At 41.8% G+C, this 57,114-nt stretch carries 54 protein-coding genes and 1 pseudogene; 40 read left to right on the top strand and 15 right to left on the bottom strand.

From position 1 onward, the window contains the following. Window positions 1-444 (bottom strand): hypothetical protein (locus R7P74_RS21410; protein ID WP_318123175.1); only part of this gene is annotated, 444 nt, incomplete at its 3' end. A gap of 645 nt (window positions 445-1,089) precedes the next feature. Between R7P74_RS21410 and R7P74_RS21405 the strand changes: the two genes are divergently transcribed. Further along, a complete protein-coding gene (locus R7P74_RS21405; RefSeq protein ID WP_213899853.1) occupies window positions 1,090-1,230 on the top strand; it encodes a hypothetical protein in 141 nt (46 codons plus the stop codon). A gap of 118 nt (window positions 1,231-1,348) precedes the next feature. Here R7P74_RS21405 and R7P74_RS21400 read toward each other — a convergent pair. Further along, window positions 1,349-2,941, bottom strand: a pseudogene (locus tag R7P74_RS21400) (FAD-dependent oxidoreductase); the annotation flags it as partial. Window positions 2,942-2,997: 56 nt separating this feature from the next. Between R7P74_RS21400 and R7P74_RS21395 the strand changes: the two are divergent. Next, on the top strand, window positions 2,998-4,722 hold the full coding sequence (locus R7P74_RS21395) for a recombinase family protein (protein WP_318073439.1): 1,725 nt from the start codon (window positions 2,998-3,000) through the stop codon (window positions 4,720-4,722). A 222-nt stretch (window positions 4,723-4,944) separates the two neighbouring features. Here the strand turns inward: R7P74_RS21395 and R7P74_RS21390 are convergent, their stop codons facing one another. Beyond that, window positions 4,945-5,595, bottom strand: coding sequence for a HEPN domain-containing protein (locus R7P74_RS21390; protein WP_238952617.1), 651 nt, complete (start codon window positions 5,593-5,595; stop codon window positions 4,945-4,947). Window positions 5,596-5,795: 200 nt separating this feature from the next. Between R7P74_RS21390 and R7P74_RS21385 the strand changes: the two genes are divergently transcribed. The 6 genes from R7P74_RS21385 to R7P74_RS21360 all read left to right on the top strand — a co-directional run bounded on the left by R7P74_RS21385 (window position 5,796) and on the right by R7P74_RS21360 (window position 12,276). Further along, the gene (locus R7P74_RS21385) at window positions 5,796-8,489 is read left to right on the top strand and encodes a CHAT domain-containing protein (RefSeq protein ID WP_318073440.1); all 2,694 of its coding nucleotides are present in this window, start codon (window positions 5,796-5,798) and stop codon (window positions 8,487-8,489) included. Continuing rightward, window positions 8,482-9,390, top strand: coding sequence for a hypothetical protein (locus R7P74_RS21380; RefSeq protein WP_140050311.1), 909 nt, complete (start codon window positions 8,482-8,484; stop codon window positions 9,388-9,390). Before R7P74_RS21385 ends, R7P74_RS21380 begins: the two co-directional genes overlap by 8 nt. 1 nt (window position 9,391) lies before the next feature. Continuing rightward, window positions 9,392-9,976 carry a hypothetical protein gene (locus tag R7P74_RS21375; protein ID WP_238952619.1) on the top strand — a complete coding sequence of 195 codons (585 nt, stop codon included), beginning with the start codon at window positions 9,392-9,394 and terminating at the stop codon, window positions 9,974-9,976. Window positions 9,977-10,039: 63 nt separating this feature from the next. Continuing rightward, window positions 10,040-10,360, top strand: a complete 321-nt coding sequence (locus R7P74_RS21370) for a ParE family toxin-like protein (RefSeq protein WP_025589001.1) — start codon at window positions 10,040-10,042, stop codon at window positions 10,358-10,360. An 81-nt stretch (window positions 10,361-10,441) separates the two neighbouring features. Further along, window positions 10,442-11,710 (top strand): B12-binding domain-containing radical SAM protein, encoded by a 1,269-nt coding sequence (locus R7P74_RS21365; RefSeq protein WP_318123174.1) that lies wholly within the window; start codon window positions 10,442-10,444, stop codon window positions 11,708-11,710. Beyond that, a complete protein-coding gene (locus R7P74_RS21360) occupies window positions 11,698-12,276 on the top strand; it encodes a dTMP kinase (protein ID WP_258458347.1) in 579 nt (192 codons plus the stop codon). The genes R7P74_RS21365 and R7P74_RS21360 overlap by 13 nt, the downstream gene beginning before the upstream one ends. 52 nt (window positions 12,277-12,328) lie before the next feature. On the opposite strand, the gene R7P74_RS21355 is transcribed toward R7P74_RS21360, so the two are convergent. Further along, complete coding sequence (locus tag R7P74_RS21355) at window positions 12,329-14,509, bottom strand: DEAD/DEAH box helicase family protein (protein ID WP_238952622.1); 2,181 nt, start codon at window positions 14,507-14,509, stop codon at window positions 12,329-12,331. Between the two features lie 1,179 nt (window positions 14,510-15,688). Further along, window positions 15,689-16,576 carry an AraC family transcriptional regulator gene (locus R7P74_RS21350; RefSeq protein ID WP_238952623.1) on the bottom strand — a complete coding sequence of 296 codons (888 nt, stop codon included), beginning with the start codon at window positions 16,574-16,576 and terminating at the stop codon, window positions 15,689-15,691. Window positions 16,577-16,716: 140 nt separating this feature from the next. Between R7P74_RS21350 and R7P74_RS21345 the strand changes: the two genes are divergently transcribed. Beyond that, window positions 16,717-17,865, top strand: coding sequence for an iron-containing alcohol dehydrogenase (locus tag R7P74_RS21345; protein ID WP_318123171.1), 1,149 nt, complete (start codon window positions 16,717-16,719; stop codon window positions 17,863-17,865). A gap of 590 nt (window positions 17,866-18,455) precedes the next feature. On the opposite strand, the gene R7P74_RS21340 is transcribed toward R7P74_RS21345, so the two are convergent. Next, on the bottom strand, window positions 18,456-19,148 hold the full coding sequence (locus R7P74_RS21340) for an SDR family oxidoreductase (RefSeq protein WP_238952625.1): 693 nt from the start codon (window positions 19,146-19,148) through the stop codon (window positions 18,456-18,458). Window positions 19,149-19,228: 80 nt separating this feature from the next. Continuing rightward, on the bottom strand, window positions 19,229-20,425 hold the full coding sequence (locus R7P74_RS21335; protein ID WP_258458345.1) for an MFS transporter: 1,197 nt from the start codon (window positions 20,423-20,425) through the stop codon (window positions 19,229-19,231). Between the two features lie 189 nt (window positions 20,426-20,614). Between R7P74_RS21335 and R7P74_RS21330 the strand changes: the two genes are divergently transcribed. The 4 genes from R7P74_RS21330 (at window position 20,615) to R7P74_RS21315 (ending at window position 24,925) form a co-directional block, all read left to right on the top strand. Next, a complete protein-coding gene (locus R7P74_RS21330) occupies window positions 20,615-21,496 on the top strand; it encodes a LysR family transcriptional regulator (RefSeq protein WP_258458344.1) in 882 nt (293 codons plus the stop codon). A 225-nt stretch (window positions 21,497-21,721) separates the two neighbouring features. Further along, window positions 21,722-22,819, top strand: a complete 1,098-nt coding sequence (locus R7P74_RS21325) for an alkene reductase (RefSeq protein WP_238952628.1) — start codon at window positions 21,722-21,724, stop codon at window positions 22,817-22,819. A gap of 8 nt (window positions 22,820-22,827) precedes the next feature. Further along, entirely contained in the window at window positions 22,828-23,916 is a 1,089-nt protein-coding gene (locus R7P74_RS21320) for an alkene reductase (protein ID WP_238952629.1), read from the top strand. A 67-nt stretch (window positions 23,917-23,983) separates the two neighbouring features. After that, the gene (locus R7P74_RS21315) at window positions 23,984-24,925 is read left to right on the top strand and encodes a zinc-binding dehydrogenase (RefSeq protein ID WP_238952630.1); all 942 of its coding nucleotides are present in this window, start codon (window positions 23,984-23,986) and stop codon (window positions 24,923-24,925) included. A 111-nt stretch (window positions 24,926-25,036) separates the two neighbouring features. Here the strand turns inward: R7P74_RS21315 and R7P74_RS21310 are convergent, their stop codons facing one another. Further along, window positions 25,037-25,600: a TetR/AcrR family transcriptional regulator gene (locus R7P74_RS21310; protein WP_238952631.1), complete on the bottom strand. Its 564-nt coding sequence runs from the start codon at window positions 25,598-25,600 to the stop codon at window positions 25,037-25,039. Between the two features lie 134 nt (window positions 25,601-25,734). Here R7P74_RS21310 and R7P74_RS21305 point away from each other — a divergent pair, with 134 nt between their 5' ends. From R7P74_RS21305 to R7P74_RS21265, 8 genes are all read left to right on the top strand, one after another. Next, window positions 25,735-26,625 carry a haloalkane dehalogenase gene (locus tag R7P74_RS21305; RefSeq protein ID WP_238952632.1) on the top strand — a complete coding sequence of 297 codons (891 nt, stop codon included), beginning with the start codon at window positions 25,735-25,737 and terminating at the stop codon, window positions 26,623-26,625. A 13-nt stretch (window positions 26,626-26,638) separates the two neighbouring features. After that, on the top strand, window positions 26,639-27,241 hold the full coding sequence (locus R7P74_RS21300; protein WP_238952633.1) for an NAD(P)H-dependent oxidoreductase: 603 nt from the start codon (window positions 26,639-26,641) through the stop codon (window positions 27,239-27,241). A 1,157-nt stretch (window positions 27,242-28,398) separates the two neighbouring features. Beyond that, window positions 28,399-29,004, top strand: coding sequence for a DUF922 domain-containing protein (locus tag R7P74_RS21295; RefSeq protein ID WP_238939371.1), 606 nt, complete (start codon window positions 28,399-28,401; stop codon window positions 29,002-29,004). Between the two features lie 135 nt (window positions 29,005-29,139). Then, window positions 29,140-29,520, top strand: coding sequence for a nuclear transport factor 2 family protein (locus R7P74_RS21290; RefSeq protein ID WP_053397230.1), 381 nt, complete (start codon window positions 29,140-29,142; stop codon window positions 29,518-29,520). A gap of 150 nt (window positions 29,521-29,670) precedes the next feature. Then, complete coding sequence (locus R7P74_RS21285; protein ID WP_318123169.1) at window positions 29,671-30,450, top strand: hypothetical protein; 780 nt, start codon at window positions 29,671-29,673, stop codon at window positions 30,448-30,450. A 201-nt stretch (window positions 30,451-30,651) separates the two neighbouring features. Further along, entirely contained in the window at window positions 30,652-30,930 is a 279-nt protein-coding gene (locus R7P74_RS21280) for a hypothetical protein (RefSeq protein ID WP_169572383.1), read from the top strand. 329 nt (window positions 30,931-31,259) lie between these two features. Beyond that, on the top strand, window positions 31,260-32,129 hold the full coding sequence (locus R7P74_RS21270) for a PhzF family phenazine biosynthesis protein (RefSeq protein WP_318123168.1): 870 nt from the start codon (window positions 31,260-31,262) through the stop codon (window positions 32,127-32,129). Window positions 32,130-32,271: 142 nt separating this feature from the next. Then, window positions 32,272-32,688, top strand: a complete 417-nt coding sequence (locus R7P74_RS21265; RefSeq protein WP_238952801.1) for a GNAT family N-acetyltransferase — start codon at window positions 32,272-32,274, stop codon at window positions 32,686-32,688. Window positions 32,689-33,388: 700 nt separating this feature from the next. On the opposite strand, the gene R7P74_RS21260 is transcribed toward R7P74_RS21265, so the two are convergent. Continuing rightward, complete coding sequence (locus R7P74_RS21260) at window positions 33,389-33,889, bottom strand: hypothetical protein (protein ID WP_238952640.1); 501 nt, start codon at window positions 33,887-33,889, stop codon at window positions 33,389-33,391. Window positions 33,890-34,443: 554 nt separating this feature from the next. Beyond that, window positions 34,444-36,168, bottom strand: a complete 1,725-nt coding sequence (locus R7P74_RS21255; protein WP_318123166.1) for a hypothetical protein — start codon at window positions 36,166-36,168, stop codon at window positions 34,444-34,446. Between the two features lie 580 nt (window positions 36,169-36,748). Between R7P74_RS21255 and xseA the strand changes: the two genes are divergently transcribed. The 14 genes from xseA (at window position 36,749) to R7P74_RS21185 (ending at window position 47,669) form a co-directional block, all read left to right on the top strand. Further along, window positions 36,749-38,494 carry an exodeoxyribonuclease VII large subunit gene (xseA, locus tag R7P74_RS21250; protein WP_318123164.1) on the top strand — a complete coding sequence of 582 codons (1,746 nt, stop codon included), beginning with the start codon at window positions 36,749-36,751 and terminating at the stop codon, window positions 38,492-38,494. Continuing rightward, window positions 38,478-38,687, top strand: coding sequence for an exodeoxyribonuclease VII small subunit (gene xseB, locus R7P74_RS21245; RefSeq protein WP_065274469.1), 210 nt, complete (start codon window positions 38,478-38,480; stop codon window positions 38,685-38,687). The genes xseA and xseB overlap by 17 nt, the downstream gene beginning before the upstream one ends. 476 nt (window positions 38,688-39,163) lie before the next feature. After that, window positions 39,164-39,562 carry a hypothetical protein gene (locus tag R7P74_RS21240; protein WP_065274470.1) on the top strand — a complete coding sequence of 133 codons (399 nt, stop codon included), beginning with the start codon at window positions 39,164-39,166 and terminating at the stop codon, window positions 39,560-39,562. A gap of 83 nt (window positions 39,563-39,645) precedes the next feature. Next, on the top strand, window positions 39,646-39,939 hold the full coding sequence (locus R7P74_RS21235; protein WP_238952642.1) for a hypothetical protein: 294 nt from the start codon (window positions 39,646-39,648) through the stop codon (window positions 39,937-39,939). Between the two features lie 45 nt (window positions 39,940-39,984). Next, window positions 39,985-40,284, top strand: coding sequence for a hypothetical protein (locus R7P74_RS21230; protein WP_237289076.1), 300 nt, complete (start codon window positions 39,985-39,987; stop codon window positions 40,282-40,284). An 86-nt stretch (window positions 40,285-40,370) separates the two neighbouring features. Continuing rightward, window positions 40,371-40,808, top strand: a complete 438-nt coding sequence (locus R7P74_RS21225) for an AAA family ATPase (protein WP_065274471.1) — start codon at window positions 40,371-40,373, stop codon at window positions 40,806-40,808. Between the two features lie 8 nt (window positions 40,809-40,816). Then, window positions 40,817-41,083 carry a hypothetical protein gene (locus R7P74_RS21220; protein WP_065274472.1) on the top strand — a complete coding sequence of 89 codons (267 nt, stop codon included), beginning with the start codon at window positions 40,817-40,819 and terminating at the stop codon, window positions 41,081-41,083. Between the two features lie 54 nt (window positions 41,084-41,137). Beyond that, window positions 41,138-41,428, top strand: coding sequence for a hypothetical protein (locus R7P74_RS21215; RefSeq protein WP_258474503.1), 291 nt, complete (start codon window positions 41,138-41,140; stop codon window positions 41,426-41,428). Window positions 41,429-41,668: 240 nt separating this feature from the next. Then, complete coding sequence (locus R7P74_RS21210; RefSeq protein ID WP_029788674.1) at window positions 41,669-42,403, top strand: NYN domain-containing protein; 735 nt, start codon at window positions 41,669-41,671, stop codon at window positions 42,401-42,403. A gap of 394 nt (window positions 42,404-42,797) precedes the next feature. After that, window positions 42,798-42,935 carry an NYN domain-containing protein gene (locus R7P74_RS21205; protein WP_258474504.1) on the top strand — a complete coding sequence of 46 codons (138 nt, stop codon included), beginning with the start codon at window positions 42,798-42,800 and terminating at the stop codon, window positions 42,933-42,935. A 20-nt stretch (window positions 42,936-42,955) separates the two neighbouring features. Then, a complete protein-coding gene (locus R7P74_RS21200; protein ID WP_258474505.1) occupies window positions 42,956-43,801 on the top strand; it encodes a GTPase in 846 nt (281 codons plus the stop codon). A 15-nt stretch (window positions 43,802-43,816) separates the two neighbouring features. Then, entirely contained in the window at window positions 43,817-44,281 is a 465-nt protein-coding gene (locus R7P74_RS21195) for a hypothetical protein (protein ID WP_140050326.1), read from the top strand. Window positions 44,282-44,290: 9 nt separating this feature from the next. Next, the gene (locus R7P74_RS21190) at window positions 44,291-46,069 is read left to right on the top strand and encodes a dynamin family protein (RefSeq protein WP_318123159.1); all 1,779 of its coding nucleotides are present in this window, start codon (window positions 44,291-44,293) and stop codon (window positions 46,067-46,069) included. Continuing rightward, a complete protein-coding gene (locus R7P74_RS21185; RefSeq protein ID WP_318123157.1) occupies window positions 46,062-47,669 on the top strand; it encodes a GTPase in 1,608 nt (535 codons plus the stop codon). The genes R7P74_RS21190 and R7P74_RS21185 overlap by 8 nt, the downstream gene beginning before the upstream one ends. Window positions 47,670-47,881: 212 nt before the next feature. Here the strand turns inward: R7P74_RS21185 and R7P74_RS21180 are convergent, their stop codons facing one another. Then, a complete protein-coding gene (locus R7P74_RS21180) occupies window positions 47,882-49,141 on the bottom strand; it encodes a Y-family DNA polymerase (RefSeq protein ID WP_258474513.1) in 1,260 nt (419 codons plus the stop codon). Further along, window positions 49,141-49,548, bottom strand: a complete 408-nt coding sequence (locus R7P74_RS21175; RefSeq protein ID WP_029788667.1) for a LexA family protein — start codon at window positions 49,546-49,548, stop codon at window positions 49,141-49,143. The genes R7P74_RS21180 and R7P74_RS21175 overlap by 1 nt, the downstream gene beginning before the upstream one ends. 160 nt (window positions 49,549-49,708) lie before the next feature. Here R7P74_RS21175 and R7P74_RS21170 point away from each other — a divergent pair, with 160 nt between their 5' ends. Continuing rightward, window positions 49,709-50,197, top strand: a complete 489-nt coding sequence (locus R7P74_RS21170) for a hypothetical protein (protein WP_318123155.1) — start codon at window positions 49,709-49,711, stop codon at window positions 50,195-50,197. A 224-nt stretch (window positions 50,198-50,421) separates the two neighbouring features. On the opposite strand, the gene R7P74_RS21165 is transcribed toward R7P74_RS21170, so the two are convergent. Next, window positions 50,422-51,333, bottom strand: coding sequence for a LysR family transcriptional regulator (locus R7P74_RS21165; RefSeq protein ID WP_140271335.1), 912 nt, complete (start codon window positions 51,331-51,333; stop codon window positions 50,422-50,424). A 131-nt stretch (window positions 51,334-51,464) separates the two neighbouring features. Between R7P74_RS21165 and ahr the strand changes: the two genes are divergently transcribed. The 4 genes from ahr (at window position 51,465) to R7P74_RS21145 (ending at window position 54,483) form a co-directional block, all read left to right on the top strand. After that, a complete protein-coding gene (gene ahr / locus R7P74_RS21160) occupies window positions 51,465-52,466 on the top strand; it encodes an NADPH-dependent aldehyde reductase Ahr (RefSeq protein WP_258474509.1) in 1,002 nt (333 codons plus the stop codon). Window positions 52,467-52,506: 40 nt separating this feature from the next. Further along, window positions 52,507-53,751, top strand: coding sequence for an aldehyde dehydrogenase family protein (locus R7P74_RS21155; RefSeq protein ID WP_318123152.1), 1,245 nt, complete (start codon window positions 52,507-52,509; stop codon window positions 53,749-53,751). Window positions 53,752-53,771: 20 nt separating this feature from the next. Beyond that, a complete protein-coding gene (locus R7P74_RS21150; protein ID WP_443293133.1) occupies window positions 53,772-53,984 on the top strand; it encodes an aldehyde dehydrogenase family protein in 213 nt (70 codons plus the stop codon). Window positions 53,985-54,075: 91 nt separating this feature from the next. Continuing rightward, window positions 54,076-54,483: a PaaI family thioesterase gene (locus R7P74_RS21145; RefSeq protein WP_140049448.1), complete on the top strand. Its 408-nt coding sequence runs from the start codon at window positions 54,076-54,078 to the stop codon at window positions 54,481-54,483. 183 nt (window positions 54,484-54,666) lie between these two features. On the opposite strand, the gene R7P74_RS21140 is transcribed toward R7P74_RS21145, so the two are convergent. Further along, window positions 54,667-55,506, bottom strand: coding sequence for a hypothetical protein (locus tag R7P74_RS21140; RefSeq protein WP_258458546.1), 840 nt, complete (start codon window positions 55,504-55,506; stop codon window positions 54,667-54,669). Window positions 55,507-55,764: 258 nt separating this feature from the next. Next, the coding region (locus R7P74_RS21135) for a relaxase/mobilization nuclease domain-containing protein (protein ID WP_318123151.1) at window positions 55,765-57,114 on the bottom strand (1,350 nt) is incomplete at its 5' end.

The following is a 57,114-nucleotide window of genomic DNA, read 5'->3' as shown; positions in this document are numbered from 1 at the left end:
CTCTTGCAGGGCATGCATCAGTTGAACGCTTGAGAACTGGATATCTTCATTGATAGATTCAAGAACACATTCATCAACGCTGGGCCTCTCAATCTGGCTGACTTGCAGAGCTGGTGTAAGGTTCAGAGTGATATCACGCATGTAAGTGGATAGGTGTTTGTAGCCTAGCTTTGTTCTACGGTACTCAAGGTCAGCTCTTTCTTGCGGGGTTATATTTATTTTAACTTGTTCACTGCATTTGGCTTCTGCTAGTTTTCGTGGTCTACCACGGCTAGGTTTATTGAGGTATTGTTCAATAAGCTCTAAGGCTTGAAGCTTTTCTTCAGAATCACGTAGATGGCGATACAAGCCTCGTTCTTCGAACACAAGCTGACGTTGTTCAATAAGTTCAGCTTTGCTCATTTTTTCTAGTCTTTTTCTGATACTTAGATCGAAAATATTCATACTTGTTACCTTTATTATTTTTATTAGTGGTACTAGGAGCGGAGCGACGAGCGCAGAACCGCAAGGTTCGAGCACCGCAGCACTAGCAAGGAAGCTCCGCAGGACAAGCTGCTAATTAATTTCGAGGAACGAGAAATAAATAGTACTGGCTTGTTTCCGTGTTTTGTAATTTAGTGGAACCACTGTGGTTATTCTTATGCCCGCACTCATGGAGTGCGTTCCCATTATTCATGGGCGTAAATTAAAATAGTGTTCCTATGTTTTATTTTAATCCAATGTGTGCGATTTATTCAACTGACATGAAATTTAATATTGAGTATAGTTTGAGTTATTTGGGAAAAAATTTGTTTTTGTCATATGAAGTAAGTTATGTATTGATAAGTTAATAAATGATAAATCACTTACAGTGGGGGTATATTAGAGTGGACTAATTCCCACATAATATAAATTTATAGTTAGTCAACTTATTACTTTTTAAAAGGTATCGTGTGGTGATTTTGGGTATTGGATTGATTAGGTTAATAATTAACGATTCGAACCAAATTAAATGAGTAGGAGAATAAATACCAGTATGCTTAAGGCTGATTATGTTGGCCGACTTCGTCGAACTTGTCGAGTTGAGGTCGCGTGCTAAGTGGAGGGGTTATGGATGGTAAGGTAAAACAGCGCAGAGCTAGGAAAGCTTATACTTCTGAGTTAGCTGAATCCTTTGCAAAAGCTGTTAATTTGGCAGCAAAGCAGGTTAGTAAAAAGAAACCTGTTTCCTCTTCAGCAACGCTGAATTAAAAAAGAATGTTGTAAAGCTTGTTCAGCGAAAAAAGTAGCATTACCTATTTCTTTGCTTCATAAACAAAAAAGGCGCACACAGAGTGCTCCAAAGGATAAGGGCAGTGTTTGGTTTACCTTAAGCAGTGGCGAACTTGTAAGTGCGATAGCCGCCAAGCAGGTTACGTGCTTTAAACCCTGAGTTGACCAGCTGACGATAGGCGACGTTACCGCGCAAACCGACCTGACAATAAATCACGATCTCTTTGTCTTTAGGAAGTTCGTGCATGCGACGACGTAGTTGATCGACAGGAATATTAATTGCACCTTCAAGATAACCAACGGACTCCAATTCACCAGGATTACGAACATCAAGTAACAGTTGGTCTTCTGTCAGTGAATCCATTTCATCATAATGAATCGCGGTCGCATCGCCTTTGATGATGTTATTTGCCACAAACGCCGCTTGGTTAATTACATCTTTAGCAGAGCCATAAGGTGGCGCGTAAGTTAGCTCAAGGTGTTGCAGTTGTTCTACCGTCATACCAGCACGCTGAGCAACTGCCATTACGTCGATACGTTTATCAACACCGTCTTTACCTACTGCTTGCGCACCTAATATTTTACCTGTTACTGGATCAAACAGCATTTTGAATGACACGGTTTCTGCACCTGGGTAGTAACTCGCGTGACTTGCTGTATGCACATACACTTTTTCATAAGCGATGTTTTCACGTTTCAGCTGTTTCTCGTTTTTACCAGTAGAAGCGACGGCTAAATCAAAGATCTTACAGATCGCCGTGCCTTGCGTACCTTGGTAAGTTTCTTGGCGGCCAAGCATGTTGTCTGCTGCCATTCGGCCTTGACGGTTTGCCGGGCCCGCAAGTGGCACTAGAGTTTGCTCGCCAGTCACGAAGTCTTTCTCTTCTACCGCGTCGCCGACAGCGTAGATCGAAGGATCGCTGGTTTGCATGTATTCATTGGTATAAATACCACCAAGAGCGCCGATTTCTAAGCCAGCTTCTTTTGCTAATTTGGTCTCGGGGCGAACACCAATTGCCATAATCAGAATATCGGTGGTGAGTCTTTCACCATTGTTTAGTGTTAATTCCAATTCACCTTCTAGATGTTGGTGTTTTTCGCTCTCACCAGAGTCGAAACTTGCCACGTGCTCGTTAGGTACGAATTTCACCGACTCAAGTGCGACGCCAAGTTTAAGGTCGATGCCTTTCTCACGAATTTCAGCATGTGCGAAGCCAGCCATTTCACGGTCAACGGGCGTCATCACTTGATCCGCCATTTCAACTAATGTGGTTTTTATGCCTAGCTGGTGGAAGGCTTCCATCATTTCCAAACCGATAAAACCACCACCAACGACCGTAGCGTGTTCAACTTTGTTGGTTTCGATCGTTTTAATGATGCGATCCATATCTGGAATATTGCGCAGCGAGTGCGTTAACGGGTTATCAATACCCGGAATAGGCGGCACAGCTGGACCTGCGCCAGGGCTGAGTAGAAGAAAGTCGTAGCTCTCTTGGTATTCAGAGCCATCAAGCAAATTGTTAACCGTAACCGTTTTGTCTTGACGGTTAATAGAAACCACTTCGTTCATCACACGGACATCAACATTGAAACGCGCTAAAAAGCTCTCAGGCGTTTGAAGAAGCAGTTTGCTGCGCTCTTGGATATCGCCACCAATGTGATAGGGCAAGCCACAGTTTGCAAATGACAACTATATAATAAACAACTCAACTGTTATCATTTGGACGAGAAACATGTGGAGGTAATGTGGCACGCTATTTTTTATATCACCGTGTATCTAAAAAGATTCAATCAATTGAAGGGCAGGGTGTTGAGCGCCAAGTAGAAGCAACGCAACAGTGGATTGATATCCATAATGAACTGAGAGTTAAAGAGGGTAAAGAACCTTACACTTTTGGTCGCCGATATGAAGATAAAGGTAGGTCAGGATATACGCAAGAAAACATACGAAAGGGTCAACTAGGGAAGCTATTCGCTGATATAGAAAAAGGGATAATTGTACCTGGTGACATAATTGTCTTTGAACTGATAGATCGTTTCAGTCGCGCTGAACCAAATGTGGTACGTGGTCATTTCGAAAACATAATGAAAGCGGGAGTCAAGGTTGCAGTCACCAAATGGAATACCGTCTTTGAAACAAACATGAGTGGCCCAAGTGGCCTAAGCGCAAGAATTATGCTCGAAGTGGGCTTGCACTTGGCAAATGAAGAGAGCCGCGTCAAAAGTGAGCGTATTCTTGCAACGAACAAAATCTTAGCTGACCAAGGTATAAAGACAACAGCCAAGACCCCAATCTGGCTATATCGAACAAAAGATCGTACAGGCTTCCAGGTTGTTGAGGAAAATGCAAATGTTATCAGGAGAATCTTTGAGCTAAGAAAAATTGGTTTTGGTGCCAAAAGAATCATTAATGAGCTTGGCCCACTGAAATTAGCAAGATACAAATACAATGAAGAAGGCGAGCTTGTAGCTTCAAGCTATAACAGACCCTTGTCAGAATCTTCGGTTAACCGTTATCTGCGTGATCAAACTGTAATTGGGTATAGAGACGGCGTTCAGTTCTGTGAGCCGATAGTTGAAGAGAAGCTCTTCCATGCTTGTCAGCAAAAGATACGCAAACAAAAGGGAGGTAAGGTTACTAAAATTAAGAACGTCTTGAGTGGGTTGGCATATTGCGAGAAATGTGGCAAAAAAATGGTATTTGGAGGGGAGAGTATATCTCCTAAAGGCAAGATCCGCTCATACATTAAGTGCAACAATAAAGCTAAAACTGGTGGGTGTAATGCGAAAAGTATTAGATATGAACCACTAGAACGGTGTGTATACAACCTTCTGCATACATTGAATGATAGAGAAGAAATAACAGTAGATATAGGCCAGCTTGAAATGGGGTTAGCTTCAGCTCAAGAGCAAGCCGCAAATGCTCAAAGTTATATGATACGTTACCCAAATGATTCCAGTTGGGTCGGTATCTATGAGGAGCAGAAGGCAAAAGTCTACGAACTGAATAATTTGATAGCAGATGCTAAAGCAGAGCGTTCGGGAAGGCTTACCGAAATGAACTTGGACTTGTCTAGACATGAAAACAAGGCCTTATTCAATCAAATCCTAAAGGACTATGATGTTAAAGCTGTACTTGGTTATGAATCGACAAGCGATAAGCCTAGAGTGAAGTTGGTCATTGGAGCTTGGGGAGATTTTGTAGTATCTGCTACCGTTGATAAGAGTGTAAGTTCTCGAAGAGTCAGGGCCGCTATGAAGTTAGGTGCTGAGGGGATAGATTTTGACAAACGAGATAGAGGGCACATTCAATTTAAAGAACCAGAAAAATTTGTAAGTGATGATGCGAAACGAACGGCCTTTATCGATAGCCTAACTAAAAATTTTTCTCAAACAATGAGTGACCAAGAGAAGCAGTTCATCTTAGACAAGGTTCAACAGCAAAACACGAACCAAGGCAGTGAAGATTAGGTGAGTCGTTTTGGTCTATCTTCTGAAGAACAAGTTGATAGACCTCATCTTCTTGAATGAACTGGTGATCTTCACTTTTTGAAGCCAGGCAACACAGACAGCTAGATGCTGAGTTGGGAAGAATCAAAGGCGCTATGTGTGATGGGAAACCCACAGAGTTGGGTTTTGCAGAGCGTGTATATAATCAATCGACAAAATATAGAATAGATTTGGTCATTAACCCTATGAGATTGATATTAAGGGATAAACCGCATCACCCCAAAGCTCATCAGCCCCATCCATCATAATCTCAATAATAGTTGGAACAACATTTTCGAGTAACGCAGTGCAGTCGCGAATTTGGTCACGATTAGCAGAACTGTTGTACGTTGCTCCACCGTGAATCAACTGGTTGCGTAATGTGTAAAGCCTTGAGAAAACGACACTCAATACAGTGGCTGTGTCACCCCCTGACAGAGCTTTGTTTGCGATAGATTTTGCCTGAGAACGTTCTTTCTTCCATTGCTCCTCTGTGATGAGACCAGAGTGGTACTTCCAAAATGACTGGAGAATAAATTCATTGTCTAGAATGAGCCTTATGGAAGATGAATATTGAGACCAAACTAGTTCTGACAGTTTATTTCCGCCATCTAAAGATACGATCTTGGCAAGAAACTCTTGGTATAGGCCTCGTTCACCGAAATCAGCCTTGTACTCGAAATCCTGAGCATATGCCGCGTTGAAGGCAATCCAAAGAAAGATGTATTTCGAGTCGTGGTCATCACACATCTCAGCCTTGTTAAGCCAACTAAGTGCGCGATGGATACGAAGAGATAGCGCTTGAGGGTAGGTACCTCTCTCTTGACGGTGGCGCTCTTTAAGTAATTGATACATATGCTTTCCCAGGAGCTATTTGACTGTCTTGAGGTTACCCTTGTTGGCATCTTATGCAAGTTGGTTATTATGGTGTTATGAGCTAGAGTAAACTTTAAATTAATTCACACTTTTAGCCTAAATCTTCAACAGTTAAAGATTTCAGAGGTATATGAGAGAGGGTTACCTGAAAATGGAAATAATATTAATGAGGATGGCGAATGGGCTCTTTCTCAATACAAACTGAGCAAGCTATAGCGTACAGTGCTATGCAAGACTTACATCTTCGTAGTCGCGTCAAAATAAAATGGTTCGAGCTGACTGAAACTGCCAAATCTCTTTTAGAAACAAAAGATGCAACATCTATCTTGAAAGCAGAAAAATTGCTATCTAAAGCCCTGAAGGTAGCTCTCAAGGAGCCACTGGCTAGAGCTTCAACGTGTCATGACTTAGGAGTCTTACACTTTACGTATCACATTGAATTACCTGGTGGAACCTACCATAACTTAAACAAGGCCATTCAGTACTTTAACCGTGCGATAGATACTCCTCAACGGAGAAGTACTCCAGAGAAGTACGCTTCAAGTCTTTCGCAACTAGCAGTAACATATCGTAGGGCTGCGCATGAGTATCTCTGGCCTGATAAAGATATTAATTGCTTAGAAAAAGCCAAACTGCTCCACGGTCAAGCAATTGATACTTTGCAGAGTAGTGAAGTTCCTCAGGCGATTAAGGATGGTCAACTTTCAATTATCTACTTCAATCTGGCGAGTGTACTTTTTGATCAGGGACTCAATCAAAGTGCCTGCGAATTACAATCGCTTTCTGTGGCATTGTATTTGGACTACCAAAATTACCATTTACCAACGTTTATGAGTATCATGGCACCAGAGCAAGCTCTCGGGTTGAGTTACGCAAGATTGATGCATTTCTCCGACTCTCAACATCACAAAGAGCTATGCAAAACCATTTTAGACATCGCGCCACAGTTTGGAATTGATCCTCTAAAGATTATGTCAATTAATCCCACGGTTGACCTTTCCAAACCCGAATTACAAGTTGATTACTTGGTCTCTAACACGTTAAGTAATCCCAATAGGGAAAATATCGGGTCATTAGTAAGAAAGCAATTCGAGTTAATGGATAATCGCCGATTTTGTAAAAGTGATCCAGAAGCCGATTACTTGGCATCTTTAGCGCAAAGAATATGCTCAGGTTTGGCTCGAGTTCTAGTTAAAGAGAATGATGCACTAAATGCTTTAAGGTATCTTGAAAACTGTAGTGCATTGCGGTTCTGTGAAAGTGCCAATAAGCATTGGCAGCAGCCGTCTACAAAACTTGCTGGTACTTTATGGAATGAACTTCTTCAGTTAGGCGCTTCTTATCATACTCTAAACGAACTAGCGTTAATGCTAGAACATGTTCAAGAAAAAGAACTGCAACCTTTAATTCAAGCGTGTTATGAAAGCTCCCAGCAAGCGTCAATGCTAGAAGAACTTACTCTGAATACAGTCTTTTATAATGCGAGTAAGTTACCTGAAGTTGTTTCTGGTGCTTTAGACAATAAAGACCCTATCGATTACTTACGAATACAGGCGAACTATTGTTTTGAAGACTTCCAGAAATTAGAAAACCTTATTTATCAATTAGAGCCTAGCTTCGTAGAGTATCGAGGTAGTGATTCTGCCATAGACATATCTCATTTTAAGAAGGCCTTACGTACCCATGATGACCTAACTCTTGTAAGAATTGATATCGAATCAGGATTTGATGATGCACTTATTCTGGTGGCAAAGTTGGTCAATGGTGAAATTGTCGTTAAGGGACATATAGTCGAGGTACCTAATGGACTAGTGAACCATATCGCTGAATTTATCAGGGGTGATTCAGATGCAGATGAGCATTGGCCTCTAGATTTTGTTGATTGGAGCGAAATCCTACCCAATGACTGTAAACGTGTTGGTTTGTTAACGTCATTCTTTGCTTCTCAGATTCCTTGGGTTGCAACTGGCATTAAAGGTAAAGAACTATATACCTTAGTAGAAGAGGTAAATTGTCTCCCAACGGTTCTTTATCTTTGTAATCATGTAACTCACTTCAATAAGCGTAGTGGCGCTAAATGCATTAATGGTGGGGAAACACGTTTTCACAATGTAGCTAATCAGCATGTCCCAGATTTGATGAGTAATGTTTCAAAAAGTGATTTTGTTGATGCAGTGCGAAGCAGCGAGGTACTTTCCTATTATGGCCATTGTGCCCATGAATTCCCTAACAGGCCATCTTTGAAAACGAAGCATTTCGACTTGCATGATTTAGAGCTGGTTAATCAGGTTGCGGGTATGGAGCGTGTTGAATTCTGGGCTTGCCAAAGCGGTAGCAATATCCCCCTGAGTGTCTTCTCTATCCCTGTAAACGAAGCATTCGGTTTTGATATGCGTATGATAGAGTGGGGGGCAGCGAGTTCAATTGGTTCATTGTGGGCTTTACCTGACATTGTGACTGCACATATCAAATCTCATTATGACCAACTTGTGATTAATGGTTCTTCACCATCAAAAGCTCTACTTGCAGCTCAAAACTGGTGGGTTTCGCAAGGAGCAAAAGCCGAACTTAACAAAATGAGAGAGTTAGGGTTGTCACCATACCTCAATACCCTTGGATGTAATGAATCTCTTGATGGTTTATTGGGGCCAATGAAGACAAAAGAATCGCGGAATGAGGGTGAGTTAAAACGAGCCGAAAGGTTATTCCTTCACCCTTCTTCTTGGGCTGGTTTAAGGTTTTGTGGAGTTGAAGATCAAATCAACAGAGCTGTTTGTAAAGAACAAGTAGAGCTGAAAGCTGATGAAATGAATTCCCTAAAAAATCACTTAGCACAACAACAACTAAAGTCTGGATTTATTAACTATGCGTGATGCAGATTTGTCACAAATTAACGATTGGAGCGTAGAAGGTCGAAAACAGTATCTTGAGGAGCACAGAGTAACGATTGAGGTGATTTTATCTAATGCTCTAGAAGAGTTTTATGGGCCAAAGCTATCAAGTGTTTTTGGTTGTCAGGATAAAGCGAAAGATAAAATTCTAGATATGTTTGTTTCTGAGAGGCTTGATCAGATAGAGCTGCGTAAAAGAAATATTCCTTGTGATTTGGGGCTTTTTGATCAAATCGATTTCTGGTGTAAATTCAAAACAGGTATCAGTGTTAAAGGTATTAAACAGATATCTTTAGATTCTAATCTTTTAGATCATGATGTTTTGACAGGCAATGATATTGAGCACGATATTGAAAAGCTCTCGAACTGCTTACCTTTGTACAGTCATTCTGTCGCGCCAGACATGGTTGGTTACTGGTTGCTAGCGAATAAAAAACTATTAGATGAGCTGAGCGGCTTTATCAATGTTGACGTAAATGTTGCTAAAGAACTAAAGGGGTCACCCGCCAAATTGTCCAAGTATAAAGCTGATGCATCTTTCAGGTATCTTTGCCTTTACCTTAATGTTGAATCAAAAGTGTCTGATTTTCATAAGTACCAGAAGAAGTACTTAACTAGAGGGGAAAATAAGCCTCAGTATGTAGCGGATGGAAATGAATCACACATGGAAAAACATGAAGTTCGTAAATCAGTTGCTCAAGTTATAGATCACTTTCACCGTGTTAATAATGATGGCACCACGGTTTTATGCCATAAATTATTCAAATCTGCTGGCAGAAAAAGTTTATTAGACCAATATGAGATTGGCCGTGACTTTGCTCATTATGAAAAACTAAAGAATCAGCTCTCAGAATTGAAATCCCCACGAAAGGAGGAGGCTTGATATGGCGTTAGATAAACTTTCATTGGATGAGATGGTTCAAGGCCGAAGCAGCAATACCGATGAATGGAAAGAACTGGTTAGAGATCCAGAGCGTGAACGAATCTGGAGCGATGCGGTTAAGCGTAGAGAAAACTTAGATCGGTTCTGTTATTTTGCCGCAAAGTGGCCACAGTATGTTTGCCATTACCAGCAAGCAAAGCGCTTTGTTAAACAGGCTATCAATTCACCAACAGTATCTCTGATGAGTGAAGAGGATCTATTAGGTGATTTAGCCTTATCATTAAATGATATGGACGAGGTAAAGGAACCACTTTTGATCACCGTCGAGTGGGGAAATCAGCAGCTAATTGAAATTCAAGGTGAGCAAACAGTGTCGTTCAACACTGAATCACAGGTTCAAATACACTATAGATACGAGGACTTAGAAGGCTGGATAACTTCTGATGATAAGTGGGAGTTTTCACCTGATGAAGGAGCTGTAATGCTCACATTTATACATGGTGATGTGATAAATGATGATCTAGCAGATAGTTTAAATAAAGCAAAATCAATAGGTTACATTGTTCTGTTGCCTTTATTGAAATAAAAAGCGAAAAAAATCATTTTTCTATGCGTATAGACGTACCAACACAAAAAAAGGTACGTCTAAATGCAAAATATCGTATTCAAATACCAACCACGCAGTCCTGAGCTGACCAGCTCTAACTCTGACTGTATTTGTCTTGTTGACAAAAAAATCTGGCGCGATCTGCCAAACTCTACTCGTCAAAAAACACTGAGTGTAGTGAACTCAATTGCTGACGGTACGCCATTTACTGTGCTTGGCGGCAAAAACATTAAATCTAATCCATCCCTGATTCGATTCAGAATCGGGCGCAGCTTTCGCTTAATCCTATCTAAAGGGAACAAACGACTTACTTTCAAGCTTTGTCGACGACAAGGCTATGAGCAACAGTTTAAGCATTTTTAATAGTGTTATTAATTGGTTATGAGAGTACGAAGCTTGAAAAAGTGAGTTTTATAGCTTTGTGGTTGTCGCATAGTTAGGACTATGGATTTAGTTATGAGTAAGAATAAAAAATGCCTGCTAGTTACGTTTGATTACACCCAAAAAGGTAAAAGTGCGACTAGTTTTGCAGCAGGGGTGCTTCTATCCGAGTGCAGGCAGCACAAGGATTACGGTCAGAAGTTTACTGCTGAGCACCTGTCAATTGATATGAATAAAAATAAGGTACTTAACCTGTCAGCAGGGGAGATAGCAAACAGAATCAATGGGCAACATAAGCTGGAAGAGATTGATGGGTTAGCTTTAGGTTGTTATGTATGGAACACCGAGCTAATTGAGCCCTTGATAACGCAACTTAAGGATAAAGGCTTTAAGGGAAACATTATTCTTGGGGGATACCAGGTTCATGAGTCGAGCTGTGAAGCACTTTATCCTGGTGGCGATATCTACTTGCCAAGCTATGCAGAAGCCACTTTGCCTGAAGCGTTTATGCAGGACAAATTGATCCGCAAACTTATTTTAAACAACAAGTTTGAGTTTGCGTCACGTCATTCACCATATTTAAGTGGTTTGATTGAGCTTGATGAATACCAGGCAATGGCGCACTGGGAAACGCAACGTGGTTGTTATTATGCGTGTTCATTTTGTGCTCACCGTGATGTGGCTGGCAATAAAGTACATGATTTCTCGATGGAGATCATAAAGAAGGAGCTGGACTTATTCAAAGCGAAAAAAGTTAAGCGAATTAATGTGTTAGACCCGATCTTTCGAAAAGGACGCAGATCATACGAGATATTGGAATACGCGATTGGTATTGGATTAGAAGCAGAACTCGTATTTCAAGTGCGTTTTGAGGACATTAATGAGCGCTTGTTAGCGTTGTTTTCAAAGCTAAATACTCATCTTGAGTTTGGTTTACAGACTGCCATCAAGTCGGAATCTATAGTAATCAATCGACGCAACAATATTGAGAAAGTATCTTCGGCCATCTCCATGCTTCAGGATAAGAACATGTCTTTTGAGGTCAGTCTAATTTATGGGTTACCGACGCAAACGATCGAAAGTTTTTTCGAGAGCGTTGATTTTCTTAAGCGTAGAGGAGTCTCAGATGTAAAGGCATTTCCGTTGATGTTGTTAGAAGGCACGCAATTGGCCGCTGATAAAGAGGTATTCGGTATCAAGGAAGGTCATATCGACGACTCGGGGATTCCACATGTTATCGAAAGCGACAGTTTCACAAAAGATGAGTGGAAGGCAATGAGAGATTTAGCCATGAAACTAACAAGCCTAGAGGAGTCAGCATGTTTATCGTAATCGAAGGTCTTGATGGAAGTGGCAAATCGACAGTGTCAAAGCACTTAGCAGAAAAGTTAAATGCGAAGTTATTAACGACACCAGGAGCGGGTTTTAAAGAAGTACGAAAACAACTGGATACGGTGTTCGAACATAATCCCAAAGCGAGGCAGTTGTTCTATATGGCTACCGTACTCAACGTAGCAAGTGAAGCTCAACGTTTCATAGATTCAGGCCATAACGTTGTGGTAGACCGCTATTGGTTGTCGACGCAAGTGTATCATCACTGGATGAGCAATGGACAATGCTACACACTTGATGAGGTCGAAAGTGAACTCCTCGCACCAGATCTCACAGTCTACCTTGATTTGCCTGTGGATGAACGCATTGCAAGAATTAACAACAGAAACTACTGTACGCGTGAAGACAAGCAGACACTGACAGAACAGGCAAATGATGGATTACGCAGTCTTTATATCGGTACGTGTGATGGGAAACCCGTAGGTAAGTGGCTCATGGTCGATGCTTCGCAGAGCGTGAATAGTATCGTCGACAACATATTGAGCAGTGTGTGTAAAAATCTGTAGCTTGGTGAAAATCGGGCGCATGTTTTGCCCGATTTTCCCTCACTGTTTTCTGTTACACAAGACTGTTTTTATAGGCTAGAGCCCTCGCGTCGAGTGAAACTGTTACCTTCTTGGGCTCGCTTTGATAACCATTCTTCGGCCAGATATACCCTAATGACGTCATTAACACTCTGAAGAGTTTAGTTGCTGCCCAGCGCGTACAAATTTCTTTGTGTTCAATATCTGGTAACAAGTGTTTAAATATCTCCCAATGGTCGTAAATCTTTGTGGCAATGCTATGAACTTGAGAGCGAGTTAGTACAAGTGTGTCATTTGTACCTTGGTAGTCAGGATTCTGCAAAATCTGTGACTTAATAAATTTCGCTGGTTCAACAAGGTAGTTGCTTTGATTAACCGCATTGGGATTCCAAATTTGTTTGTATAATGGCTTGTTCCAAAATGTCTCATCAAACAGAATGTCTTGCTTGGAGATCTTCTCTAATTGATAGTCGCGTATAATCTCGAACTTTTTGAGCATGGCCAGCTCTTCAAAACCGACTTGGTTGCTCATGATCAGCCTGTCTGCCTCGGCTCTTGTTATGATGCGTGCGGCCAAAATAGCCTTAATTCGTGCTTTAAGATCCCTAGCCTTTAGTAAGTTGAATTTAAATAGACCTTCTTCAAGTTCTTCTTTACTCGATTGCTGTACTTGGACATTCAAACCAAGCCGCTGTAGATTCCACATCATGCTAAGGGGTTGATTTGCATTGAATAGTTTTTTCTTCTCTTCAAACTCACTACGAAGGGTGTCGCGGTCGGAGTCAGTGTCACAAGGAAGGGTCGGGACATAATTGAAATGTTCATTTTGAGTCAAGTAAAACGTAATGTTTTGACTTGCACGGAAACGCCTTGAGAAATTGACCAATTCATCAATCCCCAACACTAGGTCACTGACTACATTAACATTGTCCGTATATTTAGCTTCACATGAGTAGCCAGAAGCTAGGCACGGTGATGCCATAATCATGTTGTACTTGGTGCACTCATCTGATGGTGATGTCAGAAAACTGGATTGAGCATCCATGTTTTTATTGCTGCCAGTGAGTACTAAAACCTTGTTCTTTAATGCAACTTTTTCACAAGCTTGCCCACTCTTATCAGTCAACCCCATGTCTATCATTGTCATGCGCATTGATTTTAAAGAGTCGAAAAGGATGACATTTTCACCTTTGAGCTTGTTAGATGTGTTGCTAAAAGCGGCAAACTTATTTGCGATAGTGACGTTGATGTTGGCGTATGGGTTTTGCATTGCACGGATGACTTGGATACCTTTACGATGCTTACGCAACCATCGTAAGGTGGTATCTGTAACATCCGCATCTGCGACAACGACCTTAGGGACTTTATTGATAGCTAGAGTCATTACGTCAAATACTTCTTCACGCATTGTGTCGTTATGGCCACAGACGTTTGCCATGACTTTTTCAAATTCATCAATGATCAGTACGTCACAGTTGAGGATGGCAGAAGCTAGATGATCTTTATAGATACTGTTAACGACAACACCCAGTGACGTTGCGTTTTCGATCTCAAATAATGAGGAGTTTTTGTAATTTTCTGCTCCAACAGATTCACACAACTGTTTTACTAGAGGAATGAGGTACGAGAGATAGACCACCTTTTTGTTTTCATTGGCCGACCTTATCAGCGGCTGCAATCCGTGTTTTGTTTTCCCTGAGCCAGTCTGGCCTAGCAATACCGTTGTATCATTTTGATTGTCTTCAATGAGGTAGCTGACATTGTCGAATGACTCAACGTCAACTATTTGGTCAAATTCAGTCACTTTCGTCGCATCACTAAGCATCGACTCATAATTGGCTTTTGTTTTCTTTAAGGCTTTGAGTAGCTTCTGGTAGCTATTCGAACCAGCATCTACGTAGTGAGATAGGCAAGATTCTGAAGTCTCGAAATGGAGTGGAATTTTCTGAATCAGACTCTTAGATATGGAGTTTGCGAGCTGAGTACTTTCGAAAAGTTTGTAGCCTTCTAGTAGTGTTTGGACGGTGCTGAGCCTGTCAAAATGAATTCCAGTTGCCAAATCAAATATAGGCAAACGACCTTCTTCGGCGTTCTGTGCGAGCACTTTTTCTGAAAGGTCAGGGTGCTTCGTAGAATCGATTACTATTTCAACGTCACGAATATTGGCTTGTTGGTAAGACTTTGCTATCTCAAAAATATTGTTATTTCCATACATCGGCGCAACGATCCTTCGGTCAGAACTCTCATAATTAATACCATTAGAGATGAGAATTGAGATTTTATTCTTTCGAAGGTTTTTGATTCCGATGTGTTCGCTAGTTGTTGATTTATTTAGAATTTTCATAGTGTAATTTCTTATTATTGTGATTTTTGGGTAAAGCTTGTCTGACGCCAGATACACGATGACTCAGTATCTGAACGCTAGATCAAATGGATTGAATGTTTATTGAACTAGGTCTGCTATGTAAGCAGAGCTGTGCCACTCAAGCTGTTGAACCAGTTTGAGGGCATTGCATTGTGTAGAAGCAAGTCATCTCCATACCAGCCAAGCCAAAACTTCGTTTTGAAATAGTCGATGTTGCTGGGTAGATGACGCTGGCAACCAGCAGCTAGCCAAGCTTTCGACTTGACGATTATTTGCTCCAGAAGAGGGGAGCATTCTCTGGTTGCGCGGGTAGGGTAGATCCTAAAATCGATTAAAATTCGGTGAGCTATCGAGACTCTGTTAAGGTTTCGCATGATTACATTTCATTTATTTGAGTAAATCATAATCACCTGAAATATGACCGTCAATTTATAATTACTTATAAAATCAAAAGATTAGAAAATTATTTTTGGATTCAGTGTGTAATCAATCATTTATCTGATGAATTTTTTTGGGTTGAGGCTATCAAAGTTAGAACGATAAGTTTCAGTACTTCACGCGAGAAAATTAGTAGTTTGCAAAGTGCGGTTCGGGGTTTAGAAACTGGTAGGCGGAAAGACCTCAATCAAACTTTTTCTACACCAAAGATCTGATAGCTGCCCGTAGGTCGTTTCAGTTTGAGTGTTTTCCTAAATGAGCCACTTTCTCTATTTATATATAAATACAGAAAAGTGGCTATACCAAAGCTGCGCTTTGAAGAGAGTCGACTAGTTCATGAGCGCAGCTCATGGTGTTGCTTCTTTGAAGTTTTTACGGGATTTATGGCTTTAAACTTGGGTAAGAAACGGTAAAAATCTACAGGCTACGGGGGTAGCCTTCACCAAAACTTTTGGTACAGGGAATTTCTGTATCGGTAGCACATGGCGCGTCACAAAGGATTTCTATACCAACCGTCTCTCTCATCTTTGGCTCGAATTGAGCCAGAACAGTTTCTGACTCACGTTCTTTAACCGCAAACTAAATTAAACACTAGGACATTTGAGCTGCGTCTTTTGGTGCCTCTCCAAAATGACGTTTAAATTCACGACTAAACTGTGCAGCGCTAGAGTAGCCAACCAAGTGAGCGGTTTCATTGACTCGTTTTCCTTCAAAACAGATTAGCTCTCGCGCCTTATCTAAGCGAACTTTCTTAATGTATTGAACAGGAGTTTCGAGAGTGACATCTTTGAAAGCGGAATGAAAAGATGAAATGCTCATTCCTGCCGATACTGCAAGCTCGCTAACATTTAATGGCTCTGCATAGTTGGTATGAATGTGCTGCAATATCGTGGAGATTCGAGCATATTTACCCTCCTGATCCGCAAGAGTAAACAGTGTATCTCCTCCTTTACTTAACAAAGCAAAGAAGATCACTTCTTCTAATAATACCTCGCCTAATACTTCTGCTTCTAAGTCATCACAGAGTGCCTCCATTAAGCGAGAGCAGGCTCTTCTTAATTGTTCATCAATAGGCTCGCGACGAATCGTCAGTTTTGAGTTTGATGGTTCGACAGGTAAAGACTCATTATGATTTTTTATCTTTGTCACTTGCTTTTGTAAGATATGAATCGGTATTTCGATGCCCATTCCTAACAGCGGCTCGTCACTGTTAGGGTAAGCTTCGCATTCTACAGGCATCGGCACGCCCATTACTAAACAGTCCCCAGCACCATAAGGGATACGTTCACCACCTGCATAGAGTGCTTTGTTTCCCTGTCCTAAAATGATCAATCCTGATTTATACATGGTGGGTTTGCGCAGGTGACCTTTTTCACTTCGATAGAAGCGAACGTTGGCTATCTTTGTTGGGTAGTCGCCTTCAAAGTCGTGTAGTTCTTTTAGGTCGACATAACGTTGCATTAATGTTTTTAAAGACATATTTTTGCCTCAATCAATAACTTTGTAGAAATAGTCATGTTATTTGGATTAATTAGCCTGTGAATGGTGCCTGCCTAGGACTATTATGCATGTGTCGCGAGTGATTGACACTCAGAAATACAAAATCCAATGAGGTAAACATGAATTTCTCATACTTAAACTCAACAAAAATTTTCTTCGGTCAAGGCCAAATCAGCAGTATCACAGAGACCATCGACAAGTCGAAAAAGGTGTTAGTGATCTACGGTGGTGGTTCAATTAAGAAGAACGGTGTTTACCAACAGGTAGAAAAAGCACTTGTTGATCACAATTGGCTTGAGTTCTCAGGTGTTGAGGCGAACCCAACGAAAGAAACGATGGATAAAGCTGTCGCGACCATCAAAGAAGAAAAAGTTGATTTCATTCTTGCTGTTGGCGGTGGCTCTGTAATCGATGGTTCAAAGTACGCAGCAGCGGCAGCCCATTACGATGGTGATGGTTGGGATATCCTAACTGGCGATTACAAACCAGAAGTTGCGACACCAATCGGTGTGATCCTAACGATTCCAGCGACAGGCTCAGAATCGAACGTGAATGCTGTTGTGACTAAGCAAGAAACTCAACAGAAACTTCCGTTTGCAGCAGAGTGTGTTCAGCCTCAATTTGCTGTAATGGATCCAGATGTAATGAAGACGCTACCAGAGAAACAACTGGTAAACGGTATCGTTGATGCGTGGGTTCACGTATGTGAGCAGTATATTACTAAATCTGCGGGTGCGTTAGTTCAAGATGGTTACTCAGAAGCCTTGCTTCGCGCTCTAAAAACACTGGGCGATGACTATGCACAGCGTGACAACGACCTATGGCGTGCAAACCTAATGTGGACAGCGAACCAAGCGTTAAATGGTTTGATTTCTGTTGGTGTTGAGCAAGACTGGGCGACACACATGATTGGTCATGAGCTAACAGCGCTATGGCACGTTGACCACGCACGTTCATTAGCGATTGTTCAACCATCTCTACTTCGCAATCAAATTGAATTTAAACGAGCGAAACTAGAGCAAATGGGGCGCAGTGTTTTTGCTCTTGAAGCTGGTGATGATCTAGCCGAACGCACTATTGATGCAATCGAAGCGTTCTACAACAGTCTAAACGTTTGTACAAAGTTGACTGAACATGACGGCGACAAAGCAGCAGCAATTGATGCGGTTATCAAAAAGTTGGAAGTCCACGGCTTAACGGCTCTTACAGAAAACCAAAGTGTAACGCCAGTGGAAGCTCGCCAAATCTTGGAAAACGCAGTAGCGTAACGAATCAACTAAGAGACACAGGTTGTGTCTCTTTTTTATACCTCAAACAAAGCATACTTCAGATAGTCCTACTTGAAGGCCCAAAAGTCGAGCTCCAAGATACAAGTATTGAGATTTGCTCTGTAGTGCCAGATGTTTATCAGACAAGATTTAATGGTTGTGCTGAAGATCTTATAGCTACATGGTTTGATTCTGAAATGACAGCATTACCAATAGTCACAATGGAAATTGTTGACAGACTAATTGTGAATCAGCTTTGGGGGAAACCTTTAGACGCAGGTTGATTAAAACAAATTAGATAAATGAGCTAGTTTAGTGCTGGCCCATTTTTCTGTATTTTGCTTTAACACAATAATCCTACTTCATAACAAACGCCCAGTTTTTGGAACCTCTAACATCTCGGATTTTGAATTTGGACTATATCGACTTATAAGCATTCATCTTCGTCCCAATCCCAGTCAATTTGTGAAATATCACTAGAGACTTTGTGTACATACAATCCGATCAAAGTAACAATAGAAAGGACTAAAACTATAAAAGTTAAAAGCATATCCCACCCTCAGAGTTTGTATATGATGTAACTACTAGGCTTACCATGGCAATTGAGTACCATCGTAGACAAAAAATGAACCTGTATGTTTAAGTCTTAAGTTCTCAATAACACTAAGCATACCTTTAACACTCTCTTCTGCTGTTATCTTGCCTTCGTCTCCGCCCATATCGGTTTGTACCCAACCTGGATGAATTGCCAGAGTCTTCACTCCCACTTCGGATAGCTCACAAGCCAAAGATTTAATGATTTGGTTGAGGGCGGCCTTTGATGCGCGGTAACTGTATCGACCACCAGAGCGGTTATCATCGATGCTAGCGAGTATTGAAGTCATCCCAATGATGGTTTTATCTTCGCCAGCAAGAATGTTATTAAGCAAAGCCTGCGTGATTAACATGGGCGCAATGGTGTTGACCTTCAATACATCTATCCACTCCATTTGCCCCATGTTACCAAGGCTTTCACATTCATCTCCACCTACACCTGCGTTATGAATGAGTACATCAATAGTGGTATCTGCAAATTTTTCTGTCAAAGCGATGATATGAGACTCATTGCTAACATCTAATGTGTGAATACGAATTTTTGGATAAGTTTGTACTAAGAGAGAAAGCTCTAGGGCTGTGTTAATGTCACGACAGCAGGCAATTACATACCATCCACGTTGAGCGTATTGCTTAACTAGCTCAAGACCTAAGCCTCGATTGGCTCCAGTGATAAAAACCGTTTTCATTGTGTGATGCCTAAATTGGAACTAAATAATAAGTTGGCCAATGTCGAGTCTTGACCAACCTGTAACTATTGTTGTAATGCTTATTTCACAAGTACACTTGCGTGAGCCCTTTGACTTTCTGCTCGTATATCTAGGCGTCCACTCATTCGAGTAAGAGCGAGCGCAACAAGCACTATCAAGGCGCCAATCCAAGGGGTATGCATTAAGCCCACTTCTGACACAATCATACCGCCACCCCAAGAGCCAAGCGCAATTCCTACGTTAAACGCCGCAATGTTGAGACCAGATGCAACATCTACCGCATCGGGAGTGAATTTTTCAGCCAGTCTCACCACATAAACTTGCAAGCCAGGAACATTACCGAATGCAAAGGCCCCCCAAACTAAAATGGTGACGACTGCGGCGATAGGGTTAACGGCCGTAAAGTTAAATACAACTAATACTGTGGCGAGTCCCGCAAAAATAATCGTCAGCGCTTTAATTGGCCCCATCTTATCGGCCATTTTTCCGCCCCAAATATTACCAATCGCCACTGATACGCCGTATACCAGCATAATTAGGCTGATAGCGCTGGCGCTGAATCCTGTTTCCTCTTGCAAAATGGGAGCAAGGAAAGTGAAAGCGGTAAATGTACCACCGTAACCGAGTGCTGTGATTGCATACACCAGTAGTAACCTTGGCTGCGTTAACACTTTTAGCTGCGATGACAGTTTTGTTGCGGCTGGCTGTTTCAGGTTGCTTGGCACTAAGAAAGCACTACCAATCAACGCAATCAGTCCTAATAACGCAACAATCAGAAAGGTAGATTGCCAACCAAAGGTTTGACCGATGTAAGTTCCGAGCGGAACACCTGTTACTAATGCCACTGTTAAACCTGTGAACATAATCGCAATCGCACTTGCGGCTTTTTCTTTAGGTACCAGACCTGTCGCAATCGTCGAGCCGATAGAGAAAAACACACCATGGGCTAAACCAGTCAAAATGCGAGCAATGATAAGGGTGTTGTAACCAGGTGCTTGCCATGCCAATAAGTTGCCAATCACAAACAGTGACATAACCGTAATGAGTACGTGCTTACGGTTCCACTTTCCCGTTAGCGCGGTTAAAACAGGTGCGCCAATCGCAACACCGAGTGCATAAAGGCTCACTAGTAGTCCAGCGGATGGTAGTGAGACGTTTAGGTCAGAAGCCATGGTCGGGAGCAACCCCACGATCACAAACTCCGTCGTTCCGATAGCAAAGGCGCTGAGCGTCAATGCGAGAAGTGCTAATGGCATATCATTTACTCTCTTTTGTTAGGTGCTAGTACACAGCAGCGAATGTGTTTATCTATGTTTTGCTGTATTGTGTTTTGATGAAGGGATTTTGAGCGAAAATGTAATTGCAAAAAATAGGTTGTTTAACAAATGATATTTGTTATAAATGCAACAATTAAGGCGAAGCTGTTAAATGAATGGTAGGCAAGTATGCGGACGAAATCGGACGATTTAGAAATTCTACTTACTGTCGTTGATGCTGGTGGATTTACTGCGGCAGCAGAGAATCTAGATATACAAGTTGCACGAGTATCACGAGCGGTGAGTAAGGTAGAAAGCCAACTTGGCGTGACGATATTAAACCGAACCACAAGACGGATTGAATTAACCGATGAGGGGCGGCAATTTGTTGAGTCGGTTCGAATTGGGCTTATGCAGTTACAGCAAGCGGAAGATGAAATCATATCCCGTGGTGAACTCCCCAAAGGCCGACTACGTGTTGATGCTGCTAGTCCGTTTGTGTTTCACCAGTTAGTCCCACTCGTTCAGCCATTTAATCAAGCCTATCCTGATATTGAGTTGGAATTGACTTCTAATGAAGGCTTTGTTGATTTACTAGAAAAGAAAACCGATATCGCTATTCGTATCGGTGCATTAAATGATTCAACCCTACATGCTAGGCCTCTTGGACGAAGTTTACTTTATATTGTTGCTTCACCTGATTATTTAACAAAGTGTGGCTTTCCGAGTAAGAGTGGTGATTTGGAACATCACGATACTATCGGATTTTCAACACCCAAAACACTCAATGAGTGGCCTCTGAAAGGATTTTCAGGGCTGACACCAACGCTGACTTCGAGTAACGGTGAAACGGTGAGGCAGCTCGCGTTGATGGGGAATGGAATCGCCTGTCTATCAGGGTTTATGGTGAAAAAAGATATTGCTGAAGGGAGGTTAATTCCGTTGCTAGAAGGTGAAAAGATCAGTCATTCTGGCAGAGAGCAAATTAATGCCGTTTACTATAAGTCCTCTTCTGTTGCCAAGAGGATTTCTGCTTTTATCGATTTTATTCAGCCGAAGCTGGAGCTGTAAATCGTTCAATGCGAGGTAAATTCTTACCTCGCTTAGGTTATTTCTTCTGGCTCCTTGAACAGAACAGATGTCTGTTAAAGTCGATGATACATCGACATCCAACAAGATCATTGCTCAAGCACGTTTAGATTATTGCGTTTTTAACAAATATTATTTGTCTTTGTTGCTATCAATGTAATGCGATGAGTTTGTTAATATCCCTCTCAAGAAATAAGAGGGCTTATTATGTCTAAATCACTTTTTCAACCTATCCAATTGGGAGCATTGACTCTCCAAAACCGCATCGTCATGCCACCGATGACTCGCTCCAGAGCAAGTCAACCAGGGGATGTCGCTAATGAAATGATGGCGACGTATTATGCGCAACGAGCAAGTGCGGGTTTGATTGTCTCTGAAGGTACACAAATTTCACCGAGTGCGAAAGGCTATGCGTGGACGCCTGGTATTTATACACCTGAGCAGATTGAAGGCTGGCGTAAAGTAACTCAAGCTGTCCATGCTGAAAATGGTGCGATTTTCGCACAGCTCTGGCATGTGGGTAGAGTCACTCACCCAGATAACATCGGTGGCGAGCAACCGATGTCTTCATCAGCGTTAAAAGCTCAAAACGTTAAAGTATTCGTTGATAATGGCAGCGATGAACCTGGCTTTGTCGACGTCGTGCAGCCTAAAGCGATGACAAAATCGGATATTCAACAAGTCATCGCAGAATATCGTCAAGCGGCATTGAATGCCATTGAGGCGGGTTTTGATGGTATTGAATTGCATGCGGCGAATGGTTATTTGATTAACCAATTTATTGACTCCGAAGCCAATACCCGTACCGATGAGTACGGTGGTAGTTTAGAAAATCGTCTTCGTTTTCTTGATGAAGTAGTTGCAGCATTGGTGGACTCGATTGGCGCTGAACGTGTTGGGGTGCGCCTGGCTCCTTTGACAACCTTAAATGGTACCGTAGATGCGAACCCTATCGAAACTTATACCGCTGCCGCTGCGTTACTGAATAAGCACGGTATCGTTTATCTGCATATCGCTGAAGTAGATTGGGATGATGCCCCTGACACGCCAGTTTCTTTTAAACGTGCTTTACGAGAGGCTTACCAAGGCATTTTGATTTACGCAGGTCGTTATAATGCAGAAAAAGCTGAACACGCTATCAATGAAGGGCTGGCTGATATGATCGGTTTTGGTCGACCTTTTGTGGCTAATCCTGACCTCCCTGAGCGTTTACTTCATGGCTACCCGATCGAAGAGCACGATCCAAACACCTTGTTTGGTGGTGCAGAAAAAGGCCTTATCGATTATCCAATTTACAAAGCTTAGGAAAAATTATGTTTAACGTTTTTAATCAAAAAAAGCTCGATACGAATAACCGTATCGCAATGGCGCCAATGACTCGTTCACGCACGTCGCAACCTGGAGATGTACCAAACGAGATGATGGCGACTTACTATCGTCAGCGTGCCACTGCTGGTTTGATTGTTACTGAAGGAGCGCCGATTTCTGCCGTTGGTCGAGGCTATTCTATGACACCTGGCATTTACACCAAAGAACACATCGAAGGATGGAAAAAAGTGACTCAGGCTGTCCATGAGGAAGGGGGTAAGGTCTTTATTCAACTTTGGCATGTTGGGCGTCGTAGTCATTCTGACATTTCAGGAGAGCAGCCTTTGGCACCTTCTGCAATTAAAGTGCCTGATCAAGTATTTGGCCCATTACCAGAGGGTGGTTTTGGAATGATCGAAACAGAAGCACCACGAGAAATGACGCAGCAAGATATCGAGAATACGATTGCTGATTTTGTCCAAGCGGCTAAAAATGCTGTCGAAGCGGGTTTTGATGGGGTAGAAGTCCATGCTGCGCACGGCTATTTGCTAGATACATTCATGCGTTTAGAGAGTAATCAACGTCAAGACCAGTATGGTGGATCTCAAGAGAATAGAATGCGATTTTTGCTGGAAACCCTACAAGCGCTCTCAAATGAAATTGGTAGCGAAAAAGTAGCCGTGCGTGTTTCTCCACACGTTATTGAAGGTTTTGTGGATGAAGATCCTGAAATTGTTGATATCACGCTAAAAGCACTTGAAAAAATGACACCTATGAACTTGGCTTATGTTCACTTTTCTGAGCGAATCTCACGTTATGTTGACGTCCCTGAAGAATTTCGAAAGCAAGTTCGAGAAGTGTATCCAAACCCTATCATGATTGCGGGAAAATTAACCAAGCAATCTGCACAACAGTTATTAGATAAGCAGTATGCTGATTTCGTTGCCTTTGGCACGCCTTTTGTGACGAACCCAGATTTAGTCGCCCGATTTGCCCATGATTTGCCATTGGCTGAGTTTGATGCCGATGCTAGGTTAACCTTGTATGGTGGCGGAGAAGAGGGCTACATCGATTATCCTACTTATCAGGCCTAATAAAACCAGGCACCAAGGACGACAACTCTTTGGTGCCTTACCTTTTCATGAAGCGAGCAGAATAAAGATGGAACAATATCAAGTTTGGCAACATCAAACCGAAACACACAGCCTTGATTTAGGTAAGGCTGAAATGCCAACTTTGGATGACAACGAGATCTTAGTACAAAACAAAGCGATTGGTATTAACCCTGTTGACTGGAAATTTATTAAAGCCAACCCTCTAAATTGGCCGAATGGTCATGTTCCTGGTGTTGATGGGGCAGGCCTTATCGTACAAGTAGGATCTAAAGTTGATACAGCTCTAATTGGACGTCGAGTGGCATATCATGCCTCATTAAAACATCATGGTAGCTTTGCCGAATATACTGTACTGAGTGCTGAACGTGTGATGATATTGCCTGAGAGGCTATCGTTTGAACTTGCAGCAGCATTACCTTGCCCGATGCTTACTGCGTGGCAAGCATTTGAAAAAATTCCGTCCACTCGTCAAAGAGAAGTACTTGTGGTTGGTTTCGGCGCGGTAAATAATTTACTTTCTCAGTTTCTTGTTAACGCTGGCTATGATGTTGATGTTGTTTCGGCGAGTCTTAGTGATGAGCGTGCTGCTAAGCTAGGTATTCGCCAAGTTTATCGAGATCAATCTCTGATTGATGCCAAGTACTTTGCTATTTTTGACGCTGTCAGTGGGGAAAATGCGGCTTCTTTAGTGTCCCTGTTACGAGCGAATGGACACATTACCTGCATTCAAGATCGTATACCTAAGCCTATTGATCCTCCATTTACTCGCACTATTTCCTATCATGAAATAGCTCTTGGAGCATTACATGATTTTGGTGATAAAGAAGATTGGTATGCATTGATGCAAAGCGGTGAAGCGTTACTTGAGCGTGTGGTGAATGGTAGCGTCGAAGTTAGTAATCCTGTCACTTTTGCGTTCGAGAATATGCTTGATGCATTGGAGCACAGTGAATTTACAAAGTTAAAGACCGTCATTACATTGAGTTAAAACACGCTATTCATACTATTGCAGAGAGTCATATAACTGACTCCCTGCGCTTTGTTGTACTAATAACCAACGACAACTAAACCGCTTCTCTAGGACATTGCCACAGCGTAATCATTGACCTGTAAGTTGTATGAGCACTATCGAACTTATTGATTGGGTGATGTGTTCTAAATCGACTGGCAATGCTCTGGCGGTGATGGAATAGCCCTCAACAAAGGGAATAAACACCGATATTGCTCTTTCGACACTGACATCGTCTTTTGCAAGTGGCTTGAAAATCTTGTTTAAAGACGATGCCATTGATTGATAATAAGCTAAAAGATACGCGTCTATTGCTTCATTTCGTGTCGATATGGCCCAATACTCACGGAAGATACGGCACATATCTGAAACCTGATATACATGCGATAGCTGAGCAGAAATGAAATTTTTTAGCTCACTTGCATCGCTTAATTCTGGCTGCTCTGCCAACTCATCTAAACATTGCTGAAAGTAGCGGTCTGCCATCGCTCTAAGTAATTCATCTTTGTTTTTGAAGTAATACTGCACATTGCTTAATGACATCTCTGCCAGTGTCGCAACCTTACGCATACTTACCCCAAAATCTCCCTCTTGTCTCAATACCTCGATTGAAACATCTAAAATCTTCTCAATCTTGGCGCTCTTTTTACTCATCTTATACTGCCTGTTTTATAAGAAATAACTACGCCTTGTAGCTCTCCTAAAAATCAATGTTGACATTTTAGGTAGCTTGACCTAAGTTTGCAACAACTAGGTCGTGTGACCTAAAAGCAAAAGGAGACATGTCGATGATAGAAGTACTACGCACACCAGAATCTCGATTCGAAAACTTAAAAGATTATTCGTTTAAACCAAACTATGTTGAAGGACTAAAAGGCTATGAGGGCATTCGTGGTCACTACCTAGATGAAGGCGACTCTGATTCAGAAGAAACGTTTTTGCTACTGCACGGTGAGCCAACGTGGAGCTATCTATACCGTAAAATGATACCTGTGTTTGCCGATACTGGCGCTCGTGTTATCGCTCCAGATCTACTTGGTTTTGGTAAATCGGATAAACCAGTTTCGGAAGATACACACTCATTTACCTTTCACCGTAACTATCTTCTAACATTGATTGAGCACCTAGACCTGCAAAACATCACTCTAGTAGTACAAGATTGGGGCGGTCTGCTTGGCTTGACGCTTCCTCAAGCGATGAAATCGCGCTTTAAGCGCCTACTGATCATGAATACCGCTTTGCTATTAGAGCCAGCAAAACAAGAAGCCTTCCTAGAGTGGAAAGATGACATCCTAAAACCAGAAGAGCTCGCACTTGATACCTTCATGAAGAAATACGCCCCAACACTGGATGAACAAGAGGCACAAGCTTATGCAGCGCCATTCCCAGATGGAAAGTACCAAGCTGGCGTTCGTAAGATGCCGAAAATGGTCGCAGACCCAGATCAAGCCTGTATAGAAATCTCATCTGATGCGATGTCTTTCTGGGGTGAATGGGGAGGTGAAACCTTCATGGCTGTTGGTATGAAAGATAACATGCTTGGCCCTGCTGTAATGGGGTGGATGCAAACAATAATTAAAGGTTGCCCAGAGCCAATGCCAATTGAAGAAGGTGGTCACTTTGTACAAGAGTTTGGCGATGATATTGCAAAAGCTGCGCTAGCTCACTTTAAGATGTAAATAGGTACTGACAATGAAAATTTTAAACCTCGTGTTTCACCCAAACCTTGATGGTTCGCGTAACAATAAAACTTGGAAATCACAGCTTGATGAGTCTGGGAAAGTGTCCATTAGTCGTGATATGTACAGTGAATACAACGATTTTCAGGTTGATGTCGAGAGAGAGCAGGCACTACTTGAAGCGCATGACCGCATCATTCTGCAGTTCCCGTTTTACTGGTATTCAATGCCGCCGCTGCTTAAAAAATGGTTAGATGACGTGCTGACTTACAATTTCGCTTATGGGCCCGAGGGAGATAAGTTAAAAGGAAAGGATATGCAGTTAGTGGTCTCTGTTGGTGGCCGTGAAAAGTTCTATTCAGGCTTTGATATATTTACCACTGTACCAGACCTACTGCGTCCGTTCCAGTTAACAGCAAATCTAACCCAGATGAATTACCTACAGCCTGAATACATGTTCAATGCAGATGCTGAATCTGAAGAAGTGATTGAAGCATTTGGTAAGCAGTTGGTCGCCAAAATTGATGATCCTAAGCGTTCAGATCCGCGTCAATATTTGTATGACAGTATGAGTGCAGAGCTCAACGAAGTATACGAAGACTTAGGCTTGGCATAAGTGAAAGTGGTCAGTGAATATGGTTGCTCTGGTTGAGGTTTAAAGCTGAATGATTTCGCTTATAAGGTTACCGCGACTTCAACCATTAAGCTTGACGGCGAAGATAAAACTGTCTCTCTTTCAAATAGCTTAAGTGCTGATGTCTTTATTAGTAGCTCATGCTTGCTCTTACCTATAGAACGCTATCCGAACAGGGTCATTCCCTGTCTAGCCCTGTTCGGCTTTTCTAACACAAAGCACTTAATCGTCTTCAGTATGGGACAAAAGCCAAGCAGCGTTCTGAAGTTGTGGTCAATAATGGCTTTCTCATTCAGTGGAGTCACTGAAACGGTTTTGCCCCAAAATCGTTCAGAGCTAATACTCTACACATTTAGGGGGCGTGCGTTTACCCTACTAAAAGTTATTCGATGGAGTTGATAATTGTTCATTCTCGTCATTAGGAGACATCTTGCAGTCTAACTTCCCTTCATGTGGTATAATTTATTGATCATCAGTTGAGTTAATATGAAAGAGACTGCACTATCGAGGGATGAAAGACGACTATGTGTCGCCTAATAAGCGTTAGGTGTTTGATATCAGCATAATGAATTTCCCCATCTTGTCATGAAGTTATAGTCGTAGCATAATCGAAGTATTGGAAGATGTTTCCCGCACACTGTTGACGGCAGGTACCTCGTAGGGCTTCCCTAGCTGGCGCATCAATTCCCTATCAAGTAGGCCAACTCGATAGTAGGTAGCCAAGGCAATTGTTTCGTCGTACGTACGTGACTCGCACGGTAAAAAGAGGTAAATCGACCGAACTCTATCCGTAACTATCACCTTATCTAGTTTACTCTTGCGAGTAGCTAGAGGCCTTTAGCTCTCGCTCTATGATAGGTGATATATCTATGATTGAGCTTACGCTAAAAATTAGACTGACAGTTCCTCAAATTATTGTTCTTACGAGTGCATTAATAAAAGGGCTATCTTATCTAATTTAAACTTATGGGGTGGCGTTCTCGTTACCCCATACCTCCACACCTAACAAAGCGTTTAAGACAGATTCGCAACGCTCGGCATTTTTGGTTTGATTCAGTTTTAGTGTTTACGGCACAATAGTTTAGGTATTGTGGTGGTGTTGCTCACTACTTAACGCGGCGTTATATGCTTCAAGGAAAATGATGAAAAAAATCGCACTTTCAATAGCTTGCTTAATGGCCTCCAATCAGGCTAATGCTGACGTTAGGTTAGACTTTCCCTTCCAGAAAAAGTTTGAAGTGTATGAGATTAGCGGCAATAGTGTTGAGGAAATTGAACACTCTTTTAACTCTAGACCTGACTTTCTAGTAAATGAGGGCTTTGACGGGTACACCGCGTGGAAATATGACTTCCATACGCATGATGATTCTTGCGAAATTCATGAATTTGATCTTGAAGTTACCTATGCACTTCCGAAGTTTGAAATGTCTAGGACTTCAGCTGAATCAGCTGAGGAGTTTCGCCCATATCTTGAGAAGCTCTATCGACATGAGCAGACTCATTGCGCGCTTGTAGTTAAGTCGATACACGAAATGTATCTAGCCTTCAAACTTGGACAGCGTGGAGGGTGTAGTAGCGCAAATGATAGAGTCATTGAGCTTGAAGGTGATTTGGTGGAAATTAATGCCCTGTTTGACGTTTATACATCGCACGGAGAAATTGAATTAGCAGAGTCTCCTTTTGGAGAGGAGCCTTACTTGAAAGTATGCGAAATACCTTTCGCGCCAATGTCACCACGCATATAACAAGAAATTTAAGAGTGATTCACAACGCTTGGCGCTATCACTTTAAGTGAATTTAGTGTTTATGGCACAATTCTTTAGGTAGAGTGGTTAGCGTTGTTCACACCTTAATTTGGCGTTAGGTGCTTGGAGAAAATTATGAACTCAAAGGAAGTCGTCCTAGCTTTTTGGGATGCGATGAAAACAAATGACTTTGCCAAAGCAAGCGAGTGGCTTAGCCCAGACTTTGAGGGTTTCTGGCCGCAGTCTGGTGAACTTATTATTGGCCGAGATAACTTTACGGCTATCAATTCCTATTACCCAGCGAATGGTGTTTGGGAGTTTACAATTCACTCTGTAGTTTGCGACGGTGAAACAGTTGTCACTGATGTATCAATTACAGATAGTGTCCAAAAAGCACGAGCTATAACTTTTCATACAGTTGAAAATGGCTTAATAAGTAAGCAAAAAGAGTTCTGGCCAGACCCAATGGAAGCACAGGCATGGCGGGCAAAATGGGTCAGATTAGTGCAAGATTAAGCTACGCACCTAACAAACAATTTAAGAGTGATTCGGCACGCGTGGCATTTTTACTATGCGTTGGTTTTAGTGGTTAAGGTGGTATGCGGCGGCTTCGGTATTGCGTTGCTCACACCTTAACAGGGCGTTAGCTAACAAGGAGATTTGAGTGTGTCGAGGAAATGTTTTCTTTGTTTCATTCTGATTCTATGGAATAACTTTTCTTATGCCGAAGTTATTTCGTATCCTAACTGTGAGCGAAGTGAAAGTTTAAAAACGCCGATTCAACTCTATTTGTCCGAAAAAGTACTGGTAACTCGAACTAAGGATGCTGTTCACCAAATACTCAACAAATGGGTTAATTATTCGAATGTTGTATTACGCAACTCATGTGTCCCAATCGAGCGTTATTTAAGTAAAGTTGAGTTTCTCGATGATATTGATGAGACTTGGTTTCAATCTTTAAGTGCAGCGAAAGTATTGCTTACTTTAAGCCTTGGCTACGAACCACCTGAATTGAATAGCAGATCTCTACCAAGTTTTGTTGGTGTGGTTTTTGATAGCTATAAAGCTAATTTTGGCGGGTCTAATTGCGGATTATCAAGCGATTCGGGTAACTTTTTCTTCGCTGCTTTAGATTGCGCAGACTTTGTTATGGAGCATGAAATAGGACACTTAAGCGGGGCTCATCATGATCACGAGTCAATTTTATCCTCTCACTCGACTTTAAATGCTTTTGAGCAAACGACTTATCCTCGGATACAGCCTTTTGCTTATGGTTGGCGCTGCGGTAATTACGGGACGGTAATGTCATTTGCACCCCAAAAGATCCCATCTTACTCATCTCCAGAGTTATTTGTGGGTGACGTAGCATGTGGTGACCAACGTTTGGGTGATAATGCGCGTGTTATGAGAACATATGCGCTTCAACATATGCGAAAATTTGATTAGCTAACAAACAGTTTAAGAGGGATTCAGCACGCGTGGCATTTTTACTATGCGTCGCATTGAGTGTTTAAGGTGGTATGCGGAAGCATCGGTATTGCGTTGCTCATACCTTAACAGGGCGTTAGGCGACATGAGATAAACGATAGAGTAGTGATAGTATCTTGGCGTGAATCTTGCTTAAGTTAATAGAAAAGGAGTGGATTAATGAATGGTAAAGCATTTGATAATTGGCAAAAATCGCGAAAGAAAGGATGTTTAAATTGGCTTTTCAGAACCACTTTCGTCACAGCCATTTTGTACATGATTTTTAATGTTATTTTCCTTTATCCATCTTCTGATGCGGTAAGCATTACGATTTTCTTATCGGATAATGCTCTTAATTACTCAATTTACACGATCGGGATGTTTTTCGCATTTTGGGCTATTTGGCTATACAACGAATCTTCGTATGAGAAAGAAGTTAAACGTAGAAATGTCGCCTAACAAACTGTTCAAGAGGGATTCGCAACGCGTGGCATTTTCATTATGCGTTGGTTTTGGTGTTTAAGGTGGTTTGCGGCGGCTTCTGTATTGCGTTGCTCACCCCTTAACAGGGCGTTAGTTGCCAACGAGAAAATCGCAGCTAAAGCAGAATGTTTAGGTCTAATCGTTCGTGTGCTTTGATCGATTCTGCACTTCGAACTTCAGGATCTTGGATTCACAACGCTTGGCAGTTTTGGTTTGAATCGGCTTAAGTGTTTACGGTGCAATGGTTTAGGTTAGGTGGTGGCGTTGTTCACCCCTTAATGCGGCGTTATACGGGGAAATTGAGATTGAAGATCGTTGAAGCTATTTTAGTTAATTCCTTTACTGAGAATGGAACGGGTGGAAACCCTGCGGGTGTTGTGCTTGACGCCGATTATTTGTCGAACGAAGAAAAATTACAAATAGCACAAGTTGTTGGTTATTCGGAAACTGCATTTGTATCTCGGGATAATGAAGCTGATTTTGAGGTGTCCTTTTTTACCGTAACAGGTGAAGTTGATTTCTGTGGACACGCTACATTAGCTGCATTTTCAGCAATGCATCAAGACGGAATCATAAGTGAAGGTAAATACGTTCAAAGGACTAAAGCAGGTTTACTTGTCGTAACCATAGAGACAAGCGGTCTTGTCGTCATGGATCAGAAGCTACCAGAATACGGTGCACAGTTCAGTTATGAACTTATATCGGAGTTAGTCGGGCTAGACTCGAAAGTCCTTGAGTCTACACGGTTGCCGATTGAGGTTGTTTCAACAGGTTTACCCGATATTATTGTCCCAGTTCCATATGGGTTTCTCGATAAAATTCAAGTGAATGAAAATCTAACCATTAATTTCTGTAAAAGGCATGAAGTAATTGGTATTCATGCTTTTGAGCTATGTGAAAAAACAAACATGGTTACAGCAAGCTGTCGTAACTTCGCTCCACTGTTTGGTATTTCCGAGGAATCAGCGACGGGGAGTGCGAGTGGTGCATTAGCGTGTTACCTAACTAAACACCTTCCTAATACACATTCGAATAGTTTTGTTTTCGAACAAGGTCGGGCAATGAAATGTATTTCAAAAATTACCGCGTCTGTAGATTCAAACGAGCAAGGTGTTATTAAGGTTAGGGTTGGTGGTTTCGCTCACAAAATTGGACGGCGGGAAATCTCCGTATAACAAACTATTTAAGAGTGATTCGCAACGCGTGGCATTTTTTACTGTGCGTTGGTTTTACTGTGCGTTGGTTTTAGTGTTTAAGGTGGTATGCGGTGGCATCGGTGTTATATGCTTGGAGGAAAAATTAGCAGTGATACGAGAAATGGATATCTCAGATTACCCGCAAGTAATTGAGTTATGGTCAGAAACTGAAGCAATGTTGTTGAGAGATGCTGACTCCAAAGAAAACATAGGCAAGTACTTGGAGCGCAATCCCAACCTAAGTTTTGTCGCACTAGATGGTGACAATGTAGTGGGTGCAATATTGGTCGGCACAGATGGTCGCAGGGGTTATGTCCAACATTTAGCGGTAAATTCAAATTGTCGTGGTCAAGGTATTGGTGCAAAGCTCATATCGTCAGCAATGGAAGCTTTATCAAAAGTAGGCATAGCCAAAACGCATCTATTCGTTGCAAATGAAAACATTAATGCACAGTCTTTCTACGAAAAATTAGGCTGGTTTTCTCGCGACGAGGTTCGTATGTTTTCTTTCAACTCTTCTAACAGTGGCAATGTTTAGTACGCCCATACAAGCGTTTAACGTTTCAAGATACTTTATCTAATCTCAGATAAGCGCGTTAGAGTCATTAATCTAACGCGTTAATGTCCAAAAGCGAGTTCATTGTTGCGTAGGCTATCTGTGCGTAGGCTATCACTGTGCTCGAATAATCTTTTGATATACGGCTTAAACTTTGATACTGCTGAGATGAATTGATACTCTAAAAACTCAGATATCTTGCTTAAGGTCAGAGCGGGGCCATATTGCAAAACAGCTTTAGTCATTAATCAGCAGATGAATACTAGAGAAGTACTAGATCAATTTGCCCGCACAACATTCAAAGCGGGTTGCGCTGTTCAATGTGAATGGAATTATGCCCAATTTGTGATAGACAATGGTATGAATAACATTCGTGCGGTTGTTGATACAGAAGAGGGGCTCATTATGCTGTGTTGCCGCTATTCTCAATACATCGATATCGGAGATGAGTTACTTAAATAGTTTGCTGACGAGCACGGTTTTTCAACGAAGAGGTTGGAATGCTAGGCTGCACGAAAGTACATCGCTATTACTCTTTAATATCGCCTAACGCCAAAGCAGCTTACGATTCTGGCTCACCGTTTTTGGCTCTCGGTGTTGGTGGTGTTACCCTAAATTGAGTCAGTCAATAACTGACTGACCCTTGTTCGTGAATATGTCACAAGTGAACACAAAGTACTTATTAAACTGTGTAGTTAGCACCAAGCCGATTGATTACTTCGACATGTCCACCAAATTTCCTAATGCTCAGTGCATCGACTGCGATTCCGCTGGCTACCTGGAGTAGGTCTAGGTTCTTACCCTGTCTACTATAATCATCCAATAATTGCTTCTTTAGACTTAAATCAAACTCAAATCGATCCCTAGGCTCGCCGAAGCAATCTTCATCAAGAACAACAAGATATTGCGAATAACAGCCAAATTGAGATGAGTAAAGCTCGAGCAGTTCGTGAACGCTGTCAGCGTCCTCGGTTAGAAAGGTATATTTATTGTTTTTGACATCAAAGTCGGTGATAGCTAGTACATTCAATAATTTAACTAAAAGAATGTTACAGACGACTTCTGGAGCCTTGATATAAGCTGAAGCGTAGTTTGGTCTCTTGTCGGTAATGCAAACGTTAGAGTTTGAGTCCATGGCTAAATAGGCGATTTTCGTTGCTCCACTGATGTCAAACTTGATCATACTTACCGTACTCCTGTGCTTGTTATCTTAGGTTGATTTCTATATTTGAACTTCTTTCAGACACGACTGCGCCACCGCTGTTAAGCAGTGTTGAATAAATGTCTGAGTTTGATAGCTGAGTGGTTCATCATGTCTCCAATTTGCCAATAAAAATACAATCCACACTTACTCGACGAATCGAGCATTTAGTTATTAGTATTTTTATTGACAGTCGGATACACGAATCAATGGAAAGGTATATCTGAACACCAAAGCGTAATCTTTGGATGGGATTAATTTAGTCAGTAAGATTTCATCGACAAGGCATAATGAGCAAAAAATCCATAAATGTGATCTAGATCTCCAAATTGTGGGTAATAATTCTAAAGCTGTTCAAGCCACTATCAATTTGATAAAGAGGGGGCCACTTTCTCCATTTATATATAAATATCAAAAAGTGGCTAAACCAAAGCTGCGCTTTGAAGGGAGTCGATTTCTTCATGAGCACAGCTCATGGGAGCCTAGGAAAATAGTGTCAGCAAATGACAGGCTAAGGTGCCAGCCTGTCATCCATATTAGATTGACTTTGATATGAGTTCAGCTTTCAGTAAACCACCCTTGGTGAGTAACTTTGGTGAGAAGTTTGGATTTCTGCGCTGTTTGTATGCCGTGAGTATTTTTTGCAGACCGCTGGCTTCCAGAAGAGATATATTTACCTCGGTATCCATGTCTGCCGCATCGATAAAGTCTTTAGAGAACTCTGGTGCAACGATCAGTACCTGAGCAACTCGATGGCCATTTTGTTCGCAGCGCTTTGCGTAAGCTTTTACTTGTCTTGAAGTTGTAGAGTATTTGGCATATTGACCATTTTTAAATGACTTAGCTTCGCCAATGATGACGTCATCGTTATCTAGAGATATGATGATGTCTGCTTTATCCTTGGCGGTGTTTATGTCCTTTCGTAAGTCCTCGTCAACATTCATTCCAAGCTGCTCTAGAATTGAACGAGTAATTTCTTCGAATTTCACACCAATATCAGACTCTTTTATATCTATGCCTGCTCCATGTAAACCTTTCAGGTCGCGTGTCGCGAGCAGATTGTAATTTTCAATTAATCGGTCATTGGCACTGGCAAAAGATTCTATGATCTGACTGCGAGGGTTCCCTCTCCTAGACAGCCCCATATCATTTCTGATGGTCTTAATTTCATCGTTTGTATAAAGATACAAAATATCGAGTGGGGTAATACTTAGTGCTTTCAGCCTTTCTGGGTCGAGAGTTTCTTTGTTTTCTATTTCAAAGTCTGTTCGAATGCGTTCTTCAACGTTAAGATCTGAGCTTGATAGTGACTCCAGAAGTTCTTTAAAGCCACTGACACTTAGGGCATTAAACTCATCCTCTTCAGAATTTTTAAGATGTTCGATCAAAACATCTATGCGGTCATGAAGTCGAGTGCCAATTCTGGGTATGTCGAGATCCATTTCATCAATCAGTTGCTTGATTCGTTCTTTTCTCTGATTTTGTGTTGCGTTGTCTGAATGAATGTCATTTAGCAGAATATTTCTGATTGAAAGTCCTGAGTGAGCGATGGTGGTGATTTTTTCTTTTCGGTCAACACCTCTAGTTTTGCAGCCATGATTTTTTAAGATGCTAGAGAGTTCCGCATCAGATAAAGAGCGAAGAATTCTAAGTACATATTTGTCGTGAATTTCTTTACCTAGCACCTCATGTAGGATATCTACAACCTCGTCAGCGACCATGACCTCTGAACGTCGGCGATTGATCATGATAATGCCGTTTTCCCTTAGATATTCGAGGGCGTCATCTATTCCAAGCTGTGGTATTGGATCGATTGAGTGTTCAATGGCATTAACCTCTTCTCTAGACAGACCTAGTCGTTGTGCAAGAACATTGAGTATGCTTCGCTCGTCTTCAGAAATCTTGGCTGTCCTATTTGATTTGAGGTCGTTCTCGAAGGCGGTTTTCATGCAATTGCGATAGATATCGAGTCGGTTTAGTCTATCAAAATCACCGAACTCACTGGTGGTAAGCTCTGCTAGAAGTTCCTGGCTCAATGTATCTATCTCTGCATATTCTTTGGCATAAAGACTCTCAATCCACGGTATGGTAGAGATACAGTTCCCATCCCTAGCTAAGATATTTATCAGTAGTGATGCCTGAGGGCCACCCGTCGCTACTTGTTCTACTACATGCTTTTTGAAGTGCTTTCTGACTAGATTGAATAGCTCTTTGATCTCATTGCCAGAGGCCGCTTTAAGCTGACCATCTATTTTATCCAATTGCTTGACCAACTCGGTGTCACTCTTGTTGTCTTGGCATAGCTTGTCTATGCAGTTGATGAACTTTGAGCGTTCAAATTGATTTGTATGATTTAAAACTTGGGTTAGTTTCATAGCGCGTCCAGCATTTAAACAAAATAGATAGCTTTGAATGTTAACGGTTTACACGACTGAGATGTGATTTTTGAGGCAAGAGTGACGATTATGTCACTGGTTTTATATTGGTTGTGTTTGGAAGTTTGAAGTCAGTCTTACAGAATAGGCCACTTTCGCCATTTATATATAAATATCCAAAAGTGGCTAAACCAAAGCTGCGCTTTGAAGAGAGTCGATTGTTTCATGAACGCAGTTCATGGGGTACTTCTTAGTAATTCTTAGCGAGTTTAAGAATTCTTAATACCAGTAAGAAACACGATACGATATGGTGATTATGATCACAGATTTTTTAGTAGATAGAAAAAATCTGTACAAATCACTACTCAAATTGAAATTTATTTCTATGTTTCAATACCATCAAGGCCGCGGTGTTAATGAGACATTTACGGTCTTATCTTAGTTGTTCTTTCTTGAGGATATAATCATGTTGATAAGCCAGGATCAACAAATAGGTTCGCGAAGCCTCAGTGAGTTACTTGATCATGTCGCTGACGTCATTCGTCGAAGTGTTCCTGGTCGGCATTGGGTTACTGCTGACGTTACCAGCGTGAATCGAAATCGTTCTGGTAATGTGTATTTGCAGTTAGCAGATAACGGTGATGGAGGGTCGGAGTCGCAAGCGCGTGCGGTTATTTGGTCAAATAGAACCTCTATTATTGATGCGTTTGAAAAGAGTACTCAAATGACCTTTACAGAAGGTTTGAGCATGCTTTGTTTAGTCGAAGTTCAGTTTCATACCAAGTATGGTCTCAACTTGACCATCGTCGATATCAATCCAAGCTACACGATTGGGGCATTTGAGCTAAAGTTACAGTCGATCCGCAACTGGCTAGCCGATAAAAGAGAAGCAGAGTTAAATCTACGCTTGATAACGCCTACGGAGTTTACAAGGGTTGCCGTCATTGCTCCGCAAAATGCCGCTGGGTTAAGTGACTTTCGCAGTGTGGCGCACTTGCTTGAACAGCACGACCTATGTCAGTTCGACTATTTCTACGCATCCTTTCAAGGAGAGGCGAGGGTAAGAACCATTGAGATGGCCTTTACTGAACTGGTTCAAAATGAACATGTGTATGATGCAGTGTGTGTTATTCGAGGCGGTGGTGATAAGGCTGGGCTTAACGAACTCAGCGAACCGAAACTGGCACGATTGGTTTGCCGTTGCCCATACCCTGTTTTCACAGGGATTGGGCACAGCACGGATTCTGTGATCCTCGATGAATTCGCTAATAAAGCCTTTGCGACGCCTACCAAGGTCATTGATCACATCAAACATAGCATAATCCAAAACCCGCAGTCTGTTAGTGCGAGTTATTCAACGCTTCAAAACATAGCGAAGTCGATATGTGAACAACAGCGTCAATCAATTACACACCAGAAAGAACGCATTGGTGCAGGACAGAGTGCCACATTAAGTTATTGGCGTAGTCAGGTTGAAGAGTTTGGTCAGCGGCTGTTTGAGCGAGCGCACAACCGAGTGAGAGAAAATGGAGACTCGGTAAATCGACAGTTCCAACATCTGAGTGCCAACGCAAACCAGAAACTAAATTCTTCACGTATGGGGCTTAATCGCCTCCAAGAGCAAGTGTATCACCAATCAAAAGGCGCGTTGAGTCGTGCCAAATCTGCCGCCCTTTCGGAGCAGCAGATTATGAAACAATCGAGTGTCGCTGTACTGATGCTGGCGAAGCAAAATGCTTTATCGGACTACAGGGACTTAAAGCAGTTAGCAGAACATCTGGTTCACAACCATAAACGAGACACTCGTCAACTTTGGCTCAACCTGAGCCAGTCTTCCAAAACCGCGATACATATTGCCAGTAATCAGACGGTTGCAGCCTCAAACTCATTGGTGATGTATGCGCGTATGCATGTACAGGGCCAGAAAAATCAGATCCAACAAGACAAGAATGTCCTCTTTGTAAACGCCAATAGGGCTTTGTCTATTCACCAAGATTTAGTCCGAAATGACAAGCGATTAATTGAGGCCTATGACCCTCAAAGAGCTTTAGAGCGAGGCTACGCACTGATGTGTGATGATGAAGGCCACGTAATTAAAAGCACTCAACAACTTGTAAATAATCAACAGTATACAGTCCAATTGCATGATGGCAGTGCGACGGTAACCAAACACTCTTTCCAGAAGGATGCGAAGAATGAACCAACAAACTAGCAGTTACATGGATAATTACTCACAGCTTAAATCAGCAGCAGAGGAGCTTTCTCAGCAAAACGTTCCAGATGTTGATCGCATCATCCCACTTGTAAAACAGGGAACAGAAGCCTACCAGCACTGCATGAGCCGTATTCAGCAAGTAGAAAAAATGCTGCAAGAGATAGAGCAGCAGGCGAGCTCTAGCCAGTAAAATGTAAACATACAGAGGTAAAGGCTACTAATGTCTTTACCTCTAATCAAAAATGGGAGTGCCATTGGGCTCTGATTGACGCAATCCTCGAATTATTTTTAAAGGCCTCCAGTATCTAATCCGCCAAGCACAGTCTTACAAGACCATTCTGAATTTCAATTCAACTGTAGACTGAGAAGCTGTGACTACACAATAAAAATTGATCTACATCAAGTAAATGTAATTTAATTTTATCGCATCCATTCGAACCAACTTTCACAAATATTGACTCAACTTGGTCGTAACTATCTGAATAATAGTGATTTTTACTGATTTTTTACTATTATAAATAATAATCTGTAATTCAATTATTATTTATAATATTTTCAATAAAATCAATGGCTTGAAGTGTTTGTTTCTTTAAGGTTACTATTTGTGTCGAAGGCAAAAACAATAATAAGAATACAACTATCACAACAATATAAAGGCTTTTTGCAATGACAAAATCAAACACAGAGATCCGTAACTTGAAGGAAGAGCTCGAGAAAGCGCAATCAAGATCGCGAGCCAGAAATCTAACGCTGGATAATTTTTACGAGAAGGTAAGTACGCTACAACAGAATTTGGATGACGTACTGTACAAGCATGATCAGCGAGGCATCGAGGCTAGTATTACAGTCTATACCAAGGTCGCTAGTGCCTATAATGGTGTGCCACAGGCCACATTCGTCGATTTAGTTCGGAACACTAAAGGCTGGAAATTGGTGGGCGTTCGTCGTGATACGGGGATTCCAGCAGATATCCAGATCCACAATCTAGATAAGTACAAGGAGCAAATTGCTTACAAAATCACTCGTGATAAACACAGGATAGTTTGTCCTGACATACAGGATTAATTAACAAAGCCCTATTCGTAGGGCATCAATTCAAAAGTTAAGGGGAATGCAACACTATGATTAATAGATAAAAAGGAACAATAATGATTCTCAATATAATAAAAAGAAACCGCAAATATTTCGCCGCAGAAACGGCAAGTAAACACAAATGTAAACTGCTTATTGATTCGAATTCTGAAAACTTAGAGCTTGGTGAACACTGCCTCGCAGTAGAAGATATCTCTGTACGATCTAAGTACGGAACCGACTTAATTTATAAACTTAGCGCTAGTGCGGAGGCTCAAGCAGAGCAGGGCATAGTGTCGCTCAAGTCAGATTACAACTCTCTGCTAGTCGAGGAATGCCATCGGTTAGATGGCGCATGGGACAAAGAGTAAAACGCATGGATATTTCCTGGTTTTGTCTCTGATGAGGTAGAAGAGTTGGACGAAATCTACAATAGCGCACCCATAACGGTAGAGATCACTGCAATCGAAGAAATTCGCGAATACGGCAAAGGCATTGAGTTTCTAGGTCGTCCACTTTGTAGAGCTTTTGGGCGTGATTCAGGTGCTCGTATTGATAACGATATTGCGCTCATATCTGGATATGCTACTTCGGGTGGTTCCAATAAGAATTGGGCGACTATCCTCAACGAAGACTCAGTCCTTCGTCTACAAGTACCTTCCGCGATCCTTGAGATACATCGAGACGATCGGTTTGACGTCAAGATAACCAAATAGACATATAAATTACTGGAAGCTGGCTGCATATAAGCAGTGCGGCTGGCTTCTCACACCACTAATAACTAAAAATAAAGGTAAATAAAATGAATAAACAGAAAATTACGCTAATCCGTGGTATCCCAGGTTCTGGCAAAACAACGATAGCTCACGAAATGGATGCGGCGCTTGTTGAAGCTGACCAGTTCTTCGTTAATAAAGATGGTGAATACCACCATGATCGCCGTTTTATCAAGGATGCGCATGAGTGGTGCCAAATGGAGATGAAGCGTTTGTTACTTGCTGGGAATGACGTTGTAGTTGCAAATACGTTTATCAAAAAGTGGGAAATTGTAGGCTATTTGAAGGCTGTCCAATCCCTAGGGTTGGATCTAGACATAGAAGTGCTAGAAGCGAAAGGTGAGTATGCAAACGTACATGGTGTTCCCGAAGACATTGTTTGCAGGATGAAGCGCCAATATGAACCATTTGCCTTAGAAGCCACAAAGTGCACTAAGCGCGCTAATGTTTCAGTAGTGATGTAAGGAACCACATGAAAACTATTGACTATTTTTACAATAAGCATATCCGCGCTGCTAGAAGTGCATCAAGAGGGCTTGCGGGGCTAGAACGGGCTAAAGCCATTTATCATTATTTTGAAGACGAAACCATCCATCCTCATGCTTGGTATACCTACCGAGAGGAAATGATGAATCGCTCTTCAGACCATCAGTTCCCAATTGACCTAATGAAGGAAATGGCGATGTTGACAGCGACTAACGAATACTTCGACTTGGATAGCCAAGATAACACGAACTAAAAGTATGAGCGGCTGCAATAGGGGGTAGCCGCTCATGACCAAAAGGAAAAAACCATGATAAATCTAATCAATACAAAAACTAACCAGACTCTAAAGATCTTTGAAGCAAAAGTAATAACCGACTTAGGCGTGATGGCCAAGGGATTGACTGAATTTGGATTTCAAGATGCAGTTAGCTTAGGAATGAAGCACTTCGTCTCGACGATTGATGGAATTTTGCAAGAAGGACTATTACTTGCCAGTGTCAGTCGGGTCAGTGACAAAGAACTCATTGAATATATGACTTCGAACGGAGATGACTGGGATCGTCATGAGGTCGATAACATCGTTCAGTTCCCTAGCTGATTACTTTTAGAACGAGTTTAGCCGTTAAGCTTCTAGAGGCCACTTTCTCTATTTATATACAAAAGAGTAAAAGTGGCCTCTTCTTTAGCCAAAGCTGCGCTTTGAACCAGTCGATTCATTCATGGGCGTAAGCCCATGGGATTCTAATCATTTCAATTTTCATTAAACTTAATACGCATACAGTGGCATTTGACTGATGGCTTGGATACTATGTTCTTGTATTGAAGAAGGAAATGATACATGGGAAGTCGTAAAATTGCCGTTCTGATTGATTCAGAGAACACGCCACATTCTAAATTGAGCTCTATCATCGAAGAGCTCTCAAGCTACGGACAAATCATCGTCAAGCGTGCATACGGTGACTTTTCGACTGAGCAACTCAAAAACTGGAAACAACCCCTCAATGAGCTTGCTATTCAAGCGAAGCAGCAATTTGCATACACAACAGGCAAAAACTCCACTGACGCGCTAATGATTATTGATGCTATGGATCTCCTTTACAGCCAACGGTTCGATGCTTTTGCGCTTATCTCAAGTGATAGTGATTTCACTAGCCTTGCAACAAGGCTGAGGGAGTCTGAAATGTTTGTGATAGGTGTCGGTAAGGCAATGACTCCAGCTTCGTTTAAAAATGCCTGTGATGATTTTGTCGCCATTGAAAACCTCAACGGAGATAAGCCACAGGAAGAGTCCCCGCAACCTCCTCAACAATCCACTCAAATCAATGGGGTAGAGAAAGAAATTTGGCAACTAATGCATCGCGCATGGCAAAACTATCGTGATGAATCTGGCTGGGCCAAACTAGGTGAAGTAGGGCAGTACCTTAAACGTTTAAAGCCAGATTTTGACCCGCGCAATTATGGCCTAAAGAAATTGTCGGACTTTTTCGACAAATTCCCTAATCGCTACTCTACACGTCAATCAAAGCAATCTGGTTTGGAATTTAGACTCGTGACCAAAGGCAGTAAGCAGTGAGAGCTACGTGATCGTGCTCACGGGAGCTGTAGCTCTGCAAGAAGGACTTTTAATTGCCAGCGACAGTCGGGTCTAAAGAACTCATTGAATATATGACATCGAACGGGGACGGCTGGGAGATTTATGAGGTCGACAACATTATTCAGTTCCCTGACTGACAATTTTAGAACCACTATCGCCGCTGAATTTCTACAGACCACTTTCTCTATTTATATATAAGAATAAAAGTGGCTTTTCCTTAAGCCAAAGCTGTGCTCTGAACGAGTCGATTGATTCATGGGCGTTAGCCCATGGAAACCTTGCTCATTTAACGTCATTAAATCTAATACGCATGCAGTGGCATTTGACTGGTGACTCGGATACTATGTCCTTGTATAGAAGAAGGAAATTGTACATGGGGAGTCGTAAAATTGCTGTTCTCATTGATTCTGATAACACGCCACGTTCTAAATTGAGTTCTTTCATCGAAGAGCTGCTAAGCTGCGGGCAAATCATCGTCAAGCGTGCATATGGCGATTTTTCGACTGAGTAACTTCAACCAAGGTTGTAAACATGCAAGACAAACATTTTGTTGATCTACTTAGAAAGCACTTACCAGAGTCAGAGCATAGATCGCTCGACAATATAGAGCGACAACTCTCAGAGCAGAATGCACTGGTTAATGTTGTCGTATTTGGCTCATACAATGCAGGTAAAAGCTCATTATTAAACTCACTGACAAATCATATCGAAAACGAATATTTTCCGACCGCTGATGTCCCTCAAACACGAGTGAATAAAACGTTTGAAACGGGCAACGTCTGTTTTATTGATACACCAGGACTTGATGTTAACGATGATGACACTCAGCAAGCTGAAATGGGGTCATTAAAAGGGGATATCGTTATTTTTGTTCATAAGTTAACGTCAGGCTCCCTTCAACAGCACGATTTAGATGCGATGAAATCGGTATATCAACAACATGGCGATTCAAACAGTGTGCTTTTCGTTGTGACAGCATGTGAAGGCACAAAACCTGACGACGACATTATCAAAGAGCTAGAATATCAAGTCGCTGCGCACTTATCTCCTGATATCAGCCTTTCACTGGTTTCAACTACGCTGTACAAACGTGGAGTCATGGAGAGCAAGCCTAAATTTGTCGAGTACAGCAATGTAGAGCAACTAAAACAAGAACTGAATAAAATGATTTCGTCGGTGACAGCTTCTTTGGACGTTAAGCGGACGAAAAAGCTTCATAGTCAATATGAAAGCTATCTTGGTGTAATCAAAGCACGAAGAGTGTTGCTAGAAAAAGAAAAACAACAGTACGCAGAACGAGAGAAGAAGTTCGTTGCAGCGGTGCAAAAGATTAAACAAGACATCAGCAAACAGTTAAAACAAATTCAAGCATTATAAATAAAGGCGGTAGTTATGTGGTGGTTAGCAGTCCCTGCTGTAGCAATTGTTGGTAAAGCGATTTATGACGCAGTAACAGAGGATGACTCTTCCTCTTCGTCGAGTTCTTCATCTAACTATGATGCGCAAAAAAAGAAAGAGCAGCAAAAAGCCGAACAAGAAGCAAAACAGTTAGCAAAGCGACAACAAAAGCAGCGATTAATTCGTCAGCTGTCTGAATATGGTACGAAACACTTTGGTGTTATTCGTGAAGAGTATCTCAAGACAGATACCAAGTTTTTAATCAAAAATATGATGAAACTAGAACAAATGACCGAGCGTCGTGTACACGATGTAGATTCAGCGCTAGTGTCCCTCAGAGCTGTGGCAGGTTCACCTGTTTCGTTAAAAAAAGAGTACGATAGCTCCAAGTTTGAGCATAACTTGTTGCGTGAGTTATCTATGCTAGAACAAGAACTAACTGACCGCCTAATTAAATAAAGCATAATAATGAACTTAGAAGCCCATCAACGTTTTTATAGTAAAACTTCAGCACTAGCTACTGAGCTAAAAGCCATTGAGAACCAGACGAAACAACAAGAGCAAGAGCTTATCAGAAAGATTCATCATGTTGTTTCGACTGTTAAAGCGGTTTCTCAGCTTAATGCTACTAACAACCCAGTAGAGAAGTTTATTCAGGTTAACTTTGAACAAATTCATGCTCATATGGCTATGTGGGAGAAGAAGGTCAATAGCTATCAGACTAACCTGGAGTTTCGAAAGGACTTCGGAGACTCGTTACTAGTATTTGTTTACGGCAAGGTAAAAGCGGGTAAAAGCTCGCTTGGTAATTTCATTGCGACAGGGCAATCTGACCCGACACCAGAGTGGTTAGAGTCCCTCGATGAAAAGCTACATAAGCCGCAGTTTTTTAAAGAGGCGCAAAATACCGAGTTTGGAGAAGTCATCGATTACAGCAAAGGCTTTGCTGTTGGCACTTCAGAAACCACCAGCTGTATTCAGGGCTTTCGAACTCCAGGCTTTACTTGGGTCGACTCCCCTGGGTTGCACTCTATCAATGGTGCAAATGGGGATCTTGCTAAACAATACTCAGATAGTGCCGACCTGATTGTTTATCCATGTAATAGCGCCCAGCCTGGCCGTCGAAGTGACTTCGAAGAATTGCGCAAGCTTATCTTAGCTAAGAAGCGCATCATGGTTCTGATTACACGGTGCAGTGAAGAGGAAGTCGTCGATTTCGATGAAGAAGGAGTGCCTATTACTGAGTTGGTAATGAAATCTGATAAGAACAGAGCAGACCAAGAACAGTACTTAAAACAGGAGCTGGACTTGCTGTGTGATGATCTAGGTGAATACATAGACACTTCGGCGCTGAGTATTTCAGTCCATTATGCGCAACATTATGGAAACTCTGCGGAAGCAATGAAACATTCTGGTATGCAAAACTTCTTTGACAATTTGAGTGCGCTTATTGAGTCGGAAGGTATTGAGTTAAAGAAGCAGGTGCCACAAAAAAACTTACACGCGTTGTACAGCTTATTGGTATCAGAGGATTCTGAATTGAGCGTCGCAAAGATTGATGAACAAGTTTCGACTGCGCTGAATGCGATAGAGAAAAGCGTCGCTGCACTAAAGTTTGACACCAAGAAAGTTCAAGCAGAAATTGCGTTCGAATTCTCCTTTATGCTTGATGAGCTTGTTGATAAACACGCCGCAACTAAAGATACCAAAGCACTTAACCAAGAATTCAGCACATTTATAGATAACTTGATTAGCGAGCGCTACGATCCTGTTTTAGACAAGCATTGCAGCGAGGCTCTCGGGAACTTAAAAGGGTTAACCACTGCCATTGCCGAACAGGGCGGTATTGCTTTTGAAGATGTAGAACGAGAAATAGAGATTAACTACACCAAAAAATACCAAGCTGCTGGCTCAGGTATAGGTGCTGTCGTTGGAGGCGCAATTGGCTTTTTTGCTGGAGGCCCTGTTGGGATGTCTATCGGAGCAACAGCAGGTAGCATGGTCGGGGGAGAAGCAGCGAAGCTCGTTGATGCTAAAGGCGAAGAAAAGGTTGTTGTTGGAGACAATAGGGAGCAGGTTAAAGCTTCACTATATGAGCGCGGAGAATCTTTAATTGCAGGTAAGTTGTCCCAGTTAGAAACGGCTGCGCTTAATCAGGTTTTTACCCCTATAAAGAAATCGTTTACCCATATCAGCGATGAAACGAGTAACTTAAAACAATTTATAAGTGAGCAACATAATGTTTGAGCAATTTGAAAAAATTAGAGTGGTGTTTGAAGACCGAAAGCCGCTGCTAAAATCATATATTGATGATCAAACTGTCGAATCTTTTGCGTCTAACTTGCTAGAACGTATGGAGAATGGCCGTCCAGTAGTGATGGTTTACGGTGTATATAATGCAGGTAAGAGTACGCTAATTAATGCGCTCGTAGGGAAAGAAGTTGCGGAGTACGCAGATATTCCTAAAACAGCACTTGTCTCTAGCTACAAAGTAGGTGATGTCGAGATCCTTGATACTCCAGGAATTGACGCCCCTATTGAACATGAAGAAGTCAGTCGTGATCAGCTATTACGATCAGATGCGGTTATTTTTGTACTGAGTAGTGGTGGTGTTGTCGATGAAGAGCAGACTTATATTGAAATAAAGAAGATTCTTGAAGTAGGTAAGCCACTAATTATTGTAATCAACAATAAAACCAACCAAAAAGACGGCGATCTTGACCTACTTGCGATAAAAGACCAGTTTAAACAGAATATTTATAAGTACTGCGGGACTGATGAGTTCTTGCTTGAAAAGCTAGATAGAGTAGAAGATTACCTTGTTAACGCTAAGCTTGGTATGCGCGGCAAGATAGAAGACAAGCCTAAAATGGTAGAGTTTAGCCAAGTACCAAAACTTGAGAAAGCCGTTAGTCGTCTTTTTGATCGCACAGATAGCGTCCAAATTGCAAAGACACTTAGTTACGAGTTGAATGAGCTTCTTGAATCGGGAAAAGAAGCTGCGGCTTTGAAAGTAGATAATGCTGAGCTGGAAAGGCTAGCCGCTTGGATTACAATGGCTAATGATCTTAAAGACGTATTAGAAGATAAAGTCAAAACAAAAGCACTTAAAGGTAAACCAGCACTCTCGGATACAATTATGAACTTGGTGCTTGCAGAAAGACCTCAAGAGGCTAACGAACATGTAGAAGCTTGGTACCAAGAAAATATCGAATATTATCAACATCAGCTATCGAGAACCCTAAAGCAACTAGATATGGAGGCTGGAGAGCTAGTCAAAATTTTTGCCAACTCGCCTGCTATGTCTGAATACTTTACTAGCACATCTAATGAGGCAGAGAAGAATGATGGCGATGGTATTATTTCGCTTCTGTCTGGCTTTGCAGATATAGGAATAAAAGGTAAAGACTTTGTTGTGGATGATATAGCGAAGGAGGGGATTATGTTTGCTCTAAAAAAAGGTAAATCTCTCGCTCCTGAACTATTTAGAGGGATTGGGCAAAAGACAATGGAAAAAATGGCAAGCAAGGTTGTACCATTCGTTGGCCCTGCCATAGATCTACTAAGTGCAGCATACAGTTTCTATAGAGGTCAAAAAGAAGCTGAACGCCAAATGCAGCAAGAGCGGCAGAGAGTTGAAACAATCAAAACCAATACCAACAAGCTGGTAGATGAACTTTTAGAAAGTCTGAATGAGGTTCTCGAAGAGAACATAGTAGATACATTTATGCCGATTATTAGGCCTCTAGAAACCAATCTAGAGCTTCTATCTCAGCAACATGGTGGTGTTGAATCTGATATTCGTGCATTTAGCAGGAGCCAAGAGGCATTAAAAAGTATTCGCTAAGCTAAGGTAACGATTAGGTAAGGGTCTTATTTAACTGTCCTAATTCAGAGCTCTCTACTCATTGGAGTAGAGAGTTTTTTCATTTTATACATTTATAAGTGAACTTACGTGTTACGTAGTTCCAAGAGGGCATCCTCCTGAATTGTGTAAAGTCTTTATTTTAAAATACTTTGAGGAAAAACCTTCACACTGCCAAAAATCAACAGGTTAGTTTAACTACAGTTGATAACTGGCAAGTCTTGCCATTTAGTTGTGTAGTGGGGCGTTAACATCTCACGCCGCATGCCCCATTTCTGCGCTATTCCTTGTGCTCCCAGAAATAAGGTGTCAGAACCATAACGTTGGTTCAACGAATCATAAACAGACATGAGTTTTGGGTCGTTGGGCATGGGGTTAAATAGATCTGACTGCTCGTTCTTCCCATCAGTTAAATCCAACAACCCGACGCCAATTTTGTAAAAGCGAACATCTTCACAAAATAGTTCTTCTGCGAGTAAAGTGGCAGCTTTGGTGATCTGTGTGACATCTGAAGTAGCGTAGGCAAACCTATGTATCGCTCTACGCGTTACAGCCTTCTCATCGAAGGGGGAGCTATTGGCGAAGCATAACATCACTTTACACAAACTATTTTGCTGACGAGCCTTTGAAGAGGCTATATTCGCATGCTTTGCCAAAGCCTGGCGTAATGATTCCAAGTCGGTAATGCGCTGACCTGCGCTTCTCGTAGAATAGATTTGTTTTTTGTCTGCCCTTGATTGATCCCAAACTTTACATGGTTGGCCATTGAGTTCACGGATAGTGCGTTCGATTTCGACGTTAAACTCTTTACGAGCTAATGCTGGTGGATAGTCAGCGAGTTCTAAAGCTGTATTGATGCCCATAAACTTCAAACGAGCTTGTATTTTTTTACCTATGCCCCAGATGTCACCTGCACCGAGCTGCGACAGTATGGTTCTGCGCTCTTGCTCGCTATCGAGAACACAGACTCCGTTATACCCTTGTATTTTCTTAGCGGCATGGTTAGCGATTTTTGCTAGTGTAAGAGTTGGGCCAAAGCCAACACAAACGGGTAAGCGACATTCTCGCCACACAGCTCGTCTCAGCTTCATTCCATGCGTTTTCAAGCATGGAATGGCAGGGTAACAACGTTCGAATGATAGGAAAGATTCATCGATACTGTAGATGTGTTGCTCTGGAGCGAATCGACCAATTACTTGCATCATTTTGGACGATAGGTCGGCGTACAATTCGTAATTGGATGATAAGGAAATAACTCCTTTCTGCTCGCAAAGTGCTTTAACTTGAAAGAATGGTTTGAACTTCTCTATGCCCGCTTCTTTGGCTTGTCGATTTGCAGCCACTACGCACCCGTCGTTGTTAGAAAGAACAACTATGGGCTTACCTCGCCAGTCGGGACGGAAAACTTGCTCAGCACTACAATAAAATGAGTTCGCATCGACTAGGGCATACATCATTTTGTTCTCAGCAGGTGACTTGGTCTGTGACAACGTATCGATCGGATGACCACACCTTCTAACGAGAAAGAATCACATTCGGTAATCAGGGTTGGTTGATACTTATCGTTTGCTGAAAGCAATAACTTGCGATGAATATCAATCTGCTTACATATGAATTCACCATTAAGGTTCGCAACAACGACGTCATTCTGTTTTACATCGACGTGTCGATCTACGATAAGCAAATCTTGGTCAAATATACCTAACCCTTGCATGGAATCACCACATGCTCTTCCGATGAAAGTTGCACTCGGGTGCTCGACTAAAAGCTCATCGAGATCGAGAGATAGTTGACTGTACTCGGTAGCTGGCGACTCAAATCCAGTGATGCCAGCATGTGCGCTGATTGGGATAACTTTCATAAATGATACTGTATAAATAGACAGTATCATTTTGGTGTCAAAAAGTCATTTTGGCAAGTCGGTGTGAACTGTTTGCCTACTATCTCAGCAAATTTAATTTGGCGATTTGAAGGTTTGTTTCTATGTTTCTGATAATCGGAATTTTATGAGGACAAACGTTGTGATGGAATTAGATCAAAGGCGACTTATAGTGGTTAAGAACTTGCTTAATAAGCTCGAGTTTTACACTGATGAGGTGGTTGAAGAGGGGAATCGAAAAGGGTTGTGTATAGATATAAACGGCTGGCACCTTTACCCAGTATTTCAGTTTGATGAAAACATGGAATTACAAAATCGACTAAAGAGACGTCTCGATGATTTAAGAACAGGCCGAGATGACATTGATGTCCTGTACTGGCTATTTGCTGAGAAAACCGTGCTGATGTGCAAAGCGGTTGCGCCTTACCAGTTGGTAGAGAAAGCTTTGGGTAATGGTGATCTAAAAATTTACAATGCTTTAGTTTCGGCAGAAGCTAGCCAGAGTGAATATCTGACCGCTCGTCCTATTGATTTACTTGATAGAGACGAATTCGACGTATTTGTCGATGATTGGAAGATAGGAGACTATCGAATGATCCCAAGGAAAGAGGTTAAGGGCATTTCGGATTGATGAAGCTGAAGTAGAAAACATCAAGGCGTGACTTTGATGTTATGGGGTAGCTGCTGGCTCAGCCTGAGTTAATGTAATTACTCGGTGGTGGATGGTGCCATAGAAATTATAGTACTTTTGTTCATGTTTAACTGAAAAGAACTCCCATTCGGCTCTGACAACAGTTTCTTGTAACGAGAGGTCAAAGCCTGCTCGTTACAAATGTCTCAACATCATAGAATTGATCACCAAAAAGGAGTCAGACGACTCTTCTCTATCAAGAAATCAATTAACACTCTTACTCGTCGTGCTTTTTGGCTGTGTTGAGGATAAAAAAGATAGAACCCAGGGTAGGATATCCAATAAGTAGGAAGTACGGGTTGCAATCGTTTTTCATCGAATTTCTCTTTAACTAATGGGGCAATAATACGACCAATCCCCAACCCCTTTTCAGCTGCATCAACCACGGCGTAGGTGTCATTGACGATTAATGAGACTGGCATGTCAATCGTTATGGTCTCTTGGTTCTGCTGTAGTTTTAAAGGTCGCAATTCATTAGAGGTTGAAAAACGATATTGGATTAGACGGTGGTGATATAAATCACTCGGAGTGTTAGGGAGACCATATCGTTTGATGTAATCCTCTGAAGCAAACATTGCTTCTTGAGTAGTAGGCGTCAACTGACGAGCGACCATTTCTTGCTCAACTTTGTCACCAAAACGTATGCCAATATCATACCCCTCCTTAATGATGTTTAATGTCGCATCAGACACATTGATCTCAAGTTGAATATCGGGATAACGATGACAGAATTCAGCATAGATTGGCTGTAAAAAAAACTGAAATACGAAGCGGGGTAAAGTAATCCTGACCTTGCCTGAAGGTGCGTCTCCCAAATCTTTAATACTCTCTAATGCATAGTCTAAGTTAGTTATGGCTGACGTTGTTCGCTGCAGCAGTAGTCGCCCTGCTTCCGTCAACTCAACACGTCGCGTACTGCGCGTGAATAAGGGCAACCCCAAATGACCTTCTAATTGCTTTAGTGCGTAGCTTACCGACGGTGGCGCCATTTCCAGCTTACGTGCAGCACTTCGAATACTGCCTTCACTCGCTATGGTTTGAAATATTGTGAGTTGACTGTAAGTCGAGCCTTTCATACTGATATTCTGCTTATCTCTACTGTTAGATACAGACTAACAGTCTAATACATATTCTTGGTCTACAAAATACCAGCAACGAAACTTAGACTGAACTCGTTAGCAAATGGTTTAAGCGTTAGGAGATAGCAATGTATAAAGCATACGCAGCAAACGGTGCAGGCCAACCTCTTACAGCTGTTGAGCGAGAATTGCCTGAATTACAGCAAAATCAGGTTGTTATTGATGTTCAATACTGTGGTGTGTGCCACTCAGATTTAAGCATGCTTGATAATGAGTGGGGACTGAGTCAGTTTCCACTCGTACCAGGGCATGAAGTCGTTGGTAAAGTTTCAGCTGTTGGAGTTAAGGTTCACAACATTGAAGTAGGACAAACAGTTGGTTTAGGTTGGAATAGTGACTACTGTCATACCTGTTCTGATTGCATGTCTGGTGATCACAATCTTTGTGGTGATGCTGAGATCACGATGATGGGACGTGACGGAGGATTTGCAGAAAAAGTTGTCGCTGATGCATCTGCGGTTATGCCAATACCATCAAAACTCGATCCTAAAGCCGCAGGCCCACTATTATGTGCAGGAATTACCGTATTTAACCCTCTTGTTCAGTTCGATATTAAACCAACAGATAAAGTTGCAGTCATTGGTATTGGTGGCTTGGGGCATCTCGCAATCCAGTTTATGAAAGCATGGGGTTGTGAAGTCACCGCTTTTACCAGTTCTGAAGAAAAGAAAAAAGAAGCAATGGAATTCGGTGCCTCTGACACAATTAACTCCCGTGATCCCGAAGATATTGCCAAAGCAGCGAATCGTTTTGATTACATCATATCTACGGTAGGTGCAAAGCTTGATTGGAACTTATATATCTCAACACTGAAAGCGAAAGGTCGCTTACATTTTGTTGGTGCAACAACAGATCCTCTAGATATTTCAGTTATTCCAATGATTTTTGGTCAAAAAACGATCTCAGCGTCTCCTGTAGGTAGCCCCGTTAATATCAAAAGAATGCTTGATTTCGCTGCTCATCACGATATCAAGCCAGCTATCGAATTGTATAAATTTGATGATATCAATGAAGCGATCGAACGAGTGAAAAGTGGGAAGGCGCGTTACCGTGTCGTACTTGAACGCTAGTTAAACTATTGAGTAACTGAAGTTATTTGAGGAAATGAACATGACAAATCCAACACTTCCAAAAGGTCAATTATTTATTAACGGGCAATGGCGTGATGCTGCTGATGGTGCGACTTCACCGACATTTAATCCTGCCAATGAACTCGAAATCATGCGTGTCGCACAAGCCACATTAGACGATGTAGATGATGCTGTAGACTCAGCATACGACGCTTTTGAAAATGGTGAGTGGCGCAAAATGGGGCCACACCATAGAGCTCGAGTATTAAACAAAATCGGTGATTTAATTGAAGAGAATGCGGATGAACTTGCCGCTCTCGAGTCAATGGATATGGGAAAACCGTTGGCTTTCGCTCGTCATTTCGATATTCAGTTTATCGCTGACTTATTCCACTTCTATGCAGGTGTTGCAAGTGGTCAATTGGGTGGCGCTACGCGTCAAGTTACCCCTTCAGAAAGTGGGCATATGCCACTAGCGTATACTCGCAAAGAGCCACTAGGCGTTATTGCGGCAATTACGCCGTTTAACTTTCCGATGATTCTATCTTGTACCAAAATTGCACCAGCACTTGCCGCAGGTAATACTTTTGTTCACAAGCCAGCGTCTGCCACGCCATTGACGGCTCTTAGAATGGCTCAGCTTTTTAAAGATGCAGGATTACCTGATGGGACGTTTAATGTTGTGACAGGCTCTGGCCGTACAGTTGGAAATGCTCTAGTAGAGCATCCCAAAGTGAAGAAGATTGCATTCACTGGCTCAACAGAAGTAGGGAAAGGCATTCTTAAGCAAAGCGCAGAATCACTAAAGAAAGTGACCTTAGAGCTAGGCGGGAAGTCAGCACATCTTATTTTTGAAGATGCAGACATCAAACAAGCAGCGCAACATGCGTGCATTGCTGCTTTCTTCAATAAAGGTGAGTTCTGCATGGCAGGTACTCGTTTGTTAGTTCAGCGCAGTGTATATGATGAAGTTCTTGCAGAGCTAGTTGAAGCTACGAAAGGGCTTGTTATCGGTGACCCACTAGATATTGCGACTACATTTGGCCCACAAGTTGATGCTGCGGCTCGCGATAATTGCGCGAAATACGTTGATATTGCACTAGAAGATGGTGCTCGTTTGGTCATGGGTGGTAAACCGATGACTGTTGATGGCAAAGGATATTACTTTGAACCGACAATTCTTGCTGATGTAGATAACAAGTCTCGCGTTGCTCAAGAAGAAATTTTTGGGCCTGTACTGGCTGTGTCATACCATTTGACACAGAAGAAGAGGCCATTGCATTAGCCAACGATTCTGAATATGGATTGGCGGCAGGCGTTCAAACTCAAAACTTAGGTCGAGCACACCGTGTTGCTAACGCAATGGAAGCAGGAATGGTATGGATAAACACCTGGGGACAGTTCGATAGTGCTTTACCGTTTGGTGGATATAAAGCATCTGGTATTGGGCGTGAAATGGGCATTGAGGCTATGGAGTCTTATACACAAAACAAATCAATCTACGCTTCTATTGACTAAGCCAGTCAATTAACTATTAGCAGCTCAAGATGTTGTTTGAGCTGCTTTTTCTGTCTGTATAATGAAAAAGTTCGGAATAAGGCAAAAATATATGGTTGGTAAGAGTGAGTTAGAACATTTTTTTGAGACTGAGTTTCCTCAAGCGGACTTCCTGATAGAGCATGTTAGTGAAGAAAAAGTGGTCATCAAGAAGGTAATTAACAAACAACATGTTCGCCCTGGGAACACAATCTCAGGCCCAACATTGATGGAAGTTGCTGATGCTGCCCTTTATGTTGCTGTCTTATCTAAAAGTAATCTCTCAAAGATGGCTTTAACATCAGGTATTAATATTAACTTTTTGAGAAAACCAGAAGCAAGCCAAAACATTGTAGCTGAATGCAGCATTCTGAAGCTCAGCCCAAAAAGTGCATACGGTGAAGTATCGATATATTCGGAAGAGAGCAGAGTACTGGTTGCACGAGCAACGGGGACATATATCATCCCTAGCGTGCAGTAAGTTCAATTCGAGGGAGATTGTTTCGTATCAGATCTAAATCGAGATAGTTATTTCTGGCAGCTTGGACTCGATTTTGCTCCAAAGCGTGTTGTACTAAAAATCGAGTCACATTAAACGGGACTCGATTGTTGTAATTTAGAATGCCGTATGGTGGTTGCTAGTTAAGCCTTCAAAGGGCAAAACTCACTTGGCTTTTTTCCCTGTTTTAACGTTTCTTCCCCTTAACGCTTCAAAGATTGCTCTAACGCGAGATGTGGTGTTGGAAGTAGCGTTCTCTGAAAGCGGCGTCAATAAGCTTTCATTGCAATTACTGAAACGGGCTAAGCAGTCTTGTTCGAACTTTGACTGCTTCTCAAGCTTATCTAGGCCTCCAATCATTCGGCCCATGTCATACTTGTTATCCATAAACTGGGCAATCTCGTCATTTTGATACTTCTCTACATTGAAGCTTTTGCAGCCGTACCCCATATTCGCCAGTATTGATTCTAGACGAGCCAGAGCTTGTTGAATGTCTTCGGCTTCATCCGCTTTTAGTTCTAATCCTCTTGACTCAATAGTGCGACTGCCATCAACACGCTCTATCTGGCCAATGGTTTCACACAAATGGTGGATAGGGGACGCAAATTGATGGACGTTATCGCCGTTTTCGAGAGTAACAGTTCCTCGTTCAATGTTTGCCACGCGTTCGAGGTTTTCTTTGACTGCTAGTTTGAGATACACCTGAATTTTCTCGAAGTAGCTGTCTTTTAGAGACATGATGTGCGGTTGAAAGTGCTCTGTGGCGTATCTACGCTCTATGTCGTACTTTGAGTTTGGTATTTTAGTAGCGGTATCAAGTGGGATCTGGAAGATAACCTCAGATGAGACAACAGAGTCTCTATCAATAACAGTGCCTCTTACGGATATAGACTTACCATTATCACGTGGTAGACGCAATTGATACCATACCTTAATGTTTGCAGTATTTGCGTTTTCTTCTCTCATATCGGAAATGATTTTATTTGCTTCAATTACACTGAGCATAAGTTGTCCTTTTTATTATATTTATTAGTAAGGTTATTTAAATAGTAAATTCTTATTTTTATCTATGCAATAAAAAGTTATTTGACATATTTTTATTATTGAATATGAATTCGTAGATGTTTTTATTCTTTGATTGTTAAATTAATGATTACTCTGTATTAGTTTGTTTGGTAATTGATTTATTGATATTTGAAAAATAATTTTAGTCAACTTATTATTCTGATTAGGAGCCATAGTAAGTTGACTAAAATTAGTCAGCTAGAGCTTACTTTTTAAGGTTAGATCTAGCCCTTGCTCCTTGCACATCTCTAAGTAGCGTTCGATATGTCCGCTTGCGTTTGCATCTTGTATAGCATTTAGAATTTGGGGGATGGTGTGGATGGTATGTAGTCCGTTATCGCGCCTTAAATGGAAGTCTTGTTGCTCTTTGTAGTCTCCCAGATGGCTTTCTGCATCAATAGAAGGGGAACCAAAGCCCAACATATGCAGCAATGATTCAATGAACTCAATCAATAGCTCTGCCAGATGTTGATTGACCAATGCAGAGTATTCATCACGAGTCATTTTGGGAGAATTGAACCAAGATTTGCTGTAGCGTTCCTTATGCCATTTTTGATTGATTCTTACCCTGAAAACAAAGCCATGAAGCTTGGGATCGTATTCCCTCGAACCACCCTCGTTGTATAGTTGAAGGTAAGTGCGGAGGCGTGAGTACTTGAGAGCTTTATTGATTTTTGTGAAGTCTTTGGCTCTGAAGCGAAGCACCACATTACAGTGGCGGTCATCATGACTCAGAAGATGACCGTGCTCATTCTCTATCGTCTGGATTGGGTCTTTGACAATGGCATAAGCACGCTTAGATTCAAGAATATTTAACTGTTTAAGGCTTTGACTGTCACTTTCGGTCATTGTAAATCGATCGTTATTCAGCAGGTTTTTTAGGGAATATGCGTTGCCGTGTCCCATCTTTGAAGAAGGAAAGTACAAGGCTGGCCTGTTAGTCTTGTTTCGTGATTTATTGGGCTTACTCAAACGATAGGACATCCCGTTGGGTAGCTTGTCTGTTTGAGATTTGTAACTAAGCCTAACTTGAACACCAACAGCTTCTAGTTGCTCGACGAAAATTGGAAGAGTCGGCGTGACATCTAGTAGTCTGTTTTGCTCAAGTACAAAGTCTAATTTGCGTCGTATTTGGGCTTTATCACCGCCTTTAGTTTTCTTTTTAGGAGCGATGTTAATGGGCTTTAATTTTTTGCTCTCATCAATTTCATTAAGCATATTGTCTGGATTGACAACACTTCTAAGGCCGAACTCCTCTTCAATTTCTCGCATGACTTTCGTGGCTTTAGGGTGGTTTTGCCATTCGTTAACGACTTTCTTTGTTTTGACATCGATGGCTCCGCAGTTGATGTGGATATGGCTATGGTCAGTGTCATTGTGAATAAACACAACATATTTTGTGTTTTGAAGTCCCATCCTACGCATATACTTCTTCACGAGCTTGCGCCATTGTTTATGGCTAAGCTGCTCGCCTTTCTGAAGAGATATCATTCGGTGGCTGGTGGGTTTCTGCATTCCAGTCTTGCTTTTATAATTTGCTATCTCACG

This window comes from Vibrio sp. 2033, assembly GCF_033339735.1.
This window is presented reverse-complemented; position numbering and strand designations above follow the sequence as displayed.

Coding starts and splice junctions, on each gene's coding strand:
- R7P74_RS21360 (WP_258458347.1), top strand. CDS start 11,698: ATGTTTATCGTAATCGAAGGTCTTGATGGAAGTGGCAAATCGACAGTG.
- R7P74_RS21155 (WP_318123152.1), top strand. CDS start 52,507: ATGACAAATCCAACACTTCCAAAAGGTCAATTATTTATTAACGGGCAA.
- R7P74_RS21140 (WP_258458546.1), bottom strand. CDS start 55,506: ATGCTCAGTGTAATTGAAGCAAATAAAATCATTTCCGATATGAGAGAA.
- R7P74_RS21310 (WP_238952631.1), bottom strand. CDS start 25,600: ATGAGTAAAAAGAGCGCCAAGATTGAGAAGATTTTAGATGTTTCAATC.
- R7P74_RS21380 (WP_140050311.1), top strand. CDS start 8,482: ATGCGTGATGCAGATTTGTCACAAATTAACGATTGGAGCGTAGAAGGT.
- xseB (WP_065274469.1), top strand. CDS start 38,478: ATGAACCAACAAACTAGCAGTTACATGGATAATTACTCACAGCTTAAA.
- R7P74_RS21300 (WP_238952633.1), top strand. CDS start 26,639: ATGAAAATTTTAAACCTCGTGTTTCACCCAAACCTTGATGGTTCGCGT.
- R7P74_RS21210 (WP_029788674.1), top strand. CDS start 41,669: ATGGGAAGTCGTAAAATTGCCGTTCTGATTGATTCAGAGAACACGCCA.
- R7P74_RS21190 (WP_318123159.1), top strand. CDS start 44,291: ATGAACTTAGAAGCCCATCAACGTTTTTATAGTAAAACTTCAGCACTA.
- R7P74_RS21315 (WP_238952630.1), top strand. CDS start 23,984: ATGGAACAATATCAAGTTTGGCAACATCAAACCGAAACACACAGCCTT.
- R7P74_RS21280 (WP_169572383.1), top strand. CDS start 30,652: ATGAATGGTAAAGCATTTGATAATTGGCAAAAATCGCGAAAGAAAGGA.
- R7P74_RS21195 (WP_140050326.1), top strand. CDS start 43,817: ATGTGGTGGTTAGCAGTCCCTGCTGTAGCAATTGTTGGTAAAGCGATT.
- R7P74_RS21260 (WP_238952640.1), bottom strand. CDS start 33,889: ATGATCAAGTTTGACATCAGTGGAGCAACGAAAATCGCCTATTTAGCC.
- R7P74_RS21325 (WP_238952628.1), top strand. CDS start 21,722: ATGTCTAAATCACTTTTTCAACCTATCCAATTGGGAGCATTGACTCTC.
- R7P74_RS21165 (WP_140271335.1), bottom strand. CDS start 51,333: ATGAAAGGCTCGACTTACAGTCAACTCACAATATTTCAAACCATAGCG.
- R7P74_RS21200 (WP_258474505.1), top strand. CDS start 42,956: ATGCAAGACAAACATTTTGTTGATCTACTTAGAAAGCACTTACCAGAG.
- R7P74_RS21405 (WP_213899853.1), top strand. CDS start 1,090: ATGGATGGTAAGGTAAAACAGCGCAGAGCTAGGAAAGCTTATACTTCT.
- R7P74_RS21320 (WP_238952629.1), top strand. CDS start 22,828: ATGTTTAACGTTTTTAATCAAAAAAAGCTCGATACGAATAACCGTATC.
- R7P74_RS21265 (WP_238952801.1), top strand. CDS start 32,272: ATGGATATCTCAGATTACCCGCAAGTAATTGAGTTATGGTCAGAAACT.
- R7P74_RS21370 (WP_025589001.1), top strand. CDS start 10,040: ATGCAAAATATCGTATTCAAATACCAACCACGCAGTCCTGAGCTGACC.
- R7P74_RS21185 (WP_318123157.1), top strand. CDS start 46,062: ATGTTTGAGCAATTTGAAAAAATTAGAGTGGTGTTTGAAGACCGAAAG.
- R7P74_RS21240 (WP_065274470.1), top strand. CDS start 39,164: ATGACAAAATCAAACACAGAGATCCGTAACTTGAAGGAAGAGCTCGAG.
- R7P74_RS21330 (WP_258458344.1), top strand. CDS start 20,615: ATGCGGACGAAATCGGACGATTTAGAAATTCTACTTACTGTCGTTGAT.
- R7P74_RS21215 (WP_258474503.1), top strand. CDS start 41,138: ATGATAAATCTAATCAATACAAAAACTAACCAGACTCTAAAGATCTTT.
- R7P74_RS21225 (WP_065274471.1), top strand. CDS start 40,371: ATGAATAAACAGAAAATTACGCTAATCCGTGGTATCCCAGGTTCTGGC.
- R7P74_RS21295 (WP_238939371.1), top strand. CDS start 28,399: ATGATGAAAAAAATCGCACTTTCAATAGCTTGCTTAATGGCCTCCAAT.
- xseA (WP_318123164.1), top strand. CDS start 36,749: ATGTTGATAAGCCAGGATCAACAAATAGGTTCGCGAAGCCTCAGTGAG.
- R7P74_RS21345 (WP_318123171.1), top strand. CDS start 16,717: ATGAATTTCTCATACTTAAACTCAACAAAAATTTTCTTCGGTCAAGGC.
- R7P74_RS21355 (WP_238952622.1), bottom strand. CDS start 14,509: ATGTATGGAAATAACAATATTTTTGAGATAGCAAAGTCTTACCAACAA.
- R7P74_RS21340 (WP_238952625.1), bottom strand. CDS start 19,148: ATGAAAACGGTTTTTATCACTGGAGCCAATCGAGGCTTAGGTCTTGAG.
- R7P74_RS21145 (WP_140049448.1), top strand. CDS start 54,076: ATGGTTGGTAAGAGTGAGTTAGAACATTTTTTTGAGACTGAGTTTCCT.
- R7P74_RS21335 (WP_258458345.1), bottom strand. CDS start 20,425: ATGCCATTAGCACTTCTCGCATTGACGCTCAGCGCCTTTGCTATCGGA.
- R7P74_RS21175 (WP_029788667.1), bottom strand. CDS start 49,548: ATGAAAGTTATCCCAATCAGCGCACATGCTGGCATCACTGGATTTGAG.
- R7P74_RS21350 (WP_238952623.1), bottom strand. CDS start 16,576: ATGTCTTTAAAAACATTAATGCAACGTTATGTCGACCTAAAAGAACTA.
- R7P74_RS21390 (WP_238952617.1), bottom strand. CDS start 5,595: ATGTATCAATTACTTAAAGAGCGCCACCGTCAAGAGAGAGGTACCTAC.
- R7P74_RS21365 (WP_318123174.1), top strand. CDS start 10,442: ATGGATTTAGTTATGAGTAAGAATAAAAAATGCCTGCTAGTTACGTTT.
- R7P74_RS21180 (WP_258474513.1), bottom strand. CDS start 49,141: ATGTATGCCCTAGTCGATGCGAACTCATTTTATTGTAGTGCTGAGCAA.
- R7P74_RS21205 (WP_258474504.1), top strand. CDS start 42,798: ATGGGGAGTCGTAAAATTGCTGTTCTCATTGATTCTGATAACACGCCA.
- R7P74_RS21290 (WP_053397230.1), top strand. CDS start 29,140: ATGAACTCAAAGGAAGTCGTCCTAGCTTTTTGGGATGCGATGAAAACA.
- R7P74_RS21375 (WP_238952619.1), top strand. CDS start 9,392: ATGGCGTTAGATAAACTTTCATTGGATGAGATGGTTCAAGGCCGAAGC.
- R7P74_RS21305 (WP_238952632.1), top strand. CDS start 25,735: ATGATAGAAGTACTACGCACACCAGAATCTCGATTCGAAAACTTAAAA.
- R7P74_RS21235 (WP_238952642.1), top strand. CDS start 39,646: ATGATTCTCAATATAATAAAAAGAAACCGCAAATATTTCGCCGCAGAA.
- R7P74_RS21385 (WP_318073440.1), top strand. CDS start 5,796: ATGGGCTCTTTCTCAATACAAACTGAGCAAGCTATAGCGTACAGTGCT.
- R7P74_RS21220 (WP_065274472.1), top strand. CDS start 40,817: ATGAAAACTATTGACTATTTTTACAATAAGCATATCCGCGCTGCTAGA.
- ahr (WP_258474509.1), top strand. CDS start 51,465: ATGTATAAAGCATACGCAGCAAACGGTGCAGGCCAACCTCTTACAGCT.